This is a genomic window from Persicirhabdus sediminis (assembly GCF_016595495.1).
GTDB classification, from domain to species: Bacteria; Verrucomicrobiota; Verrucomicrobiia; order Verrucomicrobiales; family Akkermansiaceae; genus Persicirhabdus; species Persicirhabdus sediminis.
In genome coordinates, this window is record NZ_JAENIM010000045.1 from 57,536 (window position 1) to 115,206 (window position 57,671).

Here is a 57,671-nt window from a genome sequence, read left to right on the forward strand (position 1 = left end):
CTTCAGCGCAGCGTACTCTCAGCGCAGCGAACCTTCAGCGCAGCGTACTCTCAGCGCAGCGTACCTTCAGCGCAGCGTACCTTCAGCGCAGCGTACCTTCAGCGCAGCGTACCTTCAGCGCAGCGTACCTTCAGCGCAGCGTACCTTCAGCGCAGCGTACCTTCAGCGCAGCGTACCTTCAGCGCAGCGTACCTTCAGCGCAGCGTACCTTCAGCGCAGCGTACCTTCAGCGCAGCGTACCTTCAGCGTAGCGAACCTTCAGCGTAGTGAACCTTCAGCGCAGCGTACCTTCAGCGCAGCGTACCTTCAGCGCAGCGTACCTTCAGCGTAGCGAACCTTCAGCGCAGCGTACCTTCAGCGCAGCGTACCTTCAGCGCAGCGTACCTTCAGCGCAGCGTACCTTCAGCGCAGCGTACCTTCAGCAGCAGGCCGTACTTGTCGCCGGTTCCATTTTACCTTCGGCAAATTGCTTTGGTTTGGCGAGTATCCACGGGTGCGGTCGCAAGCTCCCTTACCCGCGGCTAAATTCTGCTTAGCCCTACGGGCTACTTTCCCTTCGGGAAAGAGTGAATGGGGAGGAGAGAGGGGTGAATTTCCAGCTAGATGAAACCTACCAGCTAGCTGCATGGATGGGCTTTCACTCTTCTCTCTTTAATCTTCACTCTTCTACTGCTTAGCCGCCGGTTTTTGGTCCGCGCTTTTTCTTGCTGGCTTTGTCAGTGGAGCTGGTTTGAGTCGAGGCTTTTGACTGGGCTTTTTTCGCTTGTTCTTGGAGTTTTTGCGCTTCTTCTACTTTAGCGGCCATGCGCTCCATGAATGTTTTTTTCCCGCCAGCTTTAGCAGGTTTGGCTTTTTTGCTGAGTTCTGGTTCAGGCAGTTTGTTCATCAACCATGTTTGACCGATGGAGAAGATGTTTTGCGTCGTCCAGTAGAGTGCGAGAGCGGCAGCGAAGTTGTAACAGAAGAAGAAGAACATGAATGGCATGAACATCATCATGCGCTGTTGCATCTTGTCGCCAGTGGTAGGTGTGAGGCGCATCTGCAGCACCATAGTTACCGCCATGAGGATTGGTAGCAGGTTGAGCGGCAGGCCACCGATGAGTGGCAATGTTTCCGCGAAGCGGTAGATGGTATCTGGCTGGGAAAGGTCATCCACCCAGAGGAATGAATTGCCGCGTAGCTCGACGGCAAACTGCAGCATTTTGTAGTAACCAAAGAAGATGGGGATCTGGATGAACATTGGCAAGCAACCACCCATTGGGTTGATGTTGTACTCGCGGTACAACTTCATGGTTTCTTGGTTCAGTTTGTTTGGATTGTCTGAATACTTTTCACGAAGGTCTTTCATGATTGGCTGCAGCTTGCTCATGCGCTTCATGGTGCGCGTGGATTTGCTGTGCAGCGGCCAGATCACGGTACGAATACAAATCGTCAGGCAGATAACTGCCAGCCCCCATGACCATCCTGATCCGAGGCCGGAGAATAGGCCGTTGAGCCAGTTAAGACCATTGCTGAGGATGCGGCTGATAACACCAAACCATCCGTAGTGCATGATCTTGCTCATGTCGTTGTCCATCTGCTTGAGCACCTGGTATTCTTTAGGTCCCATGTAGACGTCGAAGGCAACTGACTGGGTCTCGCCGACGCCGATTTTGCGCTCAGGCAGGCTCATGCCAAGGCGAGCGGCTTTCTTTTCTTTCTCGCCCTCGATGAGGGTGAATGGTGATTCTTTAGCCCAGATGGTGGACTTGTAGCGCTCAGCTGGGGTGAGCACGGTGGAGAAGTACTGGTTGGTCACACCTGCGTAAACCATGGACTCGCTAGACTCTTGGATCAGCGATGTTGGTTTGGTGTAGAGGCCGCTATTAAATAGGCCACCTTTGAAGCGGTTGACGTGGGTATATTCAAAGGAATCATTACCGTTGTAGAAGAAACCAGTCTGGTTGTCCCACTCGCGCTGGTACAGGGCGCCGGCGGCTCCTGCAAATACGGAGTAGTGACCGAGGTTTACTTCTTCAGCAGTCTGGTTGGTCAGCGCGACTTCGAGGTTGAGGCGGTACGGCTGGCCCGGTTCGTCGGTCTCGTTGAGTGTCCAAGTTTTGCTGATTTCAAGTCCAGCTGCTGTTTTGGCCCTGGCGACTACTTTGTTTTCAGCTGGCTGGCTGAGTGCGTAGGTGAGGCCGAGGAAATCATCAGCTCCACGTCCAATGGCACCTACTGGGTAGGCACCAAAGCGGTTGAGAAATACGTTGCGAGTAGAGCTTTTATCGATCTCTTTTTGCAGAAGAAACTCAGCAGTCTTCACACCACCACCGCGGCTAGTGAAGGTAAATACGGTGGTCTTTTCACCGGTCTGTACATCAAGGGCAGTGAGCTCGATGATTTCTTCCTCTTCAGCTGGCTGAGGTGGTTTCACCTCTAGCTCTGCGACTTGCTCTTTTTCAGCGGCTTCGCCAGCTGGAGATTGCGGTGCTTTGTCCAGCTGCTCTTGCTGTTGCTTAGCTGCTTCCTGAGCTTTTCTAGCTTGGTCTTGGTAATTCCATACCAACAGCATTCCGCACAGCGCCAGAATAATCCATGATTTACGATCCATAATTAATTGTCTTATCTAGAGTAAAATGTGTTCGAGCCTGATTAATTAGGCTCACCTTTACGAGGTGGTACAGGGTCATTGCCACATCCGCCCCACGGATGACAGCGAAAAATCCGTTTTATCCCCAGCCAGCTGCCATAAATCGGCCCGTGAATATCAACGGCCTGGAGAAAATAGTTGGAACAAGTAGGGTGATACCGACATCCTGCATACGGGCCACCAATGAGCTTGAGGATGGGATTAAGAAACTTCTGGTAAAATCGAATACCCAGACGAATAAACTGGCTGAGAAGTTTCATGCGCCGAGCTGAAGTTTGAGTCGCCTCGCCTGCTTGAGCACATCGGCTTCCAGCTGGGCAAAGCTAGCCTCGACGGCACCCCAACGCATGACCACCACAAGATAGCGGAGGTCATCGGCGGGAAAGTGCTTGCGCACAATCGCGTGCACTCGGCGGCGCAGACGATTGCGCACCACGGCACGTTTAGCTACTTTGCGGGTAACAATGATCCCGAGCTTGAGATTCTCGAGCTCGGGATCAGATAAAGTAGCTAGCACTATGGTGCGACCAGCGCGAGACTGTCCATGCTGACGAACGCGGGAAAATTCCGCGAAGCTCGTCATGCTGTACTTTCTCGGTAGGCGCATTGGCTAAGAGGGGCACGACTAGCGTGCCTGTTTACACCAAAGCGGGCAAATTAAGCAGCAGTTGTGTGCTGTTTAATGTGACGCTTGTAGTGGATCTCAGCACCCTTAGGCAAGAGACGCTTGCGGCCTTTTTGACGACGACGACGGAGAATGTCGCGGCCAGCTTTAGTGCTCATGCGAGCGCGAAATCCGTGTTGACGCTTGCGAGTGCGCTTTGATGGTTGATAAGTTCTCTTCATGGTGAAAAATCCTTCTCGTTAAAGGTTTCGGTCTCCAGCTGGAGACGGGTTGGGCGGGCAAACTAGTGATATTTATCTACTTGTCAATGCAGCATTCGCCTAGAATTGAATTTTTTTTGAAAAAAGTTCCCCCAAGCACGAGTTTTTAAGCTATTGATGTGCCCGTCGAATAGCTCGAATCTTATATTTATGAATCAAACTGCAGAAGAAAGTATCGCTCGTATCCAGCCAGCCACTCTTGAGGACCTGCCTATGCTCACTGAGCTTACTATGGACTTATTTCACCTGCAGCACGACTTTCGCCCCGACCACGAAGCGCAAGCGCGTGGCCTACAGATGATTCTCGAGCAACCGCAACGCGGGCGTATCTTTGTGGTGCGAACAGACGATTACATCTTTGGCATGGTTAACCTTCTCTTCACCATCTCTACCGCTCTTGGTGGACCAGTGATCCTGATGGAAGATTTTATCATCCACCCAGACCACCGCGGCCAAGGATACGGCGCCAAACTCATCGACTACGTGCTCGATTACGCCAATCAAAAACAATTCAAGCGCATCACCCTGCTTACTGATAAGATGAGCGCTGATTCACAAAACTTTTTCCAAAATCAAGGATTTGAGTACTCACAACTCATCCCAATGCGTAAAATTTTAGATTAATGGCCCATCCAGCTAGCTAGCTGGACGCCTTAATGCCATCGACAATTGCATATCGCTTAAGAAAGCATTTGCATTTCTCAGAAAACCCCTTATAGAAAGCCGCGTCAGAGCTGTGGAGTTCTCGGCAAGCGAACCCCGCCAGGTCCGAAAGGAAGCAACGGTAGTTTGTCCGTGATTGCCGCAGTCTCTGGCACTTTTTTTGCCCAAATTTTTAGGGCCACAAAAAATGACCCTCCAAACTAGCTGGAAGGTCATTGGCTTAAAGTCGATTTTTCTCCGCTGAGATGATTCCCAGCTGACTAGCGGCGACGGCGAATGATAAAGCTCATCGCCCCGAGGCACAGCGCCATCACTGAGCTTGGCTCAGGAATAAAGGTGACGTCAAAGCCCATAAATTCTGATGCGGGGCCAAAGACACCGTTGTCTTCATATCTTCCCGCTGTGGCGTTATCATCCCACTCCACGGTCATGTCTGTGATTCCTGATGGCAAAGTGATGCTCCAGTCAGCCTGCGTATTATTAGCATCCCAGGCTAACCAAATCGTAGCGCCTGAACTGATGCTTTTGCCATCTGCCGACTCATAACCAGCATCCCCGAGATGTGCCCCCAGATCTCCGAAAGGCCCTGTAAAACCAGAAGGATTATATGAACCCGGGTTGGTACTATCTCCATAATAATTCTGCATTTCGCCCAAGCTCAGATTGGCATTAGAATCCATAATCATGGCTTCACCGCCCCCAGTCCACGTCAGCGTGAACTTCATTAACATCTGCTGAGCGCGGTTGCCATTATCACTCGTGGACGAATTATCGTAGGGAGTGGATTTGAAAATGATTTGATCAACCTGCGAACCCGCATCAGCTGTAGCGCTGAAGGAAACTAACAGCGGATCAAAAGTGGTATCACTATAGTCCTTAATCTCCTCGCTGTTTTTATTATAGCCATTGGAGACCACATCATTACGAAATGTCGCCGAGACACCACTCGATCCACCAACTGCAGGCTTAGATTTTTGATAATACCACTGACTACTTGCCACATTCCCCGTTGAAGAGACATCGTATTGCTCTGTAGTGATAGCCCATGTGCCCGAGCTCCCCCCCTCTGACATCGTGCCGCTGGCGTAGTCCGTACTGTATGAATTTTCAGTAACAGCAGCTGAGGTCACAGTAAATGTCGCGGCTGGCGCAACACTGGCTACCAGAGCCAGTCCTAAAGTTAGAGGTAGTATTGGGTGATTCATTTTTTGGGAAAAAAGATGGTGCTGCTTTAGTCCTGATAAAGCTAACGTTCGAAACCATCGTTAATTGTTTTAATAAATCAATTTTTTATACTGAAAACTAACTAAAGAGCCTGTCTAGTTAACACCCCACCACAAAACCCATCTAACTCTAAAATCCATACTTACAGCAATCAAACAGGTGATTCATATGAACGTGGAAAGTATGACACCCAACAGCTCAAATTGCGGGCTTATTGTAACCATTTAGCTGAAAGCTGAACTAGGCTGGCCAATTCATCACCGCCGGCAAAGCTCATCATTATGTCCGCTGGCTAGCGGCGACGGCGAAGCACAAAGCCCATCGCTCCGAGGCACAGCGCCATTGCCGAACTCGGCTCCGGCACAAAGGTGACATCAAAGCCCATAAATTCTGATGCTGGCCCAAAAATATCTTCCCCCCCATACCTTCCAGCTGCGACATTGTCGTCCCACTCCACCGTCACGTCAGTGATGCCTGATGGCAAAGTTATGCTCCAGTCGGTTTGTGAGTTGTTAGCATCCCAAGCTAACCAAATGGTGGCGCCAGAGCTGATGGTTTTCCCATCTGCCGACTCATAACCTGCATCCTCGAGATGTGCCCCCAGATCTCCGTATGGCCCAGAAAAACCCGAAAAAGTATACGACTGCGGATTGGTGCTATCGCCATAATACTCCAGTATCTCGCCGAGGCTGAGATTGGCGTTAGGATCCGAAATTGTTGCCACGTCATCGCCTGCCCACGTTATCGTAAACTTCATTAACATCTGCTGAGCGCGGTTGCCGTTATCGCGTGATGTCGAATTATCATAAGGTGTGGATTGAAAAATAATGTTATCCACTTGTGATCCTACGTCCGCTGTAGCGCTGAAAGAAATCGATAAGGGATCAAAGGTGGCATCAGTGTAGGTGGTGATCGCATTGCCCCCACTAGCATTAGTATAGCCATTTGAGCTGTCATCATTACGAAATGCCGCAGCTACCCCACTAGCTCCACCTGTGGGAACCTTATCTCCACCAGTATCATTATACCATTGAGTGCTGCCCACATTTGTAGTGATAGACCAGCTGCCAGATGATGAGCCATCGGTCATCGTGCCAGACGCGTAGTCGTTAGAATTATCGTCTGGAACGGCTGAGGTCACAGAAAATGTCGCGGCTTGGGCAACGCTAGCCACTAAGGCCAGCCCTAAGGTGAGAGGAAGGATTGGGTGATTCATGCTTTATGGGATGGATAGGATTGTTTGTATCAAAATGTGGCAAAGCCAATAATTAACATGGCAATTAATCGTTTTAATAAATCAATTTATTACACAGGAAACTAACTAAACCACTTCCCGTAAGACACCTTCATTCCGTATCCACCAACATCAAAATCAACTATTTATGAAAACAAAACGGTTGATCTATTAGAATTTAACAATAATGACTTCAAAAGCTATGCCCAACAGGGCCAACTGATAGCATTTATCGCGCCAGCAATAATTTTGTCACCGTGATCACTTTATCTCGGTCAGCATTTGACATTTCTCCCGCCGCTCATGACTATGCGCGCATGTCCAACGAAGCTACCCGCCAACAACTTAAGGCCATGCTACTGGAGAAATCCGTACGCACCGGTGAATTCACACTCGCCTCAGGCAAAACCTCAGACCTCTACATCGACTGCCGCATCACTGCGCTCGATCCAGTAGGTGCCAATCTCATCGGCCAGCTCGGCTGGGATACGGTGAAAGAAAAAGTAGCTGAGCTCGGCATCGACGCCATTGGCGGCATGACTATGGGCGCAGACCCAATTTCACTAGCTGTAGGCATGACCTCAGCCGTACAAAACCCAGAAGCGCCTATCCAAGTCTTCACCGTACGCAAAGAGCCTAAAGGTCACGGGCGCGGCAAACAAATCGAAGGAAACTTCAAAGAAGGTGATACCATCATCGTTGTCGACGACGTCATCACTACTGGCGGATCCACGCTGAAGGCTGTCGATGCCATCGAAGCAGCTGGCGGCAAAGTCGCCTTCGCTCTGATTCTGGTAGACCGCGAAGAAGGTGGCCGCGAAGCCATCGAAGCACGCGACATCCCAGTGGTTTCACTATTCTCTCGCAGCACATTGCTCGACGAATAATCTAGCTGAATGCTCGCGGGCTCAGCCAGCCACGCTAAATTTAAGATTACAAAAAAAACTCTCCGATGCTCAGCACCGGAGAGTTTTTTTAGCTCAAGAGATCAAACCATCACGGCTTGTCCCAGCCAACTGGAGTTATTTTCCAGCTGGAATAAACATGCCTACCTGATCAACCTCATAGTCTCTGTAGGTGCGGTAATGTCCGCGGAAATAGACCAATGTCTGGAAGTCAGATTCACCACGGCGGCGTGGCATCACTGGGCGCAAATTGTCCACCTGTGTATCAAAGGTGAGCTGCTTCCAGGTCCACTTCTCTCCACTGCGTGTCCCTTCAAAAAGCTGGTAGCGGCCAGCAGCTAAGGCTTTGCCTGTTACAGGATCCACATCAGCTGAAATGTACACTTTATTGCCATCTTCCGGATTCACCGTGATGCCACCAGCGTAGTGGTTTTCACCACGGTACAGACGAGTACCAGCAAAGCCGATCTCACGGCATGTCCACTGCTTCGTCTTAGGATCAAAGTCAGAATACATATAGCGCAGGTCTAAGCCCTCAGCATGATCGTTAGAACGAATGCTAGCTGCGTGAATCGCACCATCTTTACCGTATTCCAGATCCCAAACCCAGCCGCGACCACCTTCTGCGCCGTCGTAGATTTTAGTCCCCTGCTGTGGCACCATAGGTTTGCCAGCTAGCACGTCTTCCATAGTGCCAATCACAGTTCCGTCGCTCTTGTGGAATTTGCCACCTTTGTAGTAGATGTGGTAGACGCTGTTAGTCTTCTCGCCACGCGGGTGGCCATCTGTGTAGAGCAGGTCAATACGGTCTTTGCCGTTGTTGCTGTATTTCACGTATGGGCGCACTCTAGCATCACCTGAGCGCAGCACTTCATGGGCCTCGGACCAAGTTTCTCCTCCATCGTCACTCCAGCTAACCGTTGGATTCCAGCCGATGCAGCGGTAGAAGTTATAAACGCGATTATTCTCATCACTCAGCTGAGATAGGTTGATATAAGTCGTATTGCGTGGTGTTTTGTACACCTTTTCCTCGCCGAGACGAACATCCATGTGGCGTTTATCTTGGTGAACTTTAGCACGGCGATATTCCCACTTTGCCGCTGAGTTGTGACGCGCGTAGGCAATCAACAAATCTTCGTCGTTCAAAAACAAAAATGATGGGTTATTGTGGTCATCTTTCTCAGTCCATGAGCTGAGCTCATACTCGTGCAGCTTGAAGGCTGCTAGAGCTGCGTTTTTGTTATAAATATTCAGCTTAGCTTTGCCCGCGCGGGTCATGCCACCAAGTAACAAATTCTGGCCATTCTGCACGGCACGCTCATCATTGAACCATGTCCAAACTGAGTCTTTTGCTAACAAGTGAGGTTCGTACTTAGGCTGCACTTTTTTGAAATCTTCACTAGTCAGATTCATGTTGTAGAGCTCAGCTGCAGCTAACAGGAAAATCCCCTGAGCGTAATCGACCTGATCTTGGGCGATCAACTTTGTTGGGCGCTCACCCACAATCTGGGCATAGCCGAGACGACCGTCAGTATTCATGCAGCCTAGCAGGCCATCCCACGCAGCCAGCGCAGGAGCGAGAAATGTTTCACGGTCCAGCCAGCCACGGTTAATTCCAGCTAGTAATCCATAACAGTAAAAGCTGCTGCCTGTAGATTCTTTGCTAGGAAACCAATCTGGATCGTTCACAGAAGCACGCCACAGTCCATCTTCCTGCTGGTACTTGATCAGCGACTTTGTTAGCTCAAGGTAGAGGTCGATGTACTTCTGACGCATCGGATCATCTTTATCTAGCTGGTCAACGATACGCACGATGCCACCGTAGACCCAGCCATTGCCGCGAGCCCAAAAAACTGGCTTTCCACTGCCTGTCTTTTTATTGAAATACTTGCGATCACGCATGAATAACCCTTCCTCAGGTCTGTAGAGGAAATCTACCGTGTCCCAGTAAAGCTCGTGCATCAGCTCAGTATACTTAGGATCACCAGTCACTTGGCTCATTCGTGCCATTACTGGTGGAGCCATGTACAAAGCGTCACACCACCACCACAAATTGCGCCCGTTAAACTCACCATCACCCAGCTCACCAGACTCGTGCTTTTCTAACTTATCCTTACCAAAGTACTGGTCCAAGCGTGACTGGATATCAGCAATCATCTTCGGCTCAGGGGTATCCTGATAGATGTCTAGATAGGTCTGAGCGATACAAATATGGTCAGCGTGAAAGGTCTTGCGCTGAGCTTTCCAGCCAGCTTTTTCACACCAATCATATGCCTGCTGGCGGTAGCTCTCATTGCCAGTCGCCTTATACGCCGCATAGAGACCTGTAAAAAATGTCCCCGCCTTCCAGTCGGTATTCAATCGATCGCCGTACTCAGCCATCTGATAGTTCACCGCTTTGTCGATCACCTTCTCGACGTTAGATTGCTCTGCCAAAATAAGCTGCCGCTCATCTAGCTGGAACTGCGCCGATAGGCTAGCAGGAACCGCTAGGGCTAATAGTAATAGTTTTTTCAACATCATCTCTGATTTCGTATTTGTGCTCCCCACTCAACCCACGCAAATGCGCTGCTTGGGTTGTTAAGTTATCATTCAAATTCCTATACTAAGATCATTTCGGGTTTTCTTACAACGATTTTGCTAACTTTCGTCCCCTGTTTCTAAAATGAAACTAACGTGGTAATTTCTTCGCTATTCTCGAAATGATTGTTTCTTATGGGAAATCAATGGTTTCAAATAGGAAATCCAAGACGGTGATTTTAGCCGGTCAATAGAGGCCCATCACGATTTCATAATTGACGAAACCCCTTCAATGTGATTTGTATGATGAATGCGTTTGTTTACTCTCAAAATCTATTCACTACGTGAGACATAGGCATAGCAAAGAACCATTCATGAGGACTGCACACCCTCGGTTCACCCAAACCAATACCAATAATGAAAATACATACAAGCACACCAAAGTGCGTTGTAGGCTTCTCGGCGTCCCGCCTCATTGCTCCAGCAATGATGCTGCTCGCGTTGCCTGCCCACGCCCAGCAAACTCTGTTCAACGATAGTTTTGAAACTGGAGATTTTTCCGCCACCGACGTCACCGGCGGCACATGGAATATTATAGACAATACCTGTCAGACAGCAGCCGCAGCAGCCAACGACGGCATGCTCGGCGCCAGAATCAAAAAAGGTGGCACGCTGGAAAAAAATATCTCCACCGTAGGATATACCAACATCCAAATCAGCTACATGCGCGCATCTGAAAACCTCAGCGCCGCAGAGCCCTGCATCGTTCAGTGGTCGGTGGATGGCACTAACTGGACAACGCTAGAAACAATCACGGACGCCTCACCCAGCTGGCTGCCATTTCAGCAAATTCTACCAGCCGCCGCCGAAGGTCAGCCAAACTTGCGCATTCGCTTTGATGTACAATCTAGCGCGCACAGCGAAAAACTACACCTCGACCAAGTGGTCATCACCGCCACCAGCGCAGCTAACATAGCGCCTAGCGCAGTCGCTGATAGTTATTCCACCAGCCAAAACCAAACTCTGGAAATAGACGCCGCAGCGGGACTGCTAGCCAACGACAGTGACAGCAACGGCGACACCCTGACGGCGGTCATCACCCAAAATGCTAACGCTGGCCAGCTAGTAGCCAACAGCGACGGCAGCTTCAGCTACACACCACAGCCAAACTTCGCCGGCAATGTTAGTTTCAGCTACATGGCTAATGACGGTGCTGAAAATAGCCTGCCAGTTGATGTAGTCATCTCTGTAGTGCCCGTTGGCGCCCCTAGCACATTGCCTAATGTTGTATTCCTAACTTGTGATGATCTCAGCTTACAAGACGTCAATGTGTACGGCCGAGCATTGATGCCAGACCTCACTCCTAACATGGATAGTTTTGCCGCGCAGGGGATACGTTTCAACTACGCACACACTCAGGCATCTAACTGCACACCATCACGCAATGTGATAGCCACTGGCCGCTTCCAACACAATAGCGGGATTTACGGATTTGGTGGCGTGAATAACAAGTTTCCAGCCATTGTTGACCTATTTCACCAAGCTGGCTACCTCACCGCTATCCGCGGCAAAGTCCACCATTCATCACCGCACAGCCCATACGCCGGCTGGGATTACGATCTAGCCGCTGAGCTCGGCCACGCGTCTGACGATCGCACCCAGGTGACCTTCTATGATGCCGCAGTAAAAGGTATCCAGCTAGCCCAACAGGAAGGCAAACCATTCTTCATGCAGATCAATATTAAAGATCCGCACACCGGCTTCTACGGTTACAAACATAAAACCGATACCTTCTTCAACGACCCCGACGTTCCCAGCCGTGTTTACACCGCCGCGGAAACGGTGATTCCAGGCTACATTCCAGCCATCGACCCAGCCTATCAGGATAACTTGTTTGAAGAATGGGCCGCGTATTACAGCAACGTTAGACGTGCTGATGATTCATTTGGTTATGTCATGCAAGCTCTCGACGACATGGGAGTGGCTGACGATACCTTAGTTGTCTTCCTATCAGATCACGGCAATCCATTCATGTTTGTCAAAACTCAAGTCTATCACCACAGCACCCACACGCCATTAATGGCTAGATGGCCAAATGTCATTTCAGCTAACAGCGTGGACGACCAACACGTTGTGCAAGCAGTAGACGTGCTTCCAACCTTCTGCGATATCATTGGCCTGCCCTATCCTGCTGGCATTGATGGCCGCTCGTTCGAGCCATTGCTAAAGGGTGGGACACAAACTGACCGCGACTATGCTTATAAGGTTTTCTACGAAGACGTAGCTGGCAACAGCCGCCCGATGCGTGCGGTTGAATCAAAGAACTTCACCTACATTTTCAACCCGTGGTCAGACGGCGTCACCAAGACTGTGGGCGTTTCTAAAAACATGGAAACCTACAGACAGCTAGCTGTAGCGGCCCCTCACCAACCAGAGGTGCAAGCTCGTCTTGATATGTACACCTACCGCGTGCGTGAGGAATTCTACGATGTAGCTAACGATCCAGACTGCCTCAACAACCTCATCGAGGACCCAGCCTACGCCACTGAGCTAGCTGACCACCGCGCCGCCATGGAAGCCATGATGGTGAAAACTCACGATGATGATATCCTCGTAGCTTTTCAAAATCGTAGCGATGAACAGGCCGTGCAAGATTACATCGCCCTCGCCCAAAGTCAGGCCGATGCCCGTAATAACGATCCATTCTACGCCCGCGACTACAACTACGCGGTGCGCGACGGCTGGCTAACCCTATCAGACGATGGCTTTGAAAATGGATTTTCCAGCTGGACTACTGATACACCTAACGCCACCACCATCCAGAATGATGCTAACTACATCCACACTGGTAGCCAGTCAGCGCAGCTAGATGATAGCGAGCCAGCTAGCTTATTCATGGCTAACGGCATCGACGCAAGTCCCTACACCGGCATCAAGTTAGACTTTGGCTACGTCTCCGTGGATCTAGAAAATGCCGACTCCTTCGACATTGCCTACGCTGACGGTGGAGCTAGCTGGAATGTGCTCGATTCATTTTTCAAAGGTACTGAGATATCTGGCACTCAATACGAATTTGCCTCGATAGAAGTCGCCCCATCTGGCACTAACTTACTATCTAGCAACTTTCAATTTGGCTTCTTCACCAATTTCTCAGCTGATGCTGATGCCGACAAAATCTACTTCGACGACATCCGCGTGGCTGGCTGGAAAAATTGGTCGGCAGTGAGCTATGATGATTTTGAAATCGACCTCGGCAGCTGGAGCGACAATGGCAGTGCCGTGGTGCTAGATACTTCCACACCAGCCTATCAAGGGAATGCGTCGGTGAAGTTAGAAGGCGGCAACCAAGCTGCTGTCGAGCTGAGCCAAACTATCGATGCCAGCCAGCTAGATGAAGTTCTCATTACCGTGCACTTCACTAGCAATGGCATGGATGATGACAGCGACGGATTTGAGCTACAATATTCTGACGGCAGCCAATGGCACACACTCGAAAGCTACGCGTACCAACACGCCTTCCACAATGGCGAATTTTACAGCGACAGTGTGGTGATCAACAAAAACGATCACAGCTTCTCCAGCCAGCTGAACCTGCGCATAGTGAACCACTCAGACCAAAGCGACGACGCCATCTGGCTCGACCTCATCTCCGTGTTCACTCGCTAAACCAACACAGCTTCGCCAAATAGCTAGCAGGTCCCCGGCTCACGCCGCGGACCTTTTTTTTGCGTCCGATTAGTGAGACACAACATTAGTCAGACAGGTAATTTTACTAGGCGCGCTACTAGCTCACACAGTAAGACAGGCAATTTTATGTCATCATCATTTGCAATCTACGCAACTTGATTTACCTGTGTAGATTATGGCTACAGCTCGCTATCTTTCCCCATACCGAAAATATCGCTCTGCAGTGTACCACTGCATCTCGCGTGTGGTGGATAAGAATTTCATTATGGGCGACGCAGAGTGCCTCCATTTTGTCTCGTTGATGAGAAAGTGTGAGACCTTCTATGGCATCAAAATCCTGAGCTACTGCGTGATGTCGAACCATTTCCACCTCTTATTAGAAGTCCCAAAAGAGCAAGAGGTGCAAATCAGTGATGATGAATTTTTACGCCGAGTGAAGGCTCTTTACTCAGCCAACTACTACGCTGAGGTTGAGCAGATATTTTACAATCTGCTAGCTAGCCAAGCCGATGACAATTCGCGGGTGGCTGCTGATAATTTTAAGCGGCAATTCACTAGCCGCATGAACAACTTGGGCAACTTCATGAAGAGCCTCAAACAACGCTTCAGCTCATGGTATAATCGTAAAAATGAACGCGAAGGATATCTGTGGAGCGCTCGCTATATCAGCGTACTCGTACAAGCTGGCTACATTGCGAGAATCATGTCGACCTACATTGACCTCAACCCTGTGAGGGCCGGTATTGCAGAGAAACCAGAAGACTATCGCTGGTGTAGCTACAGCGCCGCATTAGCCGGAGACAAACGAGCTCAAAGAGGGCTGAGCCGTGTACTTTGGCTCAAAGATGAAATGCCCAACTCGGCAGCTGAGAACTCACCCTGGCTGGAAGAAGAATCCCGCCATTACTGGACCCAAGGAAGTGCCGATCGCTATCGAGTTTTACTTTATGCCGATGCAGAAGAAACATTTAAAGAAATCCTTAACCGCGATGGAAAATGGGTGAAATCTCAAGTGAGAAAAGGCATCAGCAGAGAAGAGATTGAAAAAGTAGCCGCCAGTAATGGTCAACTAAGCATGGCCTCTATGCTACGCCATAAAGTCAGCCACTTTAGCCGAGGCCTAGTCATTGGCAGTCAATTGTTTCTCGATGATGTATTCCTTCAGACCAAAGAATACTTTGGAGAAAAGCGCACATCAGGGGCTCGGAAATTGCGGTCAAAGCAATGGTCTAAGTCACCAAAAACGATCCATGCCATGCGTGACATTCAAGTAGAGCCGCCGCCACCGAGCTAGCAGGAGTGATGCTTCTTCAAACGGATTTGACAAATCCGACTGGCCAAACAAAATTTAGTCACGAATTGCAGCCCTATCAGCCTGTCGCTGAGAACCTGTGTTTTTTGTAAATGGAAATATGGCAAGAACTAGCAAACTCTATCAATCGCTAGCTAAAGCTGGGCAAAAAAAGCTGACCTCAAGAGGTTAAATCCAGCTGTGTAGCAACTCCACCCCCTTTTTCCCAGCTCACCTCACCCCAGCGCACTGAAAATGACTGTCTAATTAAAAATTTGATCACGAGTAGATAGTAATATAGCGATCATGCTTAATCATGCTTAGTAAGACAGGCAATTTTAGTTGATAGCCTGTCTAGGATCTCCATGTCTGAGCCCTTCAGCTAGCTTGTCGTGTACTAAAGCAAAAATGCCCTAGCTGCTGGGCAGCTAGGGCACGGTGAAATTCACTCTTTGGCTTAGCGCGTTTTGCGCGCGTTTTTGGATGAACTTGCTGGCGGTTATTTACTGTCAGCTAGATTTGCTCATTTGTAGCCTTCGAGAAGTGATTTGAATGCGCCCGTCGGATAAAGTTCCGGCGGGCACATTGGTTGAACTATTTTGCTGGCTGCGGGCTAACCAACAGGCGCTGCTCGTATTTCTTACCAATAGCAATGCGGAAGTCGGTCGTGCCGCTCCACTTGTTACCAACACCGGCTACAGCTACGTCCAGACATAGAGTCGTTGGACCGTTCTGCGGAAGCAGTGCGTTGTGGTTGGTGTTGACGAGGTCAGCAATTTTGTACGGCCATGCTGCAATGTTGAATGGCTCTTGGCTGGTAATCTGCAGTCCTTGACCTTTGTCATTTTGCAGAGAAACCCAGCGTACTCCGGTGCGGTTACCATTGTCCTGAGGAACAACATATGGGAAATGGAAATCCGCTACTTTGCTTGAGTGACGAGACAGTAGGCCGCCGTCTTTACGGTCGCCGTATGTTTCGTGTGGGCCTCTACCGTACCATTCCAACTGGTCGTAGCTCTTGTTAAGTTCAAGTGTCAGACCGAGTCTTGGAAGTGGACCAAAGCCGTTGCTAGGCAATTTCTCTGGCAGGTCGATCTGGTGATCGATGAGCAGTTCGCCGCTGGCGAATAGCTGATACTCGAGCTGACCAGTGATGTTTGATGCGGCTGGCGCAGCAGCATCTTTCTTACCCTTACCTTTGCCGCTGGATTTCGTTGGCATTGGAATGGTGTAGCTAGCGCGGATCACACAGCTCTGGTCGTCTTGCTTAACTACAGCGAGATCGTTGAGCTTGAGGTTAGCGAGTGCTTCAGCATAGATGAGGTACTGCTTCACCTGACCACTACGGCCATTCACCATTGGTCCACGAACGATGTTTGGAGCAAGTGGTGACTCGAGCAGTTCTTTGCCACTGAGCTGGTAGCTGGTGAGTAGTCCGCTAGCGCGATCTACCTGCAGGCTTACAGTACCGGCGCTCAGTTTGAGTGCGTCGGTAGCTTCAGTGAGTACTACTTTACCTTTTCCAGCGTCAGCTTTGAGTTCATTGCTGCCTTCCTGGATGATGAACTGGTCCCAAGCAATACGGTATCCAGCTGGTGCCCAAAGTTCGTCTTGGCGAATTTTGTAGCTTACAGTGAGAACGTATTCCTGACCTGGGTTGAGTTTGATCTGGTCGAGGTCTAGGCTGAAGTTGCCTGTTTCGCCTGGAGCGGCTGCGAGGTCGGTGATGGCACCTTGTTTAACCACTTTGCCTTCACACTCGAGCTGCCAGTTGGTGTCGAACTCGTTCAGGTTGAGGTTGCTGAATTCGTTGATTACAGAGAAACTTCCGTCATCAAGTCGGCTGGTGAGGATGTTTTGCTGAAGTTTTTGCGCTTCATATAGAGCTGGTTTTGGAACGCGGTCAGGGCGAATCAAACCGTTAAGGCAGAATGCTCCGTCGTTAGGCATATCATTGTAATCACCACCGTAGGCGAGGATACGTTTGCCTGTAGCTTCATCAGTTTTGTAAAGCCCTTGGTCAACCCAGTCCCAGATAAAGCCACCTTGAGCGCGCTTGTACTGGCGGAAGACACGGTAGTAGTGGTGCAGACCACCAACACTGTTACCCATTGAGTGGGAGTATTCGCAGAGGATAGCTGGGCGAACCAGTTCTGGATCCATTGGTTTGCTGACAAACTCATCACCGTATTTGCTACCTTTGCTGACAACTTTGCCGTTGCAGTAGTCTTCGATCTGAGAGTAGCTCGGGTACATTGGTGTCCACATGTCAACGTAGTCGTCGAAGCCGGCACGCTCGTAACAAATAGCGCGACCAGAGCGGTCGATGCCGCGGAGCCATTCAGCAGCAGCACGCATGTTGTCGCCGTTGCCGCACTCGTTACCGAGTGACCATGAGATCACAGATGCGTGGTTGCGATCGCGGTAGTACATGCTCTGCACGCGGTCGAGAATCGCCTTTTTCCACTCAGGCTGCTTTGGCAGGGCGTCCTTTTTGTAGCCCATGCCGTGGCTTTCGTTGTTTGCCTCGTCGTTGAGGTAGATGCCGTAAACGTCACAGAGCTGGTACCAGCGTGGATCGTTCGGGTAATGCGCAGTACGCACCGCATTGAAGTTGTGTTGTTTGAGCAGTTCGAGATCTTTACGCATCATTTCCATAGTGACCACGTGGCCAAGCGCAGGATCGTGCTCGTGGCGGTTAACGCCTTTGATAAAGAGTGGTTCACCGTTGATGCGAGCCATGCCGTCTTCAGTGATCTGGCACTCACGCACACCAATGCGGTATGGTACGGCTTCAATCACCTTATCTTTAGCGTCGAGCTGCTCGATAAGAAGTGTGTAAAGGTTTGGAGTTTCCGCAAACCATAGCTTTGGCTTGCTGAGCTCTTGTACCCAGTTGAATGTCTGGCTAGCACCGGCGGCCACTGACTGAGCTGGCGATGTGTACTGGTGCAGGCGCTTGTCACCGTCGAAGAGGCTGAGACGCACTTTGCGGTCAACAGCAGTTTCGCCACGGTTTTGCAATTCTGTGATGACGTCGAGAGTGGCGTCGGTGTAGTCATTTTTCAGCGCGGTAAGCACGTCGAAATCACGCAGGCTACACTTTGGTTTGGCGTGCAGCTCGACATCGCGGAAAATACCGCTGAGGCGCCAGAAATCCTGACACTCGAGGTAGGAGCCATCGCTGTAGCGGTAGACTTCTACGGCAATCATATTTTCACCCGGCTTCAGATAGCTGCTGAGGTTAAACTCGGCGGTGGTGCGGCTGCCTTGGCTGTAGCCAACTTTCTCGCCATTTACCCAGAGGTAGAAGGCTGAGGCCACGCCATAGAAGTGGACAAAACAGTCCTTGTCCTGCCAATCAGCTGGCAGAGTGAAAGTGCGGCGGTATGAACTTACCGGGTTGATTTCCTTACTAACGGTGAAGTTTTCAGGAGGTGTTTTAGTCACCAGCGGCCATGCTTTAGCAAAAGGATATGGGTGGTTACAATAGATTGGAGTACCGTATCCCTCAATCTCAACGTTGCTAGGTACAGTGATCTTTTTCCAGCCAGAGACATCAAAAGAAGTTTTATAAAAATCTACTGGGCGGTCATCTGGGTTAGATACCCAATTAAATGACCAGCTACCACTCAGGCTCTGTGTCCATGACCCTGCGATATCGCCGATTTCGCGAGGTTTCATCGCCTCTTCGCTGCTTGGGTAAGCAAGGAAGTGCGCGTGCGCAGCTTCCTTATTGCGCCCGATCATCTGTTCATTCTCCCAGTCGTTCTGCTGCTCAGCTGCCCCTAGATGGGAGGAGCTTAGCGCCAATACACTGAGGAATGCTGTTTTTGCATGTTTACGTTTCATACTGATTCTCTCGTTGTTTAATAAAGTTTGTAGTGGATGAGCCCTGTGGCATGGCCAGCTTGCTGTTCGCGCCCTAGCTGGTCACATCCATTTGATTCATCCCATTGTTGCCTTTTATGGCCTACACCAGCATTGGCTGGAATGCTGGGTAGTTAAATTTTCTCGAATAACTCCCTGCGGAACTATTCCCCCCTCCGTGTCTGGGCTTCCCGCATCCGTCAGCAAAAGATAGCGGCGGAAAGGTCCAGCTGATGGTGCCAAAGGCCAGCCATGGCACCAACTTGAGGGATCTCTCAATGCATGAGATTTTATGACTAGAAGTTATGGAAGTGAACGCTCAGCATCGCGACCGATCACATCCATGTTATGCTTGGCTCGTTGGTTATTTTCCCATTTTTTGCCTTCGCCCCACTTGCGCTCAATCATTAGGCTTTCCCAATTCGCTAGCTGTTTCTGCAGGGCAGCGCAACGCTCTGGGTATTTGGCGGCAAGGTCCTTGGTTTCACTTGGGTCTTCTTTAAGGTCAAAAAGCAAATATCTATAGCTTTCGTCGAGTTCAGTGACACGAATCAATTTCCATGATCCATGACGAACAGCCGCAGCAGCGCCACGGCGCCATGCCAGATCGCGGTTAAAGGCAGTGCCTTCAGCTAGCGTTTTGGTCAGGTCGCTACCGTCGAGCTCTAGCTCGCTGGCATCCAGCCCAGCAGCAGCCATTGCAGTGGCATAGATATCTAATGACAATGCAGGGCTATCACACAGTTGGCCACCCTTCATGCCTCCTTGTGGCCAGCGGCATAACAATGGCACACGGTGCCCGCCTTCCCACTTACTACCTTTGATGCCACGCCATTGGCCGTTATCCGAGCTATTATTATAAGCTCCACCATTGTCGCTAAGGTAAAAAATCATGGTATTGTCCATCTCGCCGCGCTCTTCGATAAGCTTGAGCACACGACCGACGTTATCATCCATGCGAGTCATCATCGCCGCGTAGGTGCGTCTCTTTTCATCGGCAATCTGTGTGTGCTTGGCGAGGTCTTCATCGAGCGCTTCCATCGGTGTGTGTGGCGCGTTATAAGAAAGGAACATAAAGTACGGGTTGCCACCGCGGTCTTCATTGATCAGCCTGATGGCTTCGTCAGTGAGCCAGTCAGTCAAATATGTCACCTCAGACTCATCCACCTTCACGCCATCGCGCGTCAGGTTCTTTGTGCCAGAATCTTTACTGTATGGGAAATAGCTGCGTGATCCTTTGAGGAATCCGCTGAAATGTTTAAAGCCCTGTGCAATTGGCTGTTTGTCTTCGGTGTAACCAAGGTGCCATTTGCCAATCACACTAGAAACGTAGCCAGCTGGTTGAAGCGCTTCGGCGATGGTGACCACCTCAGTTGGCAATCCTTGTTTGCCGCCTGGTCCGTTACACTCAAAACCGACACGTTGCTGGTAACGCCCAGAAACAAAACCAGCGCGCGATGGTGCACAAACACCTGCAGTCACGTGAGCGTCAGTGAAAAAGACACCTTCGCTACCAATGCGATCAATGTTTGGCGTGGAGAAATCCTTACAACCAGTAAGGGAAAGGTCCGCATATCCCATATCGTCGGCCATGATGACCAATATATTTGGCGGTGACGCTGCAAAAGCAGACGCTGTGATGATAGTTGAAACCGTAGTTAAAAGGCGCTTTAGCATAATCTCTAGATCAGTGGTGATTAATAGATCTATATCTACCACGCTAGCAAACGTCTTCTTACACTGGCTACCCCGCTTGGTTGCACCATGCCCGCCATATTTGTAAAATCTGAGCACTATTTAACATAACAACAAAAAAAACGCCTGCTACACACATGGCAGCAGACGCTTTTTTGTATTATGAAAGTAGCTAAAATCTACATCAGCTAGACGATTCTGGCAAATTTCGCCTCGATCGCATCGTGAACGATGTCGATGAGTTCTGCGTCTTTCAGGCGCTCGTAGGCTTCAGCTGAGAATCCTTTAGCGATCAGACGACGAGCATCACGTGGGCGAATACCACGAGCTAGCAGGTAGCTGATTTCGTCATCGTTGATTGGAGATGCGGTGCTACCGTGTGAGCACTTTACTTGGTCGGCATTAATTTCCAGCCCAGGCATGCTGTTGGCCTCAGTGGTATCTTCCATCATGAGGTTGCGGCATGTCTGATAAGCATCGGTGTAATGCGCGCCAGCGTCTACCAAAATCAAGCCAGAGAATACAGACTTGGAATTTGCGTAGAGGGTATTTTTGTAAAGCAGATCACTGTAGGTGTGCGGCACAGCGTGGTGCTGGTAGGTGCGCTGGTCATACTGCTGAGTACCGTAAGGAATACCTACGGAAAGCATGTCTGAATGCGCGCCTTCACCAATCATGCGGCTGTAGGCTTCGTTACGAGCCCAAGCAGCGCCGATATTCAGCGTGAATGCTTTGGCACGAGCGTCGCGGCTCACTGTTGTATCATTGATCTGGATCATACGGCTCTGCTCGTTGAGATCCTGGATGGCAACGTAGTTGAGCTCAGAGTTATCACCAGCAATGAGATCGTTTACCGCGATACAAATACCAGCTTCTTCATCTGCGCTTACAAACTTATCTACCACGCTCACTTTGGCACCAGTCTCGGTGACAATCAATGTGTGTGGGCAGATCGCTGTGTTTTTTCCAGCTACAGTGTGAGTCACCTTGATTGGCTTCTCCACTTGCACGTTAGCAGGCACGTAGACAAACAGACCGTTAGTGAGCTTAGCGCGGTGCAGCGCTGCGTACTTGGCTGAGCCGAGCTCCGCTGCATTCTGCATGAAGTATTTTTCTACCAGATCGCTGTGCTTTTCAAGAGCCTCAAGCAATGGCAGGCAAATCACGCCAGCTGGAAGGTCTGCAGGCACCTCGAGGTCGAGCTTTTCTGTGGCGGCAAATTGGATGCCGTCGAAGTCAAGCTGCTTGAGGTTTGAGAATCTCCAAGTTTCGTGTTTACGGTTAGGTGTAGGCAGTGATTGGTAAGTTTCCCAGGCTTCTTGTTGAGCTGCGGCAAACCACTGCGGAAGTGTCGATGTAGTCATTTCGGACAATTAAAATTTGAATCAATATGATGATGCCTTCGCCAGCTAGCTGGCGAAGAATGCGATTAGCCAACGCTACCTTCCATTTCGAGCTCGATGAGTCGCTTCAGCTCGACGGAGTACTCCATCGGGAATTCTTGCGCCAGATCGTTGATGAATCCGTTCACCGCTAGTGACATGGCAGCCCCTTCGGAAATACCACGCTGCTGCATGTAGTAGAGCATGTCTTCAGATACTTGGCTCACACTGGCCTCGTGCTGAGTGACGTGCTTGTTACCGCGCACGGTGATGGCTGGATAAGTATCGGTGCAGCTGTTTGCGTTGATCAGCAGAGCATCACACTCGGTATTGTTTTTGCAGCCTTTGAGGTGCTTAGGAATGTGCACCTGACCACGGTATGTGGAACGACCTTCACCCACAGAGATGGATTTGGATACCACGTTTGAGGTGGTATTGTCCGCTGCGTGGATCATCTTAGCGCCGGTATCTTGGCTCTGGCCAGTATTAGCCAGCGCGATAGAAATCACTTCGCCGCGAGCGCGCTCGCCTTTCATCACCACACCTGGGTACTTCATGGTCAAGCCTGAGCCAATGTTACAGTCGATCCAGCGGATCTCTGCATCTTCGTGAGCGATGCCACGTTTGGTCACTAGGTTGAACACGTTTGAGCTCCAGTTTTGCACGGTGACATACTGGATTTTGGCGCCTTTCATAGCGACCAGCTCCACCACAGCTGAGTGCAGGGTAGAAGTTTCAAACTTAGGCGCAGTACACCCTTCCATGTACATCAGCTCGGAGCCTTCGTCAGCGATGATGAGCGTACGCTCAAACTGGCCGAAGTTTTCTGAGTTAATGCGGAAGTAGGCCTGCAGTGGGTGCTTCACCTTGAGTCCCTTAGGGATGTAGATGAATGAGCCACCTGAGAATACCGCGCTGTTGAGCGCTGAGTATTTATTGTCGCCAGTAGGAATGACTTTGCCAAACCATGGGCGGAAAATTTCTTCGTGCTCCTTGAGTCCTTCAGCTGAGTTTACAAAGATCACACCATCTTTTTCCAGCTCTTCTTTGACGTTGGAATAAGCTGCTTCTGAGTCGTACTGAGCTTCTACACCTGCGAGGAACGCACGCTCTTGCTCTGGCACGCCGAGGCGCTCGAATGTCTCTTTGATTTCGTCAGGCACATCGTCCCATGATCTTTTTGGACGCGCACCGTCTGACAGGTAGTAGCGGATTTTATCAAAATCGATCTCGTCGAGCTCTTTGCTAGCCCAGTGAGTTGGATTTGGTTTGTCCCAGAATGTTTTCAGTGCCTTGTGGCGGAATTCACGCACCCAGTCTGGGTCGCTTTTTACATCACAGATGTAGTCAACTGTGGCCTCAGTAAGCCCAACACCCGCGTCGAACTTATGATTCTCTGGGTAGCTGAAGTCGCCCTTGCTGCGATCAACGTCGATCGCGTCATGGGTTTCTTGGTCAATGACAGATGTCTCACTCATTGTTTTGTTTGGGTTGGTGGTTAGGCGCCAACGAGGTCGTCAGCTTTGAGGAAATCGTAGCCGCTGGCTTCCAGCTCGAGTGCGAGCTCTTTGCCGCCAGACTTGACGATTTTTCCGTCAGCCATCACGTGCACAACGTCTGGCTGGATGTAGTCGAGCAGGCGCTGGTAGTGAGTGATGACGAGGAATCCACGCTCAGTAGTACGCATGGCATTCACGCCGCGAGCAACGATCTTGAGGGCATCGATGTCGAGGCCAGAATCAGTCTCATCGAGGATGCAGTACTTAGGCTCAAGCATCATCATCTGCAGGATTTCGTTACGCTTTTTCTCACCACCGGAGAACCCTTCGTTCACCGCACGTGAGGTGAATTTGCGGTCCATGTCGAGGATGTCCATCTTCGCGTAGAGGTTCTTGTAGAAAGCTACAGCGTCCAGCTCTTCGCCTTCTGGCTGGCGTGCTTCCATAGCCGCACGGATGAAGTTGGCATTAGACACACCAGGAACTTCTGCTGGGTACTGGAATGCGAGGAACACACCTTCGCGGCTGCGCTCGTCGACTTCCATTTCGAGAAGATCTTCACCGTCCATAGTGACAGAACCGCTAGCCACCTCGTAGGTGTCGTGGCCAGTGATCACTTTGGAAAGGGTAGATTTGCCAGAACCGTTTGGTCCCATAATGGCGTGAACTTCTCCTTTAGGGATCTCAAGGTTGAGTCCTTTGAGGATAGGCATATCTTCGATACCGGCATGCAGATCATTAATGATAAGGCTCATAAGTGTGTGCTTTTTAGTTTCTTTTTGTAAGATTGTTTTTCTAGTGGGAAATCTGATGAGAAAGGGTGCCTCGCAACGTGATCTCCATGTCGCGGATTTCACAGCCCGCTGGCAAGTCGAGGAAATCTGATAACTTGACTCCCGGCTTGAGCGGCACATCGTGAATCACACCCGTGGTTTGATCATGAAAATGGCCATGGTCAACCAAATTGGGGCAGTAGCGCGATGGCTCACGGTCAAAATTGACCTGCTTCACCGCTCCATGATCCACCAATACTTCTAGGCAGTTGTACACCGTCGCCAGTGAAATTCCGTCCATGTTTTTACGTGCATGGTCGTAGACCTCGTTGGCAGTCGGGTGGTCCGTATGCCCCATCAGCACACGGTATACCTCGGCACGCTGCTTGGTCATCCTTAAGCCTTTAATCTTAGGAATTTCACTCGCATCGTTATTGGTTGTGCTGTAACTCATCGGCGGGGCAACTTACCCATGCCCACACCAGACGCAAGTCTAAATTAGAATAATTCTAAGAATCAATAAGCACTAGCTACGGTCGTTTGTTTATCACTCGAACCAACGATTCGTCAACCAGCTAGAACAACTGAGCGTGAATTATTCGTGAATCTTAATTCTTTATTAGTCTAGCAATTACCAGTCGTTTGATCTATAGCGCGCCACATGGACGCGCTACATCTTAGCTTAGCAGCCATTATTCTCTGCTTATCCAGCGCCGCGCAGAGTGCCGTTGGATTTGGGTACGCATTATTTGCCACCCCATTACTCGTCTGTTTGGGCGTTCCCCTACCCACAGCGATGATCATCGTTGCCTCGTGCTCACTCTTTCAAGCTAGCACGGGAGCCTACAAACTACGCGAACACATTCCGTGGAAAATCGTCTTCAAAGGCTGTGCGATCCGCTCCATCGCCACCATGCTCGGCGTCACCCTGATGTTTGTACTCATTGGCATGAGCCAGCCCACCTTGCAGCTCTACCTCGGCATCATCCTCTGCGTTCTGCTGCTGATACGCATCGTCGCGCGCCCCAAACCACGTGAGCACGTCGCCGCTGGCTGGGGATGGGCCAGCTTCAGCCTCAGCGGGCTACTCGCTGGCACCTGTGGCATGGGCAGCTCACCCATCGTCATCTGGATGATGGCGCACGACTGGGATACCAAACGCATTCGCGGGCTGATGTTTGCCATCTACACCGTGTGCATTCCCCTGCAGCTCATCTTGCTCACCGCCACCATTGGCAAACACGCCATGCACGACTTCCTCATCGGCCTGTGCTGCCTGCCGCTCGCCTTCATTGGCGCGCAAATTGGCCACCCGATTGGCAACAAAATCTCCCGCAAAAGGCTCAGCCAATTTGCCTACCTGCTGCTGTTCTCCATCGGCGTGGGATCCATCATCCCATCACTCCATCTGTAAATTCAGAACCAGCTGGAAATCAAACACCCAGAAGAAAGAAACATTGTTTAAATACTCGCATTCTTTCTCTCCAGATCAATAAAGCCATCATGGACGTGGCCCACATCCTCATCGCTGGCATTATCCTCTGCCTATCCAGCGCCGCCCAGAGCGCCGTCGGCTTTGGCTACGCACTCTATGCCACACCACTACTCGTCTGGCTCGGCCTGCCATTGCCCAGCGCGCTAGTTCTCGTTGGCACCTGCTCGCTCTTCCAGTCGTCCACCGGCGCCTACAAACTACGCCAGTACGTACCGTGGAAACTAGTACTCAAAGGTTGCGCCATCCGCGGCGTCACCACCCTAGCTGGCATGGCCCTCATGTTCCAGCTCATCGAGCTAGACCGCTCCAGCATGCAGCTCTGGCTGGGCATTATCCTCTGCTCCATCCTCGCCATGCAGCTCCTACTGCGGCCCAAGCCACAGCCAAAAATAGCCGCTGGCTGGACCTGGGCTAGCTACTCACTCAGCGGCCTACTCTCTGGCATCTCCGGCATGGGCGGCCCGCCCATCGTCATCTGGGCAATGGCTCACGACTGGGAAACCAAACGCATCCGCGGCCTGCTCTTTGCCACCTTCGCCATCTGCATTCCCTTCCAGCTCGTGCTACTCGCCGCCACCCTCGGTAGCCAAGTTATCCACGATGTGCTCATCGGTCTTTGTTTCCTACCGCTCGTCTACCTCGGGCAAAAAATTGGCCACCCCATCGGCAACCGCATCTCGCGCCCAAGACTCAGCCAGCTCGCCTACCTCATCCTCTTTGTCATCGGCGTCGGCTCCATCTGGCCTTCGCTCTGAGCTGCCATCCAGCCAGCTGGAAATAAGATCGAGCTGGAAAACTCACCTCAGCGGTGGCATATTTGCATCATGAACACGGCCGCCGACATTTTCGACCACGCCATGAACTTGTCTACTGAAGACAAAACATTGCTGGTTGAGAAACTTCTCCTCAGCCTTCAGCGAGAGCTCCCTCTCAGCGACGAGTGGCTCGTAGAGATTGATCGCCGCGTGCAGAAACGTCGTAGCGGTGAGTCTCAACCTATCTCACAAACTCAAGTGCACCGAGAAATCGAAGCCCTGCTAGAGTAATGCATCTTCACTATCTGCCAGAAGCGAAAGCTGACATCCTAGCTGCGATGAACTACTACATTGAGCAGGAATCTGGTGACAAAAAAATTGCCGCAGAGTTCTATCAGGCTCTAAAAGTTGCCGAGCAAGACATCCTTGAATTCCCAAATTTCTGGCCCATTGCGAGCCCACCCTATCGCCGCAAAGTCATGCAGCGATTCCCATACAGCATCATCTTCCACCAGCTAGATGAAGCAACCATAGAAATTGCTGCCATTGCCCATCATAAACGGCAACCTAACTATTGGCTCGACTAAAGAATAAAAATTCTTCAGATTTCATAGTTAATAATGAAATCACTCACCAATAAAGACCGCGATCAGCTGAAAATCCTCTCCACCTGCCACTACGTCTGGGCGGCACTCATTTTGTTACAGGGCATTTCCTTCACCCTCATTGGATCGCAATTCTTTAACATGCAAAGACAAGCCGCTGAGATGACCCTCTCGGCTGCCATATCTCCCGAACCCACCTTTGGCCTCACACCAGCACTGCCAGCTACATTCTTTGTCATCGCTTTCATTCTAACGATCGCGCTAGCTATCGGCAACATTCTCTCAGCCAGCTTCATCAAAGCTAACAAAAACCGTACATTCTCATTCATCATCGCCATTCTCAACTTCTTCTCTTTTCCCATCGGCTCCGCGCTCGGCATCTTCACCTTTGTCATCCTCAGCCGCGAATCTATCAGAAATTCTTACAACACTAGCAAATTATGAAAACCGTCATCAGCATCATCACCGCCTTAGCTCTAATTCCAGCTAGCCTAGCTGCAGATCAGCTAGATAAAAAGTTAGACAATGCCGTCGCCGCTGGCATCGTCTTCAAGCTAGGCTACCTCCTTGGCGGCGAAGGATGTTCGAGTCATGAGCCAGACATCAATCACGCAGAAATATTTCGCAAGTCGCTCGATCACCTGCAGCTAGATTTTGCCAATTTCTCTACCAGCGATTACGGCAAACAACTCAAACAAGAAGCTGCCGATCTGATCAAGTTCTGTGATCATGCCATGACCTCTACCAGAGATGGCGAGCAATCGGAACAGGCCAAATTGTTTTACAAAAAATACGCCATCCCAGCTAGCCAGCAAAACGTTCCCAGCCTGGCAGCGATGATCACTGAAAAGCTCACTAACTACGCCAAGAAAACCCAAACCCCTGAGTGGGTATGGAACCCAGAGCTCAGAGGCGGTGAAAATACACAGCAAACCCAGCTAGCGGACTAGCTGGCCTACATTTCAAACTAATCTAACTTGGAAAACTAATCTCACTCAGTGGCCATTTCCTCACGCAGCCGCTTGATCATAGCGGCCACCCGACCTGCGTGCTCAGGGTTATCTAGCAAGTTCTCCTGCTCCATCGGATCCAGCTTCAAGTTGCACAAGAAGACAGGTTCATAGTCATTATCAGTGATCAACTTCCAGCCATTTGACCGCAGCGCTTTATGAGATTGATATTTCTCGTTAGGGAAATCCACATCCATGATACCAGTCATCGCTTGCTCATGTCGGCGCGCCGGTAATCCAGCTGGATTTTCCGCTAGCACGAGTTCAGAAAAGCCAATGCTATCCACCGCTTGGCCAGCAGGCACCTCTTGCCCAACAATTTCAGCTAGTGTGGGGTAAATATCCTGCAGAGCAACAAATTGCGGTGCTCGGCTAGCTGGAGAAATTTTTGATCCCCCAGCAGTCCCGTCACCCCATTTCATAATCAGTGGAATGCGATGCCCGCCCTCCCAGATAAGCGCTTTGTTTTCCCGCAATCCATAATTAGACAGATGCTTACTACGCGACTCCCTTGGTCTCAGACCACCATTGTCGCTAGTGAAAATGATCAATGTATTTTCTAGCAAGCCTTTAGCTAATAGCTTTTGCTCCAGCTGGCTGACCATGAGATCTATCTGCAAAAGCATATCACCATGTGCAGATTCAGTTTGTCCAGCTACTGGCACACCCATGAATGATAGCGGAGGCGTATGCGGCTGATGCACCGCCTCGGTACAAAAATGGATGAAAAACGGCCTATCTTGCTGGTCGCGTTGGTTTTCCTCATGATGCCTATCAATAAAGTCTAGCGCCTTTTGTGTCATCTCAATGCCGACCTCGTTAGACTTCCATGACGGCACGCCGTAACCAGCTTGCCAGCCCCAGATTTCAGCTACGCCGTTAGCATTTTCTGTTCTCCCACCTGGATGGAAAACAAAGCTTTTCTGCGGATCAGCGGGATCATCCACTCCGTATGGCAGGCCATTTTCAAACCACATATACGGAGAATCCTGAATGCCACCTTGGCTGATGAAGCTGTAATCAAATCCATGATCATTAACGCCATCTGGCAAAGGCCTCGTGAAGTCTGCATTGAAATAATCAAATGCCTTCTCATCACCAGCCTGTTTGTTTCCAGCTGGCCTGCCCTCATCCCAGTTAGTAATTTTTGTATAATCCTGCTCACCTTCTGGCAGTGGGTTTTTAGGCCAAACACGGCCACCTAGATGCGACTTGCCAAACATCGCCGTATGGTAGCCACGTTTTTGCAGTAGGCTAGGTAATGTCAGTTGCCCAGCCAGTATCTGTGATCCCCGATTAAAGTGCCAGCTGCCAGACGCATCGCGCCCGCGCCACACATAATTTCCCGTCATCAGAGAGTAACGGTTAGGCGCACACAGCGCCGCTGGTGTATTGGCATCTAGAAAGGTCATGCCCTGCTCAGCTAGCCTAGACAAGGTGGGTAGCTCAGGCGGCAAAATGCCATCTGGATTAGTTTCCCTATTGTTATAGGCGCGCAGGTCACCCGTGCCCACATCATCACATAATATGAGTAATATGTTGGGGCGATCTGCCGCAGACCAGCTAGCTTGGCATAAAATTGCTAGAGCCAATACGTATTTTTTCATCTTCTCTCCGCTAAATGATTAGAAGTTTCCTTCGCAGCCCATTTCTAGCATATTGAAGAAGAGCATATCATTGAAGCTATTATCAGCCTTCATGTGATAGGCTGGGTTCACTAAAATCATGCCTTTGCCATACTCAATAGAGCCAAGCAATACAGTGAGTGTAGGCATGCGCATGCTTTTATCGTGATCTTTAGGCTCCTGATCAGACAGCCACGGTCTAGCCATGTGCAAGCCGTAGACACCTAACTTATGCTCACTAGCAAATGGATAGAAACCAACAGGATCCGCAGGCACTTCCCAGCTATTTGTAGAAATAGTGGTTTTACCTGGATAAGCTAGATCTCCAACAAAGTGATCGAGGTACCCCCAACCATTGCCGTACCATTTGTTGGTTTGTGTGCCGCCCCATTCGGTTACTGGCTCACTAAGTACACCGAGATCGTGAAGGTGCTTGGCCCAGTTGCCATCAAATTCAACAACCATCAATGCGCCTTCATTCTTCACACGATCGAGCGCTTTGGCTGCCAACTTAGCTGGCATCACGCCCCCAACGACGATGTAATCTAACTTCTCTTTCGCATCCAGCGGAAGCAATGTCGCACCAGCTTCTTTGAGTGCGTCCTCTGCAGGAGGAACACCCCAAACGGTACCTTTTTTGCCTTTTACCTGGCTGCTATAAGAAGCGCGGTTTTGTACTAATACTTGCTCACAACCGTCGGCAAATACCTGATCGCCCTGCAGCAATTCAGCTTCTACAGTAAGGTATCCACCACGCCAGTTAGGGGAAATTTCTACACTCAGTGGATCTAGCCCTTGAGCAAATCGATCACCACCTTCAACAGATACTTTTCTAACTTCGCTGAAACCTGTGTCTTTTCCAGCTCCATCTAGCACTTTAATTTTCATCGTGTACTCGCCAGCTGGAATCACCCCTTCGTTGATCAGGTTGAGCTCAAACAAGGCGGTTTCACCTGGCTTGAGGTACTTGGCTTCATTGACACGATTTTCTGGCAAATGATCTGACTCACGGAAAATAGCAATCTGTGCAGGGCGCACCCAAACAGCATAATCTTCAGCTGGCCCCTTGAGGTAACGAGCTGCATCACAGAGAGCTGATTCCCAGTCCCAGCCCATGCCGTATGACATTGGTCCAGGCGACCAGCCATTGATGGCAAACCCTTCACTTGTATCGTTAACCATAGAAACCTGACCGTGTCTACCAGCCATGTACATCAGCCCTCGACCAGCTTGAACACTGATATCACCAGCGGTCTTGATGTTTCGGCTACCCACTTCGCTGAGGTTCCAGTCAGTAAATCCAGCTACCTGCTTCTTGTGGTTCTCAACATAAATGTTAGCGTCAAAACCATCGCGCTTAGGGCCAGGAAGACGATCTCTCATCTCCATCGTTTCTACCCAGTTTCTTGGGCCTGTGCTAGAGATTACCTCGCCAGCAAAGAATGGTTTATCAGGAACATGCATGCGTGTGGTGGCAAAGAAGTCCGTCTCAGGGAAACGTCCACCTGTGTTCCCAGCATTGTGTACATCTAAATAATCGTCGCGGATTTCTGTTTCGTAAGGACGAATGTGTTTGATGTGAAATTTCTCATAATCAGTCTGTCCTCTTTCAGGGAACTGCGAGCCACTCGTATTGATGATCAAACGAGTTGGGTCGATGCGATTGATCTCACGCAGTGCCTCCTCGCGAGCTGGAGTCCACACATTGCTTTCATTCATCAGGCAGTACATCATTACTGATGGGTGGTTACGATCACGCAGAGCCATACGTCTACAGCGCTCAACGTTGATCTTGTCAGTCCATGCATTACCATCACGGAAGCCTCCTGGCTCAGCGTGCAATGCGAGACCTAACTTATCAGAATATTCATAAATCAATGGCTCACCGATACGGCGGTGGTGGCTGATTGCGTTGTGGCCAATAGCCTTGGCATTTTCCACACTACGCTTGGCCATTTCCGGTGTCGCATAGAAACCTGTAAATGCATAAAAACCCCAATCCGTAGCTGACTTCATACGGAAACGCTCACCATTTAGATAGTAGTGATGGTCTCTGTTAGCTGCCTCTTTAACCTCAAAAGTACGTAGGCCAAATGTCTGCTCGTGCACGTCTTTGAACGACTTCCCTTCAATAGTAACGCGGCAGAGATAGAGGTTAGGATCATCTGGTGACCATTGCTTGGCCTCTGGTAGGGACGTGAACAAGCTCACATCAAAGTTGCCTGTTTCGGATGAATAAATTCGCTTCTCCGTCAGCAATACTTCATTCGTTTTTGGATCGATGAATTCTGCAGTTAGATTGACGCGCTTAGCAAACCAAATTGGGTATTTACAACCAAGGTTTACCATCAGCTCAATGTTGTTAGCTTTAGCTGGCAGCAGGTTTTTCACAAAGACGTGATTCACCCGCACCTTATCGTTAGCGATTAGGTTGATGTGACCAATGCCAGCGAAATCGTGAGTATTTGGGAAATGGTATTTACAGTCGTTGAAGTTCCAGTCCATGCCCGGTTTCCAAGGAATAGCAGGGAAATCCTGCCAGCCACGGCTACCACCTGGGTTCGTTAGTCTGACTGCAATTTGGTTTTTCTCACCGTATTTGAGATGTTTTTCGATCTCAAAATCGAATGGCACTTCAGCCATCACATCGTAGGCAGCGAGCTTACCATTGACATAAATCTCACAGCGCAGTCTGGCTTTTTCCACCATCAGGCGAACCACCTTGCCCTGCCAGTCAGCTGGCACATCAAACTCACGCGTGAACCAACTCACACCGTGGTAGCGATTGGTATTCACCCCACCGCCATAGTATTCTTCCACACAGCCAGGAACAGCCGCATCCTTACCTTGCTCAGCTGGAACGTTCCAGCCACCAGTTGGTGGATTCACTGGCATGGAATCCAAATTCACTTCGTTAGGCAGCCAGATTTGATCGTCCTGCCATTTAGCGTCTTCATCCATCCATACCTTCCAGCCATTGCCGGATAGATCCATTGTTAGTCTCCCCTTAGCCATAATCGAGCTGGCCATTATCGTCATCATCGAGACAACGAGCCATAAATATCGCGTTTTCATATTCATTAGATTTTTACATTCATGCCACAGCCCAATCACTGCCACCATAAACATACATCATACAATACGCCGAGGCCACAGGAATCTAGTTGACAGGACTCCAGTGGAAATATGATAAACTTTGCATGAAAAACACGGGTGAGTTTTATCGATTCAACCAAGATGACCCTGAACTTACTGATTTCCCCCATATCGACGTCTTGGGGCACATCGATATTTACGACTCATCTAAGATCCCCCTGCCCATGCATCTCAACGATGGCATCGAGCTCTGCTTCATCTACAAAGGTCACTTTCAGTGGCAAATCGTTGATAAAACCTACGACCTTTACCCTAACACCAGCAGCTTCACACTCCCGTGGCAGCTCCATGGCTCACCACTTGGCTACATTACGCGCGGCGAATTAGGCTGGTTAGTCATCAAAGTAGAATCATTTTCACCCAGCCAAAACCTCAAGTTAGGCAGCTGGAGCCAGCTGACAAACGCCGAGCAAAAATGGATCGGAGAAATACTAAAAAATAGCCCGCGTCCGCACATCAACATCACCCCATTTCTAGGCGAACTGATCGACCAACTCATGAACGCCATCCAGATGGAGCACCCGTTTCGCTCACAGATAGTCAACCGAGCATTAGACAATCTGTTATTTCATTATGCCGACATACTCAGCAAGGCGCCCACCACCACCTCAGCTGATGATTTCATCCCGCTCTTAGAGGAGAAGATCAACGAGGACCTCTCTCACCGATGGCAACTCAGCGACCTCGAATCCATCAGCGGCTACGGCAAGAGCCAGCTCAACCAGCTAATCAAACAACACACCGGCTTCTCTACCATGGCCTTTGTCAATAGCCTGCGCATCGCTGAAGCCCAGCGGCTACTCAAACAAACCGAGCTTCCTATCGCCGAGGTATGCGTTCTCGCTGGATTTGAAAGCAGCCAACATTTCTCTATCATCTTCAAAAAATTCACCGGCTCATCACCCAGAAATTTCCGTAAAGAGACAAACAAATAGCTGTCTGGCTAGCTACAACCATCTAGCGAATCAACTTCTGGAAAATAATAACCTCAAGCTATTCAGGCATACCAACACCGTGCTGCCCTCGTGAGCAAATACCCCCAAACTGAGCGGCAAGGCACCAAACAGCGCGATCACTAACATCAGGATGACCGTTCCAAGGCTGATGACCAAGTTCTGCCTAATAATGCGCCGCGCTTTTTTACTCAGCGCTAGGGCATCGAGAAAACCTTCGATACGGTCATTCATCAAAACCACCTCGCTCTGCTCCAGCGCCGCATCACTGCCGCGCCCACCCATCGCCACAGAAACATAAGCCGCTGCTAGACTCGGTGCGTCATTCACGCCGTCACCTACCATGGCTACTTTTCTTCCCTCGCTAGTATAACGCTGAATCAGCGCCACCTTATCCTCAGGAAAAAGCCCAGCGTGTACGTCAGCTTCTTCCAGACCAAGTTCATTGGCCACCTCATGCGCGGCCTCTATGCGATCACCTGTTAGCATCGCTGGATGCACGCCCATATGCTTGAGACTAGCCAGCACAGACCGTGAGCTACTGCGGATTTCATCGCGCAGCAGGAACCTGCCAGCGGCTTCAGGCGTGATCATCCACACTTCAGTATGGCCCACTGGTGGCTCGGGCGCACTCTCTACCAGCTGGCTGAGTGGTCCATCTAGCAGTAAATCTCGACGACCCAACATCACCTCACCTTCCTCAGCCACACCACGCACGCCCATGCCAGTTAGTGATTGGAAATTTTTCAATTCCACCTCGGCTACTTGTTGAGATTTACCATAGTCGATGATGGCTCTAGCGATAGGGTGAGTGGAATTGGCCTCCAACGCACATGCCAGCTCAAGCATTCTATTTTCATGGCCAGCTGGATAGCTCACCAATTCCTCGACTTGCAGCGCGCCAGTCGTGAGCGTGCCCGTCTTATCGAGCGCCACCACATCGATTTCAGCTAGCTTTTCCACCGCAGCGCCACCACGAAAGAGCACACCATGTTTGGCCCCCCAAGCAATAGCTGCTAGAATCGCAGAAGGAATGGACAAAACCAAGGCGCAGGGGCTAACAACAACTAATAATGCCATGGCACGGTAAAAGGCAGAATAAGAACTCTCGGTCGACTCAAAGGGGGCAACACCAAAACCTAACCACCAAACAAAAAACATCGCGGTTGTGATGCTTAGCACCAAGACCGTATAGCCGGAGCCAAATCGATCTGTAAAACTCTGTGATGGCGCCTTACTAGCCTGCGCATGTTGGATCAGGCGGATGATCTTCTGCAGCGAACTTTCTGATGCGCGCTTTCTAACAATAGCCTTCACTGCCCCCCATAGATTTAGAGTTCCGCCGTAGACTTCATCGCCTAGCTGCTTCTGTACTGGAGTCGCCTCACCAGTTAAGTTCGATTCATCAGCCGCCGTTTCTCCTGAAATAATTTCAGCATCTAGCGGAAACACATCGCCTGGACGCACCTTAACTACCGCACCCGGCTGGATTTTATCCACCGCAAGCGCGTGTTCGGCGCCATTTTCATCCACTACCAGCGCTTCTTTAGGAGCTGCGGTGAAAAGCGAATTGATCTCGCGACGCGTGCGATAGAGTGCAAAATGCTCCATCGCCCCCGAGCTGGAAAATAAGAATAACAATAGAGCCCCTTCGCCCCAAGCGCCAACGGATGACGCGCCAACAGCAACTGCTAACATGAGGAAGTGAATATCTAGCTGGCGTTTTTTCAGCAGCTGCCAAGTATCCTGAGCGGCATCCCAGCCACCTACTAACATAGCAATCACATAACAAAGAACCGATACCCACTGAGGCACCATTTCCATGTAGCCCAGCACATAGCCAGTCAGGCCCGCGGCACCACAGATGGCAGCAAATACCGCCATTTCACGCCATTCGTCTTCATCATCTTCCTGGCGCAACTCACTAGGCCAGGCCACCTCACGCCAAACCATCAGCTGAGCGGCAGTCGGGCATGTTGGTTTTTCTATCAATAGTGATTCATCGTCACTGCGGACACGCATTCTAGCATCTGATGATAGATGCAGCTTCCCAAGCTGGCCGAACCGCTCCTCCATCTCTCGCAGCACCAACTCAATGCGATGACGCAGCTCGACTTCATCGATCTCGCCAACCGTGGCAAAACGCACCTGCTTATTTTTCTGTGAAATTTCTAAAGCCTCCAGCTGCGGTTCATCGTACATGAAATCACGCAACCTCTCCTCAGCTAAGCTATCATTTAGCCCATCACCTCTACCTTGCTCTGTCTCGCCCATTGCCATTGATAATTTAGCCAAACATACGGCCACTGAGCGATTCCAGCTAATCAAAAGTCAGTAAATCACACCAAATGCAAATCCATGCACAGACGGCTTAGCTATTGAGAATCAATCGCCAGAAATGAAAAGCTAGTGAGAATCAATCGCATTTCTCCACTGCTCAAAAAACAAAAAAACGGCATCGCTAGAATATAGCCATGCCGTTCATTTTGTTCGAAAAAATTATTATCCGACTGTCTATCTGCGTCTTCGTACAACTAAAGAAGCTAGTCCTACCCCCATCAATGTTAGTGAACTAGGCTCAGGCACAACAGACAAACCTGGGTTGTTGTACAAGAACTCTACTTCTTCCTCACTGAGTGCGTGATCGTAAAACTGCACGTCATCAATGAATTGCTCTCCGCCCCCACCAAAAGGCATACTACCATCGAGACCACGTGCACCAATGGCCAAGCCCTCGTTATCCGTATTCGCAAGATAGTCTACATCAGTATTTGTGAGAATTTGGCGATCATCCCAACTTCCATCAGCACCAATGAGATAAAATGTTTTGGTTCCTGTGGCCTCGTCATAACTACCAACTACTTGATACCACTGAGTGAAGTCTGATATTGTGAAATCCTGTTGATTCCACTTCCCACTATTTCCCAGATTATTATCCCAGGCCCAGAAACTGAATGTATCCGTGCCCGTTTTTCTGTAAAAAATAAATCCACTACTCCCATCACCTCTATTAGAGACAGGTGTGCGAAACTCATCCAATGTTGTCTCCTCCATCTTTATCCAAAATGAAATAGTAAATGAAGTCGAAGCATAGGCCGCATTAGAATCTTCGTAATAGCCAGTACCATCAAATCCCACTGAAGAACTGCTAACACCTCCTTGAGCAAGATTGATTCCATCATTGTGACCAGTGCTCGTCGCCTCGTTGCCATTGCCACTACTATCAGTGAGCACATCGCCGGACGTATCATCCATGGTCCAGTGACTTACAAGAGATGCCTGTGAATGACCGAGCATTCCAGCTAACATCAGGGTAATTAATTTAGTATTCATAATGTGTGAAATTAACGTTCGCATAAACCTGATTACAAAGACCGCCTGCGGTCAATTCCACTATTCTATATGACAAAAACAACAGGCCGATTTTCGGTTAATTTTAACTTAATCGATTCATTTTTACCAAAACTAATCGACTCCAAAAACGCATGTTTTATATATTAACAATACGTAGACCGAACTAGGCTCTATCGCCAAAATAACTATGTAAATAAGGCACTAATGGTCACAAATGAAGTTTTCTAAGGCCTGCTCGACTGCATCAACTTGTCCGTCTTTATAGGAGTATTTATCAGAAAACGCCCAAACTACGCCTGGCAATGCTGGATCATTTCCGAAGCGACCAAGCAAATTCATCCACATTTGTCGTACAATATTTTCGATACCGCCGACGTTCACTTTAGTGGCAGAGAAATGCTCATCTACAAAGGATGAAACCGTGCGAATCGCACGGCAGCAGCCAGATAATCGACATCGTCTAGCTGATGCCGCAAAGTGACCATATCCACAAAGGTAAAGCACTGTGCCTCACTCTATCAGCCGATCGCCAGAGTCACCTATATACCCCCACTCGCTGGGCCAATCGTTGCCATTGCTAGAAAATACATAAGCGGCTAGAGACCAGCTAGAGCTTGTTATTTTCTGCGGCGCATGATGAATGCAAAACCAGCCAGTCCTAGCAGACTAACTGAACTTGGCTCGGGGATTGTGGTCACGTTGAAACTTAGCGCATTGGCATAAAATTTGAACTGCATACTTCCGCCAGCGCTATTTTCACTATTCGTATCGTCATCAATATTTGCTCCATCCGCTCTCCAGCCATAGATGCGGAAGGTATAGGTGCTCGGTGTGCCAGTATCGATGTCGATACTGTCAAAGCTTGTGCCGAGGTCTAGTACGATTGCAGCATCTGCAACTGGCTCTGCGCTGTTAGCATTATACCCCGTTACAGATCCTAACGAATCACCAACCGATGGTGTACCTGTAAACTCTGATCCAGCCTGAGCAAAGAAACCTAGCGCCCCAACAGAACGTCTTACTGAGCGAATACCATCAATGCTAATCCCCTCGACAGAGCTAACAGAGGCATCAAATTCTACTGTAATATCGATGTAGTTCCCATAAGTAATGGCTGTACTCAAATCCGCCGGTGTAGAGATATCAGACGTTCTACCTCCACTACTAAAATCCCAAGTATGCACCCCGTTATCAAAGTTGCCTGGGTTAAGCGCAGGCGTCTCAGCACCGACTTCAGTAGTATTGCCAGCAACAGTGCCCTCATTCACTGAGTAGGAATAGCTATTCACAGATGATGGTAGACTTGTGGAGCCATCACCGTTCAACCCGATGCTAACAGAGGCAGCCATGCTCGGCAACGCAGCTATTGTTAATGATGTTAATATTACAGAGATTTCTTTCATGTCGATTAGGTGTTTTTTGCCGCCCTGTGTGACAGACGGACGTTCCATTTAGGTTTAGTAAACGAAATCCATCTGACAAGTTATTATCACCTATGAAAAATTACATCGGTTTAGCTGGAGCTTGTTTTTCCATTGAGCCCACAAGACTTATGCCGATGAACAGGCGTTTAAACGTGTGGCGTAAAAAATCTCTCAGCTATTACCAGGGCGGCTATCATGCGCCACATCGTTCATCCTCTTACAGTCAGCCAGTCAATCCATAACATACAGGGAGACGCAATGCCTGATAGATTCCTCAATTGCGCTTGTAAACGAAGTTTCAATTCGTAAATTTATTTTATGACACGTCACCTCAATAACAGCTGGCGCAGGCTAGTGAAGTTAGCAGCAACATTGGCGCTGCTCAGCGGCCTTGTTTCTTGTGATGAATTTCTCAGCCTTCATAATGACACATCAGGTGAGACCTCAGATTCCTATAAAGCCAAACCAGGAATGGTTAGCGAGATCAACCAAGCGGATTTGAACTACCTAGTGAAAAATGATGACCGCATCATCATACTCAATTTTTACAGCACCTCAGACAGGACTTGTTATAAAAACAGGTGAGGCGTTTTAGTTCAAGTGGTTCCCGTGCTGGAGCCCATAGCTAGTCAATATCCTAACTCCACCATTGTTGTCAGAGCCAATGCTCACACAGAGAGAAGCTGGTTCAAATCACTAGGGCTATCGTCAACACCGTCAACAGTCATTTACCATCGTGGGAAAATACATCGCAGAATAGTAGGCACTCCAGATAAATCAGACTTTGATAAAATGATCAGCCAGCTAGAACCCAAAAGGTCTAAGCTCACAAAGAACCATGGCAACTCACAACATTCAACCATCCACCGCCCCGAAAAAGTGCAGATTGAGGCCCTCGGCGATGACTGGTTGCCTCCTGGTGTCAGTTTAAAATAACTCTCTAACTTCAGTCAGCAGTCTATCTCAACGAAGCCATCTGAGATCAAAAAAAGCGTCGGCCCGTTTGGACCGACGCTAGTAATCATTAGGTTTGGCTGAAGAGAATAACTAGTTCTCTTTGTTAGCCAGATGACTAGATATTGATCTGATACTTATCACGCGCTGGCTGATCTATCAATGCGTTAGCTTCTTCCTGTGCAAAGCGGAAGGTCTCAGGATTGAAATCGAGGTTTTGGTTAATGCGATGCGCAATGATACCAAAGTTGACCAGTGTTGATGAATAGTAGCCATTTTGCTCGTTGAGGCAGAATTTCTTACGCTCACGAACACATTCATGGAAATCAGTTTCCTGAGGAGCAGGCTCAGGCAGCCCCTTGAGTTTCTCGATTAGATTAGGGATATCACTCTTGAAGCCTTTCATGATTTTACCCTTAGGTCCTTCAATGAAGGCAGCGTCCTTATCTTTATCTTCGCCATCGAGGATAATCTTAGTTCCATCAGCGTAGGTATATTCAATTCTACGCCACTCACCAATAGCATCAGAGTCTTGTGGGTCGGCGTCGATTTCTACACTAATTGGCAGCTCATCGTCCTTACCTAAGATATATTGTACTGGATCTAAATAGTGCTGCCCCATGTCACCGAGACCACCACCATCATAATCCCAGTAACCGCGGAATGTGGCATGGGTACGGTGTTTGTTGTACGGCTTAGCAGGTGCAGGCCCTAACCATGTCTCGTAATCGAAGTGATCTGGAACTGGCTGTGTTGGTAAGTTAGTTTTCCCTACCCACATAAATTTCCAGTCAAATCCTGTAGATTTACTGATGGTGACTTTGTATGGCCCCTCACCGAGCACTTGATTATCCACTGCTTTTTTGACTAGGGATACCGGCTGTTTCAGTCCGTAGAAGTTACTTCTAAAGCGGAACCATGTATTGAGACGGAAGATACGCTCATACTTCTGCACAGCATCAATCATGAGTTGACCTTCAGCGATAGTACGGCTCATTGGTTTTTCACACCAGATGTCTTTGCCAGCTTTAGCAGCTTCAACAGTCATCAATGCATGCCAGTGTGGCGGAGTGGCAATATGAACGATATCAAGGTCATCGCGGTTGATGAGCTCTTTATAATCGTGGTATGGAGTCACGCCGTTTTCTTTGCCCTTAACGGTCTGCATGCGCTTAGCGAGATGTTTTTGGTCAACATCACAAATCGCAATCAACTTACCAGGTGTCTTAATATGATTACTAAAGATCATGCCGCAGCCGATAATACCTTTAGTTAGGGTATTACTCGGTGCTAGAGGACCACCCAAAATATGACTTGGGACAATTTGGATGCCAGCCCATGCGGCGGCACCTTTGAGGAACTGGCGGCGTCCAGTTGTTAGTGACTTAGATAGATCTGAATTGTCTTTCATGTGAATATGTTTCTATTGGAGATTCTTTATTTAGAGGTAGCTGGAAGCTCTTCAACATTGAGGTTGCGGAATTCAACTGGGTCACTGTGACCACAGATAACAATGTGTCCGCTGCGACGCTTCACACCTTTATGCTCTGGGTGCTTTGCTGCAAGCTCGTCCAAGTTAGCACGGTTGATCAACTTGCCATTTAGAATGATGAACATGTGCGGACCTGAAACAATGATAGTCTGTTTATTCCATTCACCTACTGGCTTAAGGAAACCCTGCTCAGCTGCCTGAAGTTTGTAGATAGCTCCGTGATGTTGGATAGGGTCGATATCCTTGTAAGATGCGTCTGAGCTGTCGAGAACTTGAATCTCCATCGCTTCGTAGGCAGCATCACCGTCACCTGTAGAATGGATGCCAATACCACTGTTGCCAGCTGGTGGAACTTTGAATTCAAAATCAAAGATGAAGTTTTCGTATTGTTTTTCGGTGTATAGATTGCAGGCGCCTTCTTTCTTGTCAGAGGTACAGACGATCTTGCCATCAATGACTTCATGGCCGACACCCTTCCAGCCAGTTAGATCTTTACCGTTAAAAATTGGTTCCGCTTGGAGGCTAGCAGAAATCATCAGGCCAACTAGTGCAATGTGTTTCATTATTTTCATATTATGCTTTATATTACGTGGCAGCTCACTCAATTCAACCAGCACTAAATGGCCCTATTTTTTAACAATAGTGATCTAAAACTCAACTCGCCAATTGAAAGTAATTTCCATGCTCAAACGAGGCTTCGTCCCCTTAGGCTTAGCTAAAGCGAAAGTTTAATTTTGTGATGCCATAGCAATTCATTAGCTAATGAGAAACTAAATCGGTAACACCTCTAATTATAGAAGGACAGGTATTTTAGTCGATTGGCCAATTTGATTGCAGATGTAGTATATTTACATTCATCATTATTTCATGGTTAATAACATACCTCTAATTCCCCCGTCATCTTTCAGATAATAAAGTGAATTCAGGCACCTTTGAGGCCTTATTACACCTGCAAGAAGAAATACTTCAGCTGCGTATAATAGAGTCCATGCGATTGATTTAGCGGAAGCTGAGCAGCCAATTGATGCTTCATGCTAATGTGCTAAATGGCAAATCAGCCCACATAATAGCTTCTCACATCATCTCAAAAAATAACCGCTTAAGAAAAAAAATTTCATTTGCGATAGCGAATTTCACATAATCAACTTGATCCATCAGACCAATACCAATAACAGAGCATCAAAGAAGATCGAGATTAGAAATTCCAGCGGATTGCCACCTTTAATATTTATTATGAATAGTACCAATAATGAACCTAGACCATCACTGCAAGATACAGGATCAGCCATACTGCTACGCCTCTGGCTATCGGTTAGGGCGATTCAGACTGGCATAGAAAAATACGCTGGCTCAGATGTCGGCCGCCAGCCAATAAAAGTTGATGGCAATGTCTACAGTTCAGATCTTACAGCAGTCACATCTAGCAATAAAGCTTACGCCTTAGACAACTACCACGGCATCCCTAGCTCACTGCAATCAGCCTTTGCCAAAGAGCCCTTAATGGCTGACTGGATGCTTAAAATTTACGATGCCATTCTAGGCCCATCACTCATCATCCTCGGTATGTTAATTCTCTTAGGCGTAGCTAGCAGAATTAGCTTGATTGCATTAGGCCTTCTCTACATCAGCCTAACATGGGGATTGGTACTCCTCAAACAAGATGCTGGTATTGCCTGGTTAGGCATCCACATCATCCTCGTGGTGATGGCTCTGCAGAAAACCCAACATGACCCATTCCGCCTACTAAAGAAATGGTAATCCAGCCGACTAACAAACTCAACAATACAAGTCATGAACAGGCGTAATTTCTTAGCAAAAAGTGGCGTTCTAGCAGGAGCTGGAATGGTCATGGGCCTACCTGGTTTAGCTAGTGTAGCTACTTCAGCTAACAACAAGATCAACGTAGCTCTTATAGGCGTAGGCAAACAAGGCAGAGTGCTCTTCGAGGCAATGGCCAATATTCCGGGGCTACACTTCCAAGCAGTCTGCGACATTTGGGACTATAACCGCCGTGGCGGAGCTTCAAAAGTTAGAGCTCTACAAGGACATGTACCAAACCAATACAGCGACATTGATGATATGCTAGCCAAAGAAAAAGGGCTAGATGCAGCCATCATCGCCACCCCTGATTTTTGGCATTCTCCACACACCGTGAAGTGCCTCGATGCTGGGCTCCACGTCTATTGTGAGAAAATGATGGCTGAGTCTATCGAAAGTGCCAGACTCATGGTTCACGCAATGGACCGCAGTGGCAAGCTCTGCCAGATTGGCCATCAGCGCCGCAGCAATCCACGTTACACCTTCACCTTAGATCATCTGATCAATGATAAAAAAATCTGTGGCACCATCGTTAATATCAACGGCCAATGGAACCGTGCGGTGGCATCATCACAGGACCTTCAGTACAAAAAGAGCCTAGCGATTGACCCTAAGATTCTCGAACAGTACGGCTACAAGGACATGCACGCCTTTATGAATTGGCGATATTATCGAGATCTATCAGGCGGACCTATCTCTGACTTAGGCGCCCACCAGATAGATGTCTACAATTGGTTCCTAGGATGCCAGCCAAAGAGCGTTTTTGCCTCTGGCGGCAATGATTATTTCAAATCGCGTGAGCACTATGACAACGTCATGGCGATCTTTGAATACGATACACCTCAAGGAGCTGTACGCGCATTCTACCAAGTACTAACAACAACCAGTTCCGGAGGTGGTTATTTTGAAAGTTTCATGGGCACTGAAGGGACGGTGAAAATTGCCGAGCTCGCAAGTAACAGTGCCATCTACAGAGAGAGTACCGCTCCATCGTGGGACGATCTAGTGAAGAAAGGTTACCTCAAACGAAAATCATCTCCTGTGCAGCAAAAAGCAGCTGGAGGAATCTCATCCTACGAGTCGGCTGCAGCGGAGGAATACATGCTTCCGGGCGAGCTAACAAAGCCGCCACATCAACCACACTTGGAGAATTTTTTTGCTGCCATCCGCGGTGAGGCAAAGTTAAACTGCGACGCCAGACACGCATTTGAAAGTGAAGCGCCTATCTACTGGGTGAACCCTTCAGCTGAGACTAAGTCACCTATCATTTTCACCGAAGATCACTTGAAAATATAAACCGTCACCCCAAACTCTAAGCCATCAGTACCAACCCGCTCTGCGGTCAGCCAGCTGGACTACCAGCTGTGATAGTTAGGGTTTTATAAGGCAGCCAAATTAACCTCTGGCCCAGCTATCATTCATGAGCCGCGCGCAAAAAATCATTAGCCTAATCACCCTCGTCGTGATTGGGCTGGCTGGATCCTATCTAAGATTCAGTGAGCTCAGCGAGCGGCCAATGCATGCAGATGAGGCTACCGGTGCGCGCCTTACCTCATTTCGGCTCAATTCTGATCAACCCTACCAGTTTAACCCGGAGCACTTCCACGGGCCGCTGCTCACCCTAACGGCAGCTATCTCGTGCAAACTAGCTGGAGAAAACGAGTGGTCTGAAATGAGCAAGTTTCCGCTCAGGGCCAGCTGCGCGATATTTGGTTCGGCCCTGCTCTTTCTCCCGCTACTTTTATACTCACGCTTTGGCTTCAGTGTGGCTATCTTATCAGCCTCTTTATTAGCCACCTCTCCGCTGTTAGTTTATTTCAGCCGGATGTTCACTCACGAGATCCAGCTGACATTTTTTGGTCTGCTCTGTGTGATTTTACTCATCCAGCTGACGCCGCAGCGAAAACTGAGCTATTACATGCTGATTGGGCTCACGCTTGGATTTATGTTTGCCGCCAAAGAGACCTTTGCGATCAGCGTGATTGCTTGGTTTGCTAGCTGGGTATTACTCAAACTACCCGAAATCCGCAGCTGCAAATTTGGCCAGCTAGAGCAAAAAATACGCCCCTATCGGGCTCCGCTAGCTAGCTGTGTCGGCGCGTTTCTTGTCGTTTGGCTAGTCATCTACTCAAATGGCTTCAGCCAGCCAGCTGGACTATGGGACAGTCTGAAGACATACTTTGTCTATCAAATAGAAGATGGTCACGACAAAGCTTTTGGCTACTACTTCGACATGTTAGTCATCCCGGAGAAAAGGGCCATCTGGTGGCACGAGTTGCCCATTTTTCTGCTCGCATTAGTCGGCTTTGCCCGCAGCTTCACAGCTATTTCCCATGCCCGCGTCATTCGCTTTCTCGGCTACTCCGCGTTCATTCACCTACTTATTTACAGCCTGATAGATTACAAAACCCCATGGCTGATGTGCCTGCCTTGGGCTCATTTCTGTCTGCTAGCAGGCTTCAGTATTTCTGGCTTCTCGCAGTGGTCTCGCACATTGAAGCTAAGCTCTATCACCATCATCGCGGTGGCACTAAGCATCCAGCTGCGCACCTCACAGCAGGCCTCAAAGCGCTTTCATTCTGATGAAAGAAACCCATACGCATACACAGCCAGCAACCGCAACATGGAGTCATTAGAAGTTTGGTTAGGCACGCTAAATAACGAACTTCCAGCTGGTTCTTTATCACCCATGCAGGTCATTGGAGAAAATTACTGGCCGCTACCGTGGTACCTCAGGCATCAGCCAATGGTCACCTATACCCAGCAACCGACAAGTCTACCAGACAGCTCAGTGCCAGTGTTATTTGTCATGCCGGTCCATTTCGAGCTTTATTCAGAGATGCTCAGCCATAGCCATGTTCCATTTGTCCGCTCCTTACGCAATCAACAACCGATGATGATGTATCTGCGCAGAGACCTGTGGGATAAATGGATGGAGAATTGGCCAATGAATCACTAAGGTCACAGCGAAGATGCAATCTATCGACTCACCCATTCCTCACTTTCTCATCCGCCACGAAGCGATGATGACCGAGTTCTCGCTGAGAATTCTCACGGATGACATCAAGTTAGCGCAGTCATTAGAAACCGAATGCATTGAGCGCATCGATGAATTAGAAAGAAAGCTGAGCCGCTACCATGAGGGCGGAGAAATCTACCAGATCAACCGCCTGCAAGCTGGCCAGACATTGCGTTTAAGCGAAGAGTGTTACGATTGTTTGCTGCTGGCGATGGAGGCTAGCGTGGATACCGCTGGCTTATTTGACATCACGCTGGGCAGACAGATTGAGCATCTCAAAAGTGAGCTCAGTGGTGATAGCCCAGCTATCACCGGCCAGCTAGCTCTGAGTCCAGATCAACATGCCATTGACTGCCTCTCAGCTGGTCGTGTGCTCGACCTTGGTGGCATTGGCAAAGGTTTTACTCTGGATCAGATTCGCTTAATTTTGCAAAGCTGGGAGATCAAAGGTGGTCTGCTCTCAGCTGGCGCGAGTACTCATCTCGCGTTTGGCTGCGCCAGCTGGCCTATCAACCTAACGGGTGAGCATCACTCACGCACTCTGCAGCTGGAAAATGCATCGCTGAGTGCCTCGGGCGACGAAGTGCAAGGTGGCCATATTCTCCACCCACAGCTTGCTGAGGTGCCCGCCCAGCACAAACGGATCTGGAGCCAGTGCGAGCTGGCTAGCCACGCTGATGCGTGGTCGACGGCGCTGTTCCTCACTCCTGAAGAAATGATAGGTGACTCGGTAAAGAGCTCGCAGTTTTTGCAAAAGGTCTATGTCGAAAACCAAGTCGAAATCACTGCCGTCAGCTAACTGAGTAAGGCAAAAAAAATCACCTGGCTAGCAGGTGATTTTTTAAAATTGGATTTTATTGTTAGCTGGAGATTACTTACTCAGTCCGTGAACTTCTAGCTCGATGTAGTGGTTCATTTCGTTAGCGGTGTTGCCATTGCTATAACAGCGGATGTAGCGGGCTTCTGTGCCTTTGCCGTCTACTAACAAGCCGTAGTGAGATTCCATATAAGCACTGTCGTGCCCTTTGCCTAACTGCGAGCTGTTATCGTAGTCGTTATTAAATAATGTGGTGACGCCTGATTTAAACTCAGGATCATTAGATGCCTGAATAATCACATCATGATAGACACGCTCCTGGCTATGGAAGTGCCAGAGAACAAGCGCGTAGATTTCAGCTGATTGCTCTAGGTCTACCTGTACCCACTGGGTGCCAGGCATGAGCTCTACAAAGTATCCTTCACCAGACTCTTTATCGCCATCTGTGAGATAGCTGAGCTCACCAATGATAGGGTCTGAATCACTGGAGGTGACTGGTTTTCCAGCTGATAGAATGACGCTGTCTTCTGGTACTAAGAATTCAGGAAATGACATCAGGATAGGGAGATCTAGATCCATCGTTCCTGGAGCTGGTGTGCCCTCAATCATTGGATCTGGTAGATCCACCTGCAACTGGATGCCGCCGAGGTAGCCGGAGCCTAGGCCAGATGATCCGCTAGTCGTTTCACCTGAGTCGCTGGTTCCTTTGTCGCATGAGGTAAGACCGAGGCAAGTTAAGGCGATGGCCGCTGTGGTGATAGCTGAAAGTTTCATTGTTATAAAATTTGATAGATATTGTTAGCTCCGCTTGCAACTGGCGATATCCTATGCCTGTCCATGCTGGGGTAAGCGAATTTGACGTACAATAAATACAGAATAATGTGTCCATTTCTTAAGTAAATTTAATTTTTTACACATAAATGACCATTTTCTAACCCACGATTCTAGCTGGCAGGATGAGCAGATAAAAAAAGCGCCGGCTCCCATTGGGAACCGGCGCTTGGAAATATTAGATCTAGCTAGAGAGAATTACTTCTTCTCTTCGAGGGCCTTAGCGATCACTTCGTCAGCCACGTTCTTAGGACATGGTGCGTAGTGAGAGAACTCCATGGAGAACTGACCACGACCTGAAGTCATGGTACGAAGGTCACCGATGTAACCGAACATCTCTGAGAGAGCTGCTTCTGCTTTGATGCGAACACCAGTAGAGGCTGCTTCTTGAGCTTTGATCATGCCACGGCGGCGGTTAAGGTCACCGATAACGTCACCCATGTGATCTTCTGGAGTGAAGACGTCGAGCTTCATCACTGGCTCAAGGAGCTGTGCACCAGCCTTAGGTACTGACTGACGGTAAGCTGCTTTAGAAGCGATTTCGAAGGCGATTGCTGAGGAGTCAACTGCGTGGAATCCACCGTCCTTGAGAGTCACTTTCATGCCTGTCATTGGGAAGCCAGCGAGAACACCTTTTTCCATGGACATTTTGAAGCCTTTTTCAACAGCTGGCCAGTATTCACGAGGAACGTTACCACCAACAACTTTTGATTCGAACTCGAAGTTGTTTTCTGCATCTTCTGGAAGCGGCTCGATGGTGTAGTCGATCTTAGCGAACTGACCTGAACCACCAGACTGCTTCTTGTGAGTGTAGCTATCTTCGAGCACCTTAGTGATGGACTCACGGTAGGCAACCTGTGGCTGACCTACTTCAACTTCCACACCGTGTGTACGCTTGAGGATGTCTACTTTAATGTCGAGGTGAAGCTCACCCATTCCCTTAAGGATGGTTTCGCCAGAATCTTCGTCAGTTTCAACGTAGAATGATGGATCTTCAGCAACCATTTTGCCGATAGCAACACCGAGTTTCTCAGCGTTTGCTTTGTCCTTAGGAGCAACAGCGATTGAGATCACTGGCTCAGGGAATACCATAGGCTCGAGAGTAGCAGGCTTCTTAGGATCACAGAGTGTGTGACCAGTCTGAGTGTTCTTCAGACCAACGAGAGCAACGATATCACCAGCACGTGCTTGGTCGAGCTCAGTACGGTCGTTAGCGTGCATTTCCACGATACGTCCAACACGCTCAGTTTTACCTGTGAAGCTGTTGAGAACGGTGTCACCTTTGTTGATTACACCTGAGTAGATACGTGTGAATGTCAGTGCGCCGAACTTGTCGTCCATGATCTTGAACGCCAGTGAGCGAAGTGGGCCGTCTGCAGTAACTGTAGCAAACTCACCAGTTTCGTTACCTTCAGCGTCAACTTCTGGCTGAGCAGGAACTTCTGTTGGGCTTGGCAGGTAGTCAACAACAGCGTCGAGCAGAAGCTGAACACCTTTGTTTTTGAATGCAGTACCACAGTAAGTAGGGAAGAAGTCGAGGTTGATTGTACCCTTACGGATGCAGCGCTTGATGTCTTCCATGCTTGGCTCTTCACCTTCGAGGTAAGCCATCATGAGTTCATCGTCTTGCTCAACAGCAGTTTCGATGAGCTGTGAACGGTAGAGTTCAACATCTTCAACCATGTCAGCTGGGATGTCTTCGATGGTGTAGTTTTCTGGCTGGCCTGAGTCATCCCAGATCCATGCCTTACGAGTAAGCAGGTCACAGAGACCTACGAAGTCGCTTTCGATACCGATTGGCAGAACCATCACCAGTGGAGTCGCGCCGAGCACGTTCTTCACTTGGTCTACCACTTTGTAGAAATCACCACCAACACGGTCGAGTTTGTTTACGTAAATGATACGTGAAACAGCAGATTCGTTTGCGTAGCGCCAGTTAGTCTCTGACTGAGGCTCAACACCACCAGAAGCACAGAATACGCCTACACCACCGTCGAGAACTTTGAGCGAACGGTAAACTTCAACAGTGAAGTCAACGTGGCCCGGAGTATCAATGATGTTGAAGCGGTGCTCTTTCCAGTAACATGTAGTCGCTGCTGATTGAATAGTAATACCACGCTCAGCTTCCTGCTCCATGAAGTCAGTTGTTGACTCACCGTCGTGAACCTCACCGATTTTGTGAATTTTGCCGGTAAGCGCCAAGATACGCTCAGTTGTGGTGGTTTTACCCGCATCCACGTGAGCGAAGATACCAATGTTACGATACTTGGAAAGATCTGTCATTTTTCTTTGATTTTGGTTGTAGCGACCTAGCGCCGTTGCGCATCTAGCTACGGCAATTCGCAAAATTAGCAATACCGCAGAGCAAAAAATTTTGCCGCGCGACGCGCTAATGCGCGAAAATCCGCAAAAAAAACAGAAAAAAATGTAAAAATCGCACCTTTGCGATCACTTTTCCAATAATCACTAGCCGGATGAAAACACTCAATTATTTCACTCGCTAGCTAGCTAGAAGAAATTTCCCTTACAGCCAGCTAGTATTTTCATGCTGCGGGCCGATAATGTGCTCATTTTGAGCTGCCAGCTGGCGAAAATCACTCACCAGCTAGCTAAGATTTCTAAACCATCAATGATGGTGAATTACTCACTCACCGCAGCAGGCTGAGCAGAGGCAGCTGGATCGGCAAATTTGACCGGCAGTTGTTTTTCAGCTTTCTGTCCTGGGATGAAGCTACCGATGTCTTTGCTGGTGACGTAGATGAAGAGAGAAAAGAGAACCGCCACAAAGCTCATCTGGATGACTTCCAGCACTTTGATGTTCACCGGCTTGCCAGCGATTTTTTCTAAAATGGCCAGGGTGATGTGGCCACCGTCGAGCACTGGGAATGGCATCATGTTGAGCACGGCGAGGTTAACGTTGAAGATCACCGTGAACCAGAGTGCCAGACGCCAGCCTTCTTGAGATTTGAACATCTCGAAGTAGCTTTTGCCAATGCCGATAGGGCCAGCGAGGTGCTGCACGCCAATGTCGGACTTAGAGGAAGTCACCGCCTGTAGCGTGCGCTTCATCATGCCCATGCTGTCAGAAATGGACTCCATTGGTGTTGGGTAAACAATCTCACCATTGTAAAAGTCTAAATCAGGAGACCACCGAATTCCTAATTCAGGCTTAGCCTTCGATGGTTGAGTAGGCTTGATTGGAACTAGAGACAATTCTAATGTTTCATCACCTCTTAGTACTTCCAGCCGTATCAGCTCTGCTGTTTCAGCCAAGGCGACTAGCTGACTGGAAGACCAAAGCTTTTCTCCATTCATACTCACTACCACGTCGCCCACTTTAACACCAGCCACTTGCGCTGGGCTATTTTCAAGCACAAGGCCTACAATTGATTTTTCCGCTGGCCTATACCCAATTTGACGTGTTGCCTTTCTTTCCCAAAACCTTGTATCAGGAATCTTGAAGCCCATGCGTAAGTCAATGGGATTTTCCTCACCGGGACGTTCCACTGTAATGCGAATGGTATCACCTTCACTCAGCATGACATTCTCGCGAATACCAGTATCGATGCGGCCACCAAAACAATCCACCGGATTGCCATTCACCGCGATGATGTTGTCACCCGGCTTGAGGCCAGCTTCTGCAGCTGGTTTTCCTGGCAGCACGTAGCCTACAGTCGTCGATGTCAGCACGTTAGCTGGCTTGCCTACCTGCCAGACACCAAAGGCGACCAGCAAAGCGAGCAGCATGCTGAAAAGCGGGCCGGCAAAGGCAACGATGATTTTATCCGTAGCTGAAATCGGAGGTAGCGGTTCGTCTGAGCTGTTGGAGCCTTCGATCGCCTCCATTGGCGCCATCTGCGGTAGGGCGACAAATCCGCCAGCTGGAATCGATCCCAGCCCCCATTGCACGCCGCCGATTGTCTTGCTCCAGATCGGCTTGCCAAACCAAATTTGGAATCGCTCGATCTTGAGCCCACGCCATTTCGCCGCCCAGTAATGACCGAGCTCGTGGACAAAAATGATGATATTGAAAACCAAGATGACACCCACAATGATGCCGAGGTTGATGAGTAAATTAACCATATATTGTTTTGCTTCGTGGCAATGTAGTCAGCTATCCCGAGTTGGCAAGAAGAGATCATGCTGACGAGCTCTTAGTCCATCAGCAGGAAACCATCACGCAAGCACAAGCACCTGTTTGTTTCAAATCTGACGCAGATCGGCCAATTTGCCAATTCTGCCGAAATTAATTTCTGACAGCCGCAGTATTTTTAGTTATTCCTCTATTCCATAACAGATAGATAACATGCTAAAACCAATTTTAACTCACCTCATCACCGCTGGCATTGCCACTCTGGGCCTGCACGCCGCTGAGCCAGCCACTGCCGAAAGCACTCTAGCCGCCATGAACAAAGTGGCTAACAAGCAGCTCGATGATTTTCAGAAAAAATGTAAAGCCGACTGGATCAACGCCACAGCCTTTGCCGGTCTAGCTGAGCTCTACCACCTCACTGAAGATCCAGAGCAAGGCAAGAAGCTCATTGAGATTGGGGAGAAGAATAATTGGGACTTTGAGCACGGGCTGAAACGCCAACCCTACCACGCCGACCACCTCGCCCACGGGCAATTTGACCTCGCCATGTACGCGCATTTCAAAAAACCAGAAATGCTAGCGACGATCAAAAAGCGCATCGACCACGTGGTCGACAATCCATCCAGCTGCGGCCTCACCCACGACAAAAAAGCCAACAAAGAACGCTGGAACTGGTGCGATGCCCTTTTCATGGCGCCGCCAGTGCTCACCCGCATGTACGTCACCACAGGCGATAGCAAATACCTCGACTTCCTCGATAAAGAATTCTGGGCCACCTGGGATTACCTCTACCGCCCAGAGTACAAACTCATCTACCGCGACGACCGCTACTTCGAGCAGAAATCCAAAAATGGCAAAGACGTCTTCTGGGGACGCGGCGACGGCTGGGTGCACGGTGGCCTCGCCCGCGTCATCGAGCTCTATCCAGCTGACCGTCCAGCTAAGGAAAAATACATCAAAGCCTTCCAAGACCTCTCCGCTGGCATCCTCGCGGTGCGCAACCCAGATGGTTTGTGGTCAGCTAGCTTGCTAGATCCAGAAGACGTCACCGGCAACGAGATGAGCGCCACCGCGTTTTTCTGCTACGGCTTCGCCTGGGGAGTCAACCACGGCTACCTCGATAAAGAAACCTACTGGCCAGTAGCGCTGGAAACATGGAACCGCATGCAGGAATACGTCACCGATGACGGCCGCTACATCGGTGTGCAGCAAGTTGGTGATAAACCTGTCGACTTCAAAGCCAATACATCCAAACCATACGGCACCGGTGCCTTCCTGCTAGCTGGCTCAGAAATCTATCAAGGACTCAGCGGCAAGAAACTCGATAAAAACAAAATCTACGCCGGTAAATAATTTTTCCCCGTCCCCATAACATACGGCTGGCCCTTGCCGTCCTAACAAGGGCCAGTTCATTTTTTTCCGCCAGCTGGAAAACCTCCAGCTCTAGGCACAAAAAAACCACCCATGCGCAACTGCACATGGGTGGCTTTTTTTTGAACTCCAGCTGGAGAAACTAACACGCCATGGTAAAAAATGGCCAACTGCTAGAAGATCCAGCTCTCGTTCTATCAATTAAAGGTTTGCGCCTGCACTCTGCACTTCGCTCTCAAGGATGGTGAGCGCGCTGAGCAATGTTTCAGATACGTTAGTCAGGTCTTGCATCAGCTTCTGTGACATCTTCTCACACTCAGCTTTTGAGCCAGGGCGGAGGAATTTGTAAATCGTTGAACGCTGTGCTTCCTGCGCCTGCAGGTTGTAGATCTGCATGTAGATAGTGTGCAGCATCTCGTGTGGCGTAGCGATCGTTCTGTATGACTCTAGCTGGGAAAGAACGGCGCCTTCTCCATGGTACCACTTACCAAACTTACAATCTGTGTGCGCCAATGGAACGAGGTCCTGGCTGATAGTAATGCCTGAAAGCAATGCCTGTGCGTTTGTACGCCACTGAATGTGAGCTGCCTTTGCTGAGCGAATTTGAGCCAAAATTTGGGCTACCTTGTTCGCCTGAAGTTGTTCTAAAATTTCATTGTCGTTCATGATTTCTGCTGGTTTTGATTTTACTCAATTAGTCTCAATGATCTGATAGCCCGTTAGCATTCATCACATCCTAGGGTTGCAATGACACTCGTTCGTACTAGCCGAAGTTAGGGGGGTAATTAGTCACGATCCCGTTGCCGCTAAATTGATTTAAAACAATATCTTCGGTAAAGTTCTAAAAAGCACCCCGCTCTATCAAACCATTGTGTAAAATACCTGACCAAATACAAAGAAACCCAGATCTCACACAGCTAACTCATTAGAAGTAGGAGAGATATAAAAACATCCAGCGGGCACCCAGCGATATTCAAATCTGCACTTCAAACGCAAACTAACACCTAATTGGTTTTACTTAAAATCGACCGTTTTTGGCGCGAAAAACCAATTTTCACTATTCCACGTCGATCGCGCTGCCCATTTCACAAACTCCCCCCACCAACCATCTGATGCTGAACTAACTAAACCGACCGCGCTGAGTGATTAGTTAGGCATCGCGGCGAAATATCAGCCCGCAATGGAACCGGCGCCATCGTCAGCGAGCTTGCCCTGTATGATAGGGTGACCGTGAAACATGAATACATATATCTCAGCGCTCGCCGCGCTCTCACTCCTCAGCCAGCTCCCCACCTATGGAGAAAGGCCAAACATCGTCTTCATCATCGCCGATGATATTTCCCAGGAAGACCTTGGCTGCTACGGCCACCCCACCATCCAGAGCCCGCACATTGATGCGCTCGCCGCTGCAGGGATGCGCTTTGATAATGCTTATGTTACCGCGAGTAGCTGCAGCCCGAGCCGCTGCAGCATCATCACTGGCCGCTACCCACACAATACTGGCGCGCCAGAACTTCACCAGCTCTTGCCAGATGATCAGGTCACCTTCACCAAGCTGCTGCGCGACGCTGGCTACTATACGATTCTTTCGGGCAAAAACCACATGATTGGCCGCAACTCACAAGCCTTTGAAAAAAGGAGCAACGGTCGTGGACCTGGCCGCCAAGAAGACTGGGTGGAGCTGCTGCAAAATAGACCTAAAGACAAACCCTTCTTCGCCTGGTTTGCTTCCGTAGATGCTCATCGACCATGGAACTTCGACGACAATGCGCCTACCTATGAACACGATCAAGTTGTGGTGCCGCCGTACATTATCGATAACGAGGTCACGCGCACCGACTTCACCGGCTACTACCACGAGGTCAGCCGCTATGATTATTACATTGGCGAAGTCGTTGCTGAGCTCAAATCCCAAGGGGTGCTCGACAATACTCTGATTCTAGTCACCGCGGATAATGGTCGCCCATTTCCTCGCTGTAAAACACGCCTCTATGATAGCGGGCTGAAAACGCCTTGGATTGTGCATTTCCCCAAGCTCATTTCCCAGCCAGCTACTTCAGACAGCCTGATCAGCTCCATCGACTTCAGCGCCACCTGCCTCGAGCTAGCTGGCGTAGAAATTCCACCATCCGTGCAAGGTGTGAGCTTTTTACCTGTGCTCAAAGACCCAAAAGCAAAATCCCGCGAGCTCATCTTTGGTGAGCGCAACTGGCACATGTACCGAGGCCACGAGCGCATGGTGCGCTTTGGTGATCTCGTCTACATCAAAAACAATACCCCAAATGACTCCAACCTCAGCTACGAATCTGGCACCAACTACCCATCCGGCACCGAGATGTGGAAAGCGCAGGCCGCTGGCCAGCTCAGCGCCATGCAAGAGCAGATGTTCGAGACCCAAGTGGAAGAACTTTTTGACCTCACTAAAGACCCCATGCAGACCAACAACCTGGCCAATAACCCAGAGTACGCCAAAGCACTTGAGCAAGGGCGCAAACTGCTCGGCCAGTGGACCAAACAAACTGGCGACTCCGTTCCCGACCAGCTCACGCCAGATAAACATGCGCCACCAAAAATTGTCGACGGCGAGGTGATCTACCCAGTGCGCAAAGGCAAAATCCTTCGTGGCACACTGCCCGGCAGCGAAAATAAGGCGACAAAAATCAACCACCCAGGGCCAATCTGGCTCAAACCATAAGCGCCCACTTTTCCAGCCAGCCAGCTGCAATCATCAGCCACTTAGCATTCTCGGCGATGACACAACAGCTGGCTGCCCTGCGCTTGGCCACATCACCGAGCGCAGGCATTGAAACTGTTTACATTGAGTCATTCTTGCGCCAGCTCACCACCTATTAGGCGGCGCAAGAAAGGAGCTGTTTTTGTCAAGATCCTTGCTTCTATGAGCATTGCCCTAGTGGTTAAATAGGACTATTAGTGCGCCAGCACCACTCCGGTGCCATACACCACAACAGATCATGGAAGTTATTGATTCATTACTCCAAAATCCTCTCATTGCTCTTTTTGCAGTGGTTGGCTTAGGCCTAGCCCTAGGCAATATCAAAGTGGCCGGGTTATCACTCGGTACATCAGGCGTTCTCTTTGTCGCTCTATTATTTGGTCACCTTCACTACGAACTACCAAACCTCATTGGTAACATCGGCCTGGTGATCTTCGTCTACTGCGTTGGCATCGGTGCCGGCGGTCGTTTCTTCTCCAGTTTAGCCAATGAAGGGGTCACCTTCGCCAAACTCGCCTGCATCATCGTAGGTCTCGGCGGCGCCATGGCTTGGGGAGCTACTCAGTTCCTCGATATTCCAGCTCCTCTGAGTACTGGTATTTTCGCTGGTGCGCTTACTTCTACTCCAGCTCTCGCTGCAGCTACAGAGGCTACCACATCATCTGACGTGATCGTTGGTTATGGTATCGCCTACCCATTTGGGGTGATCGGCGTGGTGCTTTTTGTCCAGCTGATGCCACGTATCCTCAAGCTCGACCTCGACAAAATCGACCGTGAGCAAGCATCTAAAAACGACGAAGGTAACGAAGTGGTAAACGTGCTCGTAGAAGTCACCAACCCAAACATCTTTGGCCAGCGCCTCAACCGCTCAGAAATGGTCAACATCGACGGCTGCCAGATCTCTCGCATCATGGACGAAGCTGAAGAAAAACTTCGCCCGCTGAAATACGACGATACCTTCGAAGAAGGTCACTACATCCTGCTCGTTGGTCGTCAGAAAACCATCCAGCTGGCCATCGACTACATCGGCAAAGTCAGCGATCGCAGCTACACTAAAGATGTGGAAAATGAGCGCGCTCAGCTAGTGGTCACAAAAAAAGAATGCAGCAAGCGCCTCGGCAGCCTGCACACACTGAAAAACTTTGGTGTCACCGTGACTCGTATCACACGTATGGGTCAGACCATCATCCCAACTCGCGAGACCGTTGTTCAAGTAAACGACGTTCTGCGTACTGTGGGTACTCCAGATGGCATCGATGCCTTCGGTAAATCCATCGGTCACCGCTCACAAGCATTCGAGCAGACTGACCTCCTTTCTATCTGTGCAGGTATCGTCATGGGCATCATCCTCGGTATGATTCCATTTGGCCTTCCTGGCTCATCAGGCATCACCCTTGGCCTCGCTGGTGGACCGCTCATCATGGCGCTCATCCTCGGTCACTTTGGTCAGATTGGTCGCATCCGCGGACACATTCCACGTCCTACACGTATGCTCCTTCAGGACCTTGGTCTGGTATTCTTCCTTGCCAATGCTGGTGTTAAAGGTGGTGACAAAATGGCTGAAACACTCGCCGCTCAGGGCCCAATGTTGCTCTTTGTTGGTATCGCCATCACTACCGTGCCAATGCTGCTCGCCTACCCGCTAGCTACCAAACTATTTAAGCTTAACCCGCTGCAAGCACTCGGCGGCATCTGTGGTGGCATGACCTCCACACCTGCTCTCGGCGCCCTTACCAGCCGTACCACCTCAAACATCCCGGTGGTTAGCTACGCTACTATTTACCCAGTAGCCCTCATCGTTATGACCTTGCTCGCCAAGTTCCTCGTTGAGCTATAAGCACCCTTTCATAGTCCATATTGTTTAAAAGCGGTTGGCCCAGCTGGGCCAGCCGCTTTTTTTTGTCT

Annotated in this window: 46 protein-coding genes and 1 other RNA gene (2 of these 47 running past the window's edge); 22 read left to right on the plus strand and 25 right to left on the minus strand. The window is 49.5% G+C overall.

Annotation, left to right across the window (positions count from 1 at the left end; genetic code table 11):
• Positions 1–267 carry the 3' portion of a hypothetical protein gene (locus JIN82_RS14655; RefSeq protein ID WP_200312415.1) on the plus strand. The gene continues 123 nt to the left of window position 1, outside the view, so the window shows 267 of its 390 coding nt (coding positions 124–390); the start codon falls outside the window, past its left edge; it ends in the stop codon at positions 265–267.
• Positions 268–673: 406 nt separating this feature from the next.
• Here JIN82_RS14655 and yidC read toward each other — a convergent pair whose 3' ends face one another.
• From yidC to rpmH, 4 genes are read right to left on the minus strand one after another with little or no spacing between them, the layout of a single operon-like run.
• Positions 674–2,593: a membrane protein insertase YidC gene (gene yidC / locus JIN82_RS14660; RefSeq protein ID WP_200312416.1), complete on the minus strand. Its 1,920-nt coding sequence runs from the start codon at positions 2,591–2,593 to the stop codon at positions 674–676.
• A 41-nt stretch (positions 2,594–2,634) separates the two neighbouring features.
• Positions 2,635–2,892: a membrane protein insertion efficiency factor YidD gene (yidD, locus tag JIN82_RS14665; RefSeq protein WP_200312417.1), complete on the minus strand. Its 258-nt coding sequence runs from the start codon at positions 2,890–2,892 to the stop codon at positions 2,635–2,637.
• Positions 2,889–3,239, minus strand: a complete 351-nt coding sequence (rnpA, locus tag JIN82_RS14670; RefSeq protein WP_234042069.1) for a ribonuclease P protein component — start codon at positions 3,237–3,239, stop codon at positions 2,889–2,891. The genes yidD and rnpA overlap by 4 nt, the downstream gene beginning before the upstream one ends.
• Positions 3,240–3,289: 50 nt before the next feature.
• Positions 3,290–3,478, minus strand: a complete 189-nt coding sequence (gene rpmH, locus JIN82_RS14675; protein WP_200312419.1) for a 50S ribosomal protein L34 — start codon at positions 3,476–3,478, stop codon at positions 3,290–3,292.
• Between the two features lie 189 nt (positions 3,479–3,667).
• Between rpmH and JIN82_RS14680 the strand changes: the two genes are divergently transcribed.
• Both JIN82_RS14680 and ffs read left to right on the plus strand, forming a co-directional pair.
• Positions 3,668–4,141 carry a GNAT family N-acetyltransferase gene (locus JIN82_RS14680; RefSeq protein ID WP_200312420.1) on the plus strand — a complete coding sequence of 158 codons (474 nt, stop codon included), beginning with the start codon at positions 3,668–3,670 and terminating at the stop codon, positions 4,139–4,141.
• A 102-nt stretch (positions 4,142–4,243) separates the two neighbouring features.
• An RNA gene (gene ffs / locus JIN82_RS14685) (signal recognition particle sRNA small type) lies at positions 4,244–4,337 on the plus strand.
• A gap of 103 nt (positions 4,338–4,440) precedes the next feature.
• Here the strand turns inward: ffs and JIN82_RS14690 are convergent.
• Positions 4,441–5,385 carry a PEP-CTERM sorting domain-containing protein gene (locus JIN82_RS14690; protein ID WP_200312421.1) on the minus strand — a complete coding sequence of 315 codons (945 nt, stop codon included), beginning with the start codon at positions 5,383–5,385 and terminating at the stop codon, positions 4,441–4,443.
• A 311-nt stretch (positions 5,386–5,696) separates the two neighbouring features.
• On the minus strand, positions 5,697–6,620 hold the full coding sequence (locus JIN82_RS14695) for a PEP-CTERM sorting domain-containing protein (RefSeq protein ID WP_200312422.1): 924 nt from the start codon (positions 6,618–6,620) through the stop codon (positions 5,697–5,699).
• Between the two features lie 275 nt (positions 6,621–6,895).
• Between JIN82_RS14695 and pyrE the strand changes: the two genes are divergently transcribed.
• Positions 6,896–7,525 carry an orotate phosphoribosyltransferase gene (pyrE, locus tag JIN82_RS14700; RefSeq protein ID WP_325099522.1) on the plus strand — a complete coding sequence of 210 codons (630 nt, stop codon included), beginning with the start codon at positions 6,896–6,898 and terminating at the stop codon, positions 7,523–7,525.
• A 135-nt stretch (positions 7,526–7,660) separates the two neighbouring features.
• On the opposite strand, the gene JIN82_RS14705 is transcribed toward pyrE, so the two are convergent.
• A complete protein-coding gene (locus JIN82_RS14705; protein ID WP_200312423.1) occupies positions 7,661–10,066 on the minus strand; it encodes a glycoside hydrolase family 88 protein in 2,406 nt (801 codons plus the stop codon).
• A 414-nt stretch (positions 10,067–10,480) separates the two neighbouring features.
• On the opposite strand from JIN82_RS14705, the gene JIN82_RS14710 reads away from it, so the two are divergent.
• Positions 10,481–13,729 (plus strand): sulfatase-like hydrolase/transferase, encoded by a 3,249-nt coding sequence (locus JIN82_RS14710; RefSeq protein ID WP_200312424.1) that lies wholly within the window; start codon positions 10,481–10,483, stop codon positions 13,727–13,729.
• A 244-nt stretch (positions 13,730–13,973) separates the two neighbouring features.
• Positions 13,974–15,044: a transposase gene (locus tag JIN82_RS14715; RefSeq protein ID WP_325099524.1), complete on the plus strand. Its 1,071-nt coding sequence runs from the start codon at positions 13,974–13,976 to the stop codon at positions 15,042–15,044.
• 591 nt (positions 15,045–15,635) lie between these two features.
• Here the strand turns inward: JIN82_RS14715 and JIN82_RS14720 are convergent.
• The 6 genes from JIN82_RS14720 to JIN82_RS14745 form a co-directional block, all read right to left on the minus strand.
• Positions 15,636–18,893 carry a glycoside hydrolase family 2 TIM barrel-domain containing protein gene (locus JIN82_RS14720; RefSeq protein WP_200312426.1) on the minus strand — a complete coding sequence of 1,086 codons (3,258 nt, stop codon included), beginning with the start codon at positions 18,891–18,893 and terminating at the stop codon, positions 15,636–15,638.
• A 321-nt stretch (positions 18,894–19,214) separates the two neighbouring features.
• A complete protein-coding gene (locus JIN82_RS14725; protein ID WP_267906552.1) occupies positions 19,215–20,588 on the minus strand; it encodes a sulfatase-like hydrolase/transferase in 1,374 nt (457 codons plus the stop codon).
• A gap of 206 nt (positions 20,589–20,794) precedes the next feature.
• Positions 20,795–21,970 carry a Fe-S cluster assembly protein SufD gene (gene sufD / locus JIN82_RS14730; protein WP_200312428.1) on the minus strand — a complete coding sequence of 392 codons (1,176 nt, stop codon included), beginning with the start codon at positions 21,968–21,970 and terminating at the stop codon, positions 20,795–20,797.
• Positions 21,971–22,035: 65 nt separating this feature from the next.
• Positions 22,036–23,466: a Fe-S cluster assembly protein SufB gene (gene sufB, locus JIN82_RS14735; RefSeq protein ID WP_200312429.1), complete on the minus strand. Its 1,431-nt coding sequence runs from the start codon at positions 23,464–23,466 to the stop codon at positions 22,036–22,038.
• Between the two features lie 20 nt (positions 23,467–23,486).
• Complete coding sequence (sufC, locus tag JIN82_RS14740; protein ID WP_200312430.1) at positions 23,487–24,242, minus strand: Fe-S cluster assembly ATPase SufC; 756 nt, start codon at positions 24,240–24,242, stop codon at positions 23,487–23,489.
• A 40-nt stretch (positions 24,243–24,282) separates the two neighbouring features.
• Positions 24,283–24,714, minus strand: a complete 432-nt coding sequence (locus tag JIN82_RS14745; RefSeq protein ID WP_200312431.1) for a Fur family transcriptional regulator — start codon at positions 24,712–24,714, stop codon at positions 24,283–24,285.
• Positions 24,715–24,921: 207 nt separating this feature from the next.
• Here JIN82_RS14745 and JIN82_RS14750 point away from each other — a divergent pair, with 207 nt between their 5' ends.
• The 6 genes from JIN82_RS14750 to JIN82_RS14775 all read left to right on the plus strand — a co-directional run bounded on the left by JIN82_RS14750 (position 24,922) and on the right by JIN82_RS14775 (position 28,065).
• Entirely contained in the window at positions 24,922–25,674 is a 753-nt protein-coding gene (locus JIN82_RS14750; RefSeq protein WP_200312432.1) for a sulfite exporter TauE/SafE family protein, read from the plus strand.
• A gap of 89 nt (positions 25,675–25,763) precedes the next feature.
• The gene (locus JIN82_RS14755; protein ID WP_200312433.1) at positions 25,764–26,510 is read left to right on the plus strand and encodes a sulfite exporter TauE/SafE family protein; all 747 of its coding nucleotides are present in this window, start codon (positions 25,764–25,766) and stop codon (positions 26,508–26,510) included.
• A 69-nt stretch (positions 26,511–26,579) separates the two neighbouring features.
• A complete protein-coding gene (locus tag JIN82_RS14760) occupies positions 26,580–26,801 on the plus strand; it encodes an addiction module protein (protein ID WP_200312434.1) in 222 nt (73 codons plus the stop codon).
• Positions 26,801–27,097: a type II toxin-antitoxin system RelE/ParE family toxin gene (locus tag JIN82_RS14765; protein WP_200312435.1), complete on the plus strand. Its 297-nt coding sequence runs from the start codon at positions 26,801–26,803 to the stop codon at positions 27,095–27,097. The genes JIN82_RS14760 and JIN82_RS14765 overlap by 1 nt, the downstream gene beginning before the upstream one ends.
• A 33-nt stretch (positions 27,098–27,130) precedes the next feature.
• On the plus strand, positions 27,131–27,559 hold the full coding sequence (locus tag JIN82_RS14770) for a hypothetical protein (protein ID WP_200312436.1): 429 nt from the start codon (positions 27,131–27,133) through the stop codon (positions 27,557–27,559).
• Positions 27,556–28,065: a hypothetical protein gene (locus JIN82_RS14775; protein WP_200312437.1), complete on the plus strand. Its 510-nt coding sequence runs from the start codon at positions 27,556–27,558 to the stop codon at positions 28,063–28,065. The genes JIN82_RS14770 and JIN82_RS14775 overlap by 4 nt, the downstream gene beginning before the upstream one ends.
• A gap of 41 nt (positions 28,066–28,106) precedes the next feature.
• Here the strand turns inward: JIN82_RS14775 and JIN82_RS14780 are convergent, their stop codons facing one another.
• Positions 28,107–29,732, minus strand: coding sequence for a sulfatase-like hydrolase/transferase (locus JIN82_RS14780; RefSeq protein ID WP_200312438.1), 1,626 nt, complete (start codon positions 29,730–29,732; stop codon positions 28,107–28,109).
• Positions 29,733–29,750: 18 nt separating this feature from the next.
• Entirely contained in the window at positions 29,751–32,792 is a 3,042-nt protein-coding gene (locus JIN82_RS14785; protein ID WP_234042070.1) for a glycoside hydrolase family 2 protein, read from the minus strand.
• A gap of 158 nt (positions 32,793–32,950) precedes the next feature.
• Between JIN82_RS14785 and JIN82_RS14790 the strand changes: the two genes are divergently transcribed.
• Complete coding sequence (locus JIN82_RS14790) at positions 32,951–33,841, plus strand: helix-turn-helix domain-containing protein (protein WP_200312440.1); 891 nt, start codon at positions 32,951–32,953, stop codon at positions 33,839–33,841.
• Between the two features lie 30 nt (positions 33,842–33,871).
• Here the strand turns inward: JIN82_RS14790 and JIN82_RS14795 are convergent, their stop codons facing one another.
• The 4 genes from JIN82_RS14795 to JIN82_RS14810 all read right to left on the minus strand — a co-directional run bounded on the left by JIN82_RS14795 (position 33,872) and on the right by JIN82_RS14810 (position 38,664).
• Positions 33,872–36,154, minus strand: a complete 2,283-nt coding sequence (locus JIN82_RS14795; RefSeq protein ID WP_200312441.1) for a heavy metal translocating P-type ATPase — start codon at positions 36,152–36,154, stop codon at positions 33,872–33,874.
• Between the two features lie 219 nt (positions 36,155–36,373).
• Positions 36,374–37,192 (minus strand): LamG-like jellyroll fold domain-containing protein, encoded by an 819-nt coding sequence (locus tag JIN82_RS14800; RefSeq protein ID WP_200312442.1) that lies wholly within the window; start codon positions 37,190–37,192, stop codon positions 36,374–36,376.
• 222 nt (positions 37,193–37,414) lie between these two features.
• A complete protein-coding gene (locus JIN82_RS14805) occupies positions 37,415–37,717 on the minus strand; it encodes a hypothetical protein (protein ID WP_200312443.1) in 303 nt (100 codons plus the stop codon).
• 113 nt (positions 37,718–37,830) lie between these two features.
• Entirely contained in the window at positions 37,831–38,664 is an 834-nt protein-coding gene (locus tag JIN82_RS14810; RefSeq protein WP_234042071.1) for a PEP-CTERM sorting domain-containing protein, read from the minus strand.
• A 291-nt stretch (positions 38,665–38,955) separates the two neighbouring features.
• Here JIN82_RS14810 and JIN82_RS14815 point away from each other — a divergent pair, with 291 nt between their 5' ends.
• The gene (locus JIN82_RS14815) at positions 38,956–39,222 is read left to right on the plus strand and encodes a hypothetical protein (protein WP_200312445.1); all 267 of its coding nucleotides are present in this window, start codon (positions 38,956–38,958) and stop codon (positions 39,220–39,222) included.
• A gap of 487 nt (positions 39,223–39,709) precedes the next feature.
• Here the strand turns inward: JIN82_RS14815 and JIN82_RS14820 are convergent, their stop codons facing one another.
• Entirely contained in the window at positions 39,710–41,002 is a 1,293-nt protein-coding gene (locus JIN82_RS14820; protein ID WP_200312446.1) for a Gfo/Idh/MocA family oxidoreductase, read from the minus strand.
• 26 nt (positions 41,003–41,028) lie between these two features.
• Positions 41,029–41,646, minus strand: coding sequence for a 3-keto-disaccharide hydrolase (locus JIN82_RS14825; RefSeq protein WP_234042072.1), 618 nt, complete (start codon positions 41,644–41,646; stop codon positions 41,029–41,031).
• Positions 41,647–42,316: 670 nt separating this feature from the next.
• Between JIN82_RS14825 and JIN82_RS14830 the strand changes: the two genes are divergently transcribed.
• The 4 genes from JIN82_RS14830 (at position 42,317) to JIN82_RS14845 (ending at position 46,719) form a co-directional block, all read left to right on the plus strand.
• Positions 42,317–42,841 carry a hypothetical protein gene (locus JIN82_RS14830; RefSeq protein ID WP_200312448.1) on the plus strand — a complete coding sequence of 175 codons (525 nt, stop codon included), beginning with the start codon at positions 42,317–42,319 and terminating at the stop codon, positions 42,839–42,841.
• A gap of 33 nt (positions 42,842–42,874) precedes the next feature.
• Positions 42,875–44,197, plus strand: coding sequence for a Gfo/Idh/MocA family oxidoreductase (locus JIN82_RS14835; protein WP_200312449.1), 1,323 nt, complete (start codon positions 42,875–42,877; stop codon positions 44,195–44,197).
• 124 nt (positions 44,198–44,321) lie between these two features.
• Positions 44,322–45,860: a flippase activity-associated protein Agl23 gene (locus JIN82_RS14840; RefSeq protein ID WP_200312450.1), complete on the plus strand. Its 1,539-nt coding sequence runs from the start codon at positions 44,322–44,324 to the stop codon at positions 45,858–45,860.
• Positions 45,861–45,873: 13 nt separating this feature from the next.
• Positions 45,874–46,719, plus strand: coding sequence for an FAD:protein FMN transferase (locus JIN82_RS14845; protein WP_200312451.1), 846 nt, complete (start codon positions 45,874–45,876; stop codon positions 46,717–46,719).
• 72 nt (positions 46,720–46,791) lie between these two features.
• On the opposite strand, the gene JIN82_RS14850 is transcribed toward JIN82_RS14845, so the two are convergent.
• The 3 genes from JIN82_RS14850 to rseP all read right to left on the minus strand — a co-directional run bounded on the left by JIN82_RS14850 (position 46,792) and on the right by rseP (position 51,651).
• The gene (locus tag JIN82_RS14850) at positions 46,792–47,511 is read right to left on the minus strand and encodes a hypothetical protein (protein ID WP_234042073.1); all 720 of its coding nucleotides are present in this window, start codon (positions 47,509–47,511) and stop codon (positions 46,792–46,794) included.
• A gap of 255 nt (positions 47,512–47,766) precedes the next feature.
• Positions 47,767–49,851, minus strand: a complete 2,085-nt coding sequence (gene fusA / locus JIN82_RS14855) for an elongation factor G (RefSeq protein WP_200312452.1) — start codon at positions 49,849–49,851, stop codon at positions 47,767–47,769.
• Positions 49,852–50,208: 357 nt separating this feature from the next.
• Positions 50,209–51,651 (minus strand): RIP metalloprotease RseP, encoded by a 1,443-nt coding sequence (rseP, locus tag JIN82_RS14860; protein WP_200312453.1) that lies wholly within the window; start codon positions 51,649–51,651, stop codon positions 50,209–50,211.
• Between the two features lie 223 nt (positions 51,652–51,874).
• Between rseP and JIN82_RS14865 the strand changes: the two genes are divergently transcribed.
• Positions 51,875–53,014 (plus strand): glycoside hydrolase family 88/105 protein, encoded by a 1,140-nt coding sequence (locus JIN82_RS14865; protein WP_200312454.1) that lies wholly within the window; start codon positions 51,875–51,877, stop codon positions 53,012–53,014.
• A 219-nt stretch (positions 53,015–53,233) separates the two neighbouring features.
• Here the strand turns inward: JIN82_RS14865 and JIN82_RS14870 are convergent, their stop codons facing one another.
• Positions 53,234–53,698: a CZB domain-containing protein gene (locus tag JIN82_RS14870; RefSeq protein ID WP_200312455.1), complete on the minus strand. Its 465-nt coding sequence runs from the start codon at positions 53,696–53,698 to the stop codon at positions 53,234–53,236.
• Positions 53,699–54,269: 571 nt separating this feature from the next.
• On the opposite strand from JIN82_RS14870, the gene JIN82_RS14875 reads away from it, so the two are divergent.
• The 3 genes from JIN82_RS14875 to JIN82_RS14885 form a co-directional block, all read left to right on the plus strand.
• On the plus strand, positions 54,270–55,727 hold the full coding sequence (locus JIN82_RS14875) for a sulfatase family protein (protein WP_200312456.1): 1,458 nt from the start codon (positions 54,270–54,272) through the stop codon (positions 55,725–55,727).
• Positions 55,728–56,004: 277 nt separating this feature from the next.
• Complete coding sequence (locus tag JIN82_RS14880; protein ID WP_200312457.1) at positions 56,005–57,603, plus strand: aspartate:alanine exchanger family transporter; 1,599 nt, start codon at positions 56,005–56,007, stop codon at positions 57,601–57,603.
• 62 nt (positions 57,604–57,665) lie between these two features.
• Positions 57,666–57,671 carry the 5' end (the start) of a hypothetical protein gene (locus tag JIN82_RS14885; protein WP_200312458.1) on the plus strand. 420 nt of this gene lie beyond the right edge of the window, so the window shows 6 of its 426 coding nt (coding positions 1–6); the start codon lies at positions 57,666–57,668; its stop codon lies beyond the right edge, outside the window.

Coding starts and splice junctions, on each gene's coding strand:
- yidC (WP_200312416.1), bottom strand. CDS start 2,593: ATGGATCGTAAATCATGGATTATTCTGGCGCTGTGCGGAATGCTGTTG.
- yidD (WP_200312417.1), bottom strand. CDS start 2,892: ATGAAACTTCTCAGCCAGTTTATTCGTCTGGGTATTCGATTTTACCAG.
- rnpA (WP_234042069.1), bottom strand. CDS start 3,239: ATGCGCCTACCGAGAAAGTACAGCATGACGAGCTTCGCGGAATTTTCC.
- rpmH (WP_200312419.1), bottom strand. CDS start 3,478: ATGAAGAGAACTTATCAACCATCAAAGCGCACTCGCAAGCGTCAACAC.
- JIN82_RS14680 (WP_200312420.1), top strand. CDS start 3,668: ATGAATCAAACTGCAGAAGAAAGTATCGCTCGTATCCAGCCAGCCACT.
- JIN82_RS14690 (WP_200312421.1), bottom strand. CDS start 5,385: ATGAATCACCCAATACTACCTCTAACTTTAGGACTGGCTCTGGTAGCC.
- JIN82_RS14695 (WP_200312422.1), bottom strand. CDS start 6,620: ATGAATCACCCAATCCTTCCTCTCACCTTAGGGCTGGCCTTAGTGGCT.
- JIN82_RS14705 (WP_200312423.1), bottom strand. CDS start 10,066: ATGATGTTGAAAAAACTATTACTATTAGCCCTAGCGGTTCCTGCTAGC.
- JIN82_RS14710 (WP_200312424.1), top strand. CDS start 10,481: ATGAAAATACATACAAGCACACCAAAGTGCGTTGTAGGCTTCTCGGCG.
- JIN82_RS14720 (WP_200312426.1), bottom strand. CDS start 18,893: ATGAAACGTAAACATGCAAAAACAGCATTCCTCAGTGTATTGGCGCTA.
- JIN82_RS14725 (WP_267906552.1), bottom strand. CDS start 20,588: ATGCTAAAGCGCCTTTTAACTACGGTTTCAACTATCATCACAGCGTCT.
- sufD (WP_200312428.1), bottom strand. CDS start 21,970: ATGACTACATCGACACTTCCGCAGTGGTTTGCCGCAGCTCAACAAGAA.
- sufB (WP_200312429.1), bottom strand. CDS start 23,466: ATGAGTGAGACATCTGTCATTGACCAAGAAACCCATGACGCGATCGAC.
- sufC (WP_200312430.1), bottom strand. CDS start 24,242: ATGAGCCTTATCATTAATGATCTGCATGCCGGTATCGAAGATATGCCT.
- JIN82_RS14745 (WP_200312431.1), bottom strand. CDS start 24,714: ATGAGTTACAGCACAACCAATAACGATGCGAGTGAAATTCCTAAGATT.
- JIN82_RS14750 (WP_200312432.1), top strand. CDS start 24,922: ATGGACGCGCTACATCTTAGCTTAGCAGCCATTATTCTCTGCTTATCC.
- JIN82_RS14755 (WP_200312433.1), top strand. CDS start 25,764: ATGGACGTGGCCCACATCCTCATCGCTGGCATTATCCTCTGCCTATCC.
- JIN82_RS14760 (WP_200312434.1), top strand. CDS start 26,580: ATGAACACGGCCGCCGACATTTTCGACCACGCCATGAACTTGTCTACT.
- JIN82_RS14765 (WP_200312435.1), top strand. CDS start 26,801: ATGCATCTTCACTATCTGCCAGAAGCGAAAGCTGACATCCTAGCTGCG.
- JIN82_RS14770 (WP_200312436.1), top strand. CDS start 27,131: ATGAAATCACTCACCAATAAAGACCGCGATCAGCTGAAAATCCTCTCC.
- JIN82_RS14775 (WP_200312437.1), top strand. CDS start 27,556: ATGAAAACCGTCATCAGCATCATCACCGCCTTAGCTCTAATTCCAGCT.
- JIN82_RS14780 (WP_200312438.1), bottom strand. CDS start 29,732: ATGAAAAAATACGTATTGGCTCTAGCAATTTTATGCCAAGCTAGCTGG.
- JIN82_RS14785 (WP_234042070.1), bottom strand. CDS start 32,792: ATGATGACGATAATGGCCAGCTCGATTATGGCTAAGGGGAGACTAACA.
- JIN82_RS14790 (WP_200312440.1), top strand. CDS start 32,951: ATGAAAAACACGGGTGAGTTTTATCGATTCAACCAAGATGACCCTGAA.
- JIN82_RS14800 (WP_200312442.1), bottom strand. CDS start 37,192: ATGAATACTAAATTAATTACCCTGATGTTAGCTGGAATGCTCGGTCAT.
- JIN82_RS14810 (WP_234042071.1), bottom strand. CDS start 38,664: ATGGAACGTCCGTCTGTCACACAGGGCGGCAAAAAACACCTAATCGAC.
- JIN82_RS14815 (WP_200312445.1), top strand. CDS start 38,956: ATGACACGTCACCTCAATAACAGCTGGCGCAGGCTAGTGAAGTTAGCA.
- JIN82_RS14820 (WP_200312446.1), bottom strand. CDS start 41,002: ATGAAAGACAATTCAGATCTATCTAAGTCACTAACAACTGGACGCCGC.
- JIN82_RS14825 (WP_234042072.1), bottom strand. CDS start 41,646: ATGAAACACATTGCACTAGTTGGCCTGATGATTTCTGCTAGCCTCCAA.
- JIN82_RS14830 (WP_200312448.1), top strand. CDS start 42,317: ATGAATAGTACCAATAATGAACCTAGACCATCACTGCAAGATACAGGA.
- JIN82_RS14835 (WP_200312449.1), top strand. CDS start 42,875: ATGAACAGGCGTAATTTCTTAGCAAAAAGTGGCGTTCTAGCAGGAGCT.
- JIN82_RS14840 (WP_200312450.1), top strand. CDS start 44,322: ATGAGCCGCGCGCAAAAAATCATTAGCCTAATCACCCTCGTCGTGATT.
- JIN82_RS14845 (WP_200312451.1), top strand. CDS start 45,874: ATGCAATCTATCGACTCACCCATTCCTCACTTTCTCATCCGCCACGAA.
- JIN82_RS14850 (WP_234042073.1), bottom strand. CDS start 47,511: ATGAAACTTTCAGCTATCACCACAGCGGCCATCGCCTTAACTTGCCTC.
- fusA (WP_200312452.1), bottom strand. CDS start 49,851: ATGACAGATCTTTCCAAGTATCGTAACATTGGTATCTTCGCTCACGTG.
- rseP (WP_200312453.1), bottom strand. CDS start 51,651: ATGGTTAATTTACTCATCAACCTCGGCATCATTGTGGGTGTCATCTTG.
- JIN82_RS14865 (WP_200312454.1), top strand. CDS start 51,875: ATGCTAAAACCAATTTTAACTCACCTCATCACCGCTGGCATTGCCACT.
- JIN82_RS14870 (WP_200312455.1), bottom strand. CDS start 53,698: ATGAACGACAATGAAATTTTAGAACAACTTCAGGCGAACAAGGTAGCC.
- JIN82_RS14875 (WP_200312456.1), top strand. CDS start 54,270: ATGAATACATATATCTCAGCGCTCGCCGCGCTCTCACTCCTCAGCCAG.
- JIN82_RS14880 (WP_200312457.1), top strand. CDS start 56,005: ATGGAAGTTATTGATTCATTACTCCAAAATCCTCTCATTGCTCTTTTT.